The sequence below is a fragment of the Erwinia sp. Leaf53 genome, assembly GCF_001422605.1.
GTDB lineage: Bacteria > Pseudomonadota > Gammaproteobacteria > Enterobacterales > Enterobacteriaceae > Erwinia.
Genome location: NZ_LMLK01000026.1, coordinates 171,903 through 222,475 on the forward strand (window position 1 = coordinate 171,903; position 50,573 = coordinate 222,475).

General features: G+C 58.4%; 50 protein-coding genes, 3 tRNA genes, 1 other RNA gene and 1 pseudogene (1 of these 55 only partly in view). 26 read left to right on the forward strand and 29 right to left on the reverse strand.

The genetic code is table 11. From position 1 onward, the window contains the following. Positions 1–267, forward strand: the end of a protein-coding gene (nth, locus tag ASF13_RS21585; protein ID WP_056241611.1) for an endonuclease III. Its footprint begins 375 nt before the window's first position; 267 of the gene's 642 nt are visible here — the last part of the coding sequence; its start codon lies off the left edge, out of view; the stop codon is at positions 265–267. 202 nt (positions 268–469) lie between these two features. Here nth and ASF13_RS21590 read toward each other — a convergent pair whose 3' ends face one another. Together ASF13_RS21590 and ASF13_RS21595 are read right to left on the reverse strand one after the other, a co-directional pair. After that, positions 470–1,651 (reverse strand): PLP-dependent aminotransferase family protein, encoded by a 1,182-nt coding sequence (locus tag ASF13_RS21590; RefSeq protein WP_056241613.1) that lies wholly within the window; start codon positions 1,649–1,651, stop codon positions 470–472. Between the two features lie 123 nt (positions 1,652–1,774). Then, positions 1,775–2,662, reverse strand: a complete 888-nt coding sequence (locus tag ASF13_RS21595) for a LysR family transcriptional regulator (protein WP_056241615.1) — start codon at positions 2,660–2,662, stop codon at positions 1,775–1,777. 93 nt (positions 2,663–2,755) lie between these two features. Between ASF13_RS21595 and ASF13_RS21600 the strand changes: the two genes are divergently transcribed. After that, entirely contained in the window at positions 2,756–2,947 is a 192-nt protein-coding gene (locus ASF13_RS21600; protein ID WP_056241618.1) for a hypothetical protein, read from the forward strand. 285 nt (positions 2,948–3,232) lie between these two features. Here ASF13_RS21600 and betA read toward each other — a convergent pair whose 3' ends face one another. From betA to betI, 3 genes are read right to left on the reverse strand one after another with little or no spacing between them, the layout of a single operon-like run. Continuing rightward, entirely contained in the window at positions 3,233–4,879 is a 1,647-nt protein-coding gene (gene betA / locus ASF13_RS21605) for a choline dehydrogenase (RefSeq protein WP_056241620.1), read from the reverse strand. A 45-nt stretch (positions 4,880–4,924) separates the two neighbouring features. Continuing rightward, on the reverse strand, positions 4,925–6,391 hold the full coding sequence (gene betB / locus ASF13_RS21610; RefSeq protein WP_056241623.1) for a betaine-aldehyde dehydrogenase: 1,467 nt from the start codon (positions 6,389–6,391) through the stop codon (positions 4,925–4,927). A 10-nt stretch (positions 6,392–6,401) separates the two neighbouring features. Then, positions 6,402–7,001, reverse strand: coding sequence for a transcriptional regulator BetI (betI, locus tag ASF13_RS21615; RefSeq protein ID WP_056241625.1), 600 nt, complete (start codon positions 6,999–7,001; stop codon positions 6,402–6,404). Positions 7,002–7,760: 759 nt separating this feature from the next. Between betI and dtpA the strand changes: the two genes are divergently transcribed. Continuing rightward, positions 7,761–9,227: a dipeptide/tripeptide permease DtpA gene (gene dtpA, locus ASF13_RS21620; protein ID WP_056241628.1), complete on the forward strand. Its 1,467-nt coding sequence runs from the start codon at positions 7,761–7,763 to the stop codon at positions 9,225–9,227. 141 nt (positions 9,228–9,368) lie between these two features. Beyond that, positions 9,369–9,974, forward strand: a complete 606-nt coding sequence (gene gstA, locus ASF13_RS21625; protein ID WP_056241631.1) for a glutathione transferase GstA — start codon at positions 9,369–9,371, stop codon at positions 9,972–9,974. Between the two features lie 254 nt (positions 9,975–10,228). On the opposite strand, the gene pdxY is transcribed toward gstA, so the two are convergent. The 5 genes from pdxY to anmK all read right to left on the reverse strand — a co-directional run bounded on the left by pdxY (position 10,229) and on the right by anmK (position 14,782). Next, on the reverse strand, positions 10,229–11,089 hold the full coding sequence (gene pdxY, locus ASF13_RS21630) for a pyridoxal kinase PdxY (protein ID WP_056241782.1): 861 nt from the start codon (positions 11,087–11,089) through the stop codon (positions 10,229–10,231). Positions 11,090–11,167: 78 nt separating this feature from the next. Next, positions 11,168–12,442, reverse strand: coding sequence for a tyrosine--tRNA ligase (gene tyrS, locus ASF13_RS21635; RefSeq protein WP_056241634.1), 1,275 nt, complete (start codon positions 12,440–12,442; stop codon positions 11,168–11,170). 136 nt (positions 12,443–12,578) lie between these two features. Beyond that, positions 12,579–13,235: a pyridoxamine 5'-phosphate oxidase gene (pdxH, locus tag ASF13_RS21640; RefSeq protein WP_056241637.1), complete on the reverse strand. Its 657-nt coding sequence runs from the start codon at positions 13,233–13,235 to the stop codon at positions 12,579–12,581. A gap of 47 nt (positions 13,236–13,282) precedes the next feature. Next, positions 13,283–13,600: an MliC family protein gene (locus ASF13_RS21645; RefSeq protein WP_056241643.1), complete on the reverse strand. Its 318-nt coding sequence runs from the start codon at positions 13,598–13,600 to the stop codon at positions 13,283–13,285. A 63-nt stretch (positions 13,601–13,663) separates the two neighbouring features. After that, positions 13,664–14,782 (reverse strand): anhydro-N-acetylmuramic acid kinase, encoded by a 1,119-nt coding sequence (gene anmK / locus ASF13_RS21650; RefSeq protein WP_056241646.1) that lies wholly within the window; start codon positions 14,780–14,782, stop codon positions 13,664–13,666. Positions 14,783–15,072: 290 nt separating this feature from the next. On the opposite strand from anmK, the gene slyB reads away from it, so the two are divergent. Beyond that, entirely contained in the window at positions 15,073–15,540 is a 468-nt protein-coding gene (gene slyB / locus ASF13_RS21655; protein WP_056241650.1) for an outer membrane lipoprotein SlyB, read from the forward strand. Positions 15,541–15,591: 51 nt separating this feature from the next. On the opposite strand, the gene slyA is transcribed toward slyB, so the two are convergent. After that, positions 15,592–16,029, reverse strand: coding sequence for a transcriptional regulator SlyA (gene slyA, locus ASF13_RS21660; protein WP_056241653.1), 438 nt, complete (start codon positions 16,027–16,029; stop codon positions 15,592–15,594). A gap of 147 nt (positions 16,030–16,176) precedes the next feature. On the opposite strand from slyA, the gene ASF13_RS21665 reads away from it, so the two are divergent. Genes ASF13_RS21665 through ASF13_RS21675 form a run of 3 tightly spaced genes read left to right on the forward strand, consistent with a single transcriptional unit; the run spans position 16,177 to position 19,313 of the window. Next, positions 16,177–16,416 carry a DUF1656 domain-containing protein gene (locus tag ASF13_RS21665; protein WP_056241656.1) on the forward strand — a complete coding sequence of 80 codons (240 nt, stop codon included), beginning with the start codon at positions 16,177–16,179 and terminating at the stop codon, positions 16,414–16,416. Positions 16,417–16,420: 4 nt separating this feature from the next. Beyond that, a complete protein-coding gene (locus tag ASF13_RS21670; RefSeq protein ID WP_056241660.1) occupies positions 16,421–17,278 on the forward strand; it encodes an HlyD family secretion protein in 858 nt (285 codons plus the stop codon). Between the two features lie 7 nt (positions 17,279–17,285). Beyond that, positions 17,286–19,313 carry an FUSC family protein gene (locus tag ASF13_RS21675; protein WP_056241663.1) on the forward strand — a complete coding sequence of 676 codons (2,028 nt, stop codon included), beginning with the start codon at positions 17,286–17,288 and terminating at the stop codon, positions 19,311–19,313. A gap of 184 nt (positions 19,314–19,497) precedes the next feature. On the opposite strand, the gene sodC is transcribed toward ASF13_RS21675, so the two are convergent. Then, positions 19,498–20,016, reverse strand: coding sequence for a superoxide dismutase family protein (gene sodC / locus ASF13_RS21680; protein WP_056241667.1), 519 nt, complete (start codon positions 20,014–20,016; stop codon positions 19,498–19,500). Between the two features lie 123 nt (positions 20,017–20,139). Next, positions 20,140–20,379, reverse strand: a complete 240-nt coding sequence (locus ASF13_RS21685; RefSeq protein ID WP_056241671.1) for a DUF1289 domain-containing protein — start codon at positions 20,377–20,379, stop codon at positions 20,140–20,142. A gap of 253 nt (positions 20,380–20,632) precedes the next feature. Between ASF13_RS21685 and ASF13_RS21690 the strand changes: the two genes are divergently transcribed. From ASF13_RS21690 to rnt, 4 genes are all read left to right on the forward strand, one after another. Continuing rightward, complete coding sequence (locus ASF13_RS21690; RefSeq protein WP_056241674.1) at positions 20,633–21,226, forward strand: TetR/AcrR family transcriptional regulator; 594 nt, start codon at positions 20,633–20,635, stop codon at positions 21,224–21,226. A gap of 44 nt (positions 21,227–21,270) precedes the next feature. Then, positions 21,271–22,374, forward strand: coding sequence for an alkene reductase (locus ASF13_RS21695; protein WP_056241677.1), 1,104 nt, complete (start codon positions 21,271–21,273; stop codon positions 22,372–22,374). Between the two features lie 116 nt (positions 22,375–22,490). Then, a complete protein-coding gene (gloA, locus tag ASF13_RS21700; RefSeq protein WP_056241786.1) occupies positions 22,491–22,898 on the forward strand; it encodes a lactoylglutathione lyase in 408 nt (135 codons plus the stop codon). Between the two features lie 104 nt (positions 22,899–23,002). Continuing rightward, the gene (gene rnt / locus ASF13_RS21705; RefSeq protein ID WP_056241679.1) at positions 23,003–23,671 is read left to right on the forward strand and encodes a ribonuclease T; all 669 of its coding nucleotides are present in this window, start codon (positions 23,003–23,005) and stop codon (positions 23,669–23,671) included. Between the two features lie 110 nt (positions 23,672–23,781). On the opposite strand, the gene ASF13_RS21710 is transcribed toward rnt, so the two are convergent. Continuing rightward, positions 23,782–24,123, reverse strand: a complete 342-nt coding sequence (locus tag ASF13_RS21710) for a Grx4 family monothiol glutaredoxin (protein ID WP_199177690.1) — start codon at positions 24,121–24,123, stop codon at positions 23,782–23,784. Between the two features lie 380 nt (positions 24,124–24,503). On the opposite strand from ASF13_RS21710, the gene ASF13_RS21715 reads away from it, so the two are divergent. Beyond that, entirely contained in the window at positions 24,504–25,352 is an 849-nt protein-coding gene (locus ASF13_RS21715; RefSeq protein ID WP_056241685.1) for a C40 family peptidase, read from the forward strand. 59 nt (positions 25,353–25,411) lie between these two features. Here ASF13_RS21715 and ASF13_RS24555 read toward each other — a convergent pair whose 3' ends face one another. Further along, the gene (locus ASF13_RS24555) at positions 25,412–25,501 is read right to left on the reverse strand and encodes a YnhF family membrane protein (protein ID WP_101506459.1); all 90 of its coding nucleotides are present in this window, start codon (positions 25,499–25,501) and stop codon (positions 25,412–25,414) included. Between the two features lie 295 nt (positions 25,502–25,796). On the opposite strand from ASF13_RS24555, the gene purR reads away from it, so the two are divergent. After that, positions 25,797–26,822, forward strand: coding sequence for an HTH-type transcriptional repressor PurR (gene purR / locus ASF13_RS21720; protein WP_056241688.1), 1,026 nt, complete (start codon positions 25,797–25,799; stop codon positions 26,820–26,822). Between the two features lie 19 nt (positions 26,823–26,841). Here purR and punR read toward each other — a convergent pair whose 3' ends face one another. Continuing rightward, positions 26,842–27,759 carry a DNA-binding transcriptional activator PunR gene (punR, locus tag ASF13_RS21725; protein ID WP_056241691.1) on the reverse strand — a complete coding sequence of 306 codons (918 nt, stop codon included), beginning with the start codon at positions 27,757–27,759 and terminating at the stop codon, positions 26,842–26,844. Between the two features lie 113 nt (positions 27,760–27,872). Here punR and punC point away from each other — a divergent pair, with 113 nt between their 5' ends. Next, the gene (gene punC, locus ASF13_RS21730; RefSeq protein ID WP_056241696.1) at positions 27,873–29,072 is read left to right on the forward strand and encodes a purine nucleoside transporter PunC; all 1,200 of its coding nucleotides are present in this window, start codon (positions 27,873–27,875) and stop codon (positions 29,070–29,072) included. A gap of 326 nt (positions 29,073–29,398) precedes the next feature. Then, a complete protein-coding gene (cfa, locus tag ASF13_RS21735) occupies positions 29,399–30,547 on the forward strand; it encodes a cyclopropane fatty acyl phospholipid synthase (RefSeq protein ID WP_056241699.1) in 1,149 nt (382 codons plus the stop codon). Positions 30,548–30,583: 36 nt separating this feature from the next. On the opposite strand, the gene ASF13_RS21740 is transcribed toward cfa, so the two are convergent. Next, the gene (locus ASF13_RS21740; RefSeq protein ID WP_056241701.1) at positions 30,584–31,249 is read right to left on the reverse strand and encodes a riboflavin synthase; all 666 of its coding nucleotides are present in this window, start codon (positions 31,247–31,249) and stop codon (positions 30,584–30,586) included. Positions 31,250–31,502: 253 nt separating this feature from the next. Here ASF13_RS21740 and ASF13_RS21745 point away from each other — a divergent pair, with 253 nt between their 5' ends. From ASF13_RS21745 to ASF13_RS21770, 6 genes are all read left to right on the forward strand, one after another. After that, positions 31,503–32,876, forward strand: coding sequence for an MATE family efflux transporter (locus tag ASF13_RS21745; protein WP_056241789.1), 1,374 nt, complete (start codon positions 31,503–31,505; stop codon positions 32,874–32,876). Between the two features lie 147 nt (positions 32,877–33,023). Beyond that, positions 33,024–33,100: transfer RNA gene (locus ASF13_RS21750), tRNA-Val, on the forward strand. A 39-nt stretch (positions 33,101–33,139) separates the two neighbouring features. Continuing rightward, positions 33,140–33,216 (forward strand) — tRNA-Val (locus ASF13_RS21755). A gap of 25 nt (positions 33,217–33,241) precedes the next feature. Beyond that, a tRNA-Val gene (locus ASF13_RS21760) sits at positions 33,242–33,318 on the forward strand. A 356-nt stretch (positions 33,319–33,674) separates the two neighbouring features. Then, complete coding sequence (gene pykF / locus ASF13_RS21765) at positions 33,675–35,087, forward strand: pyruvate kinase PykF (protein ID WP_056241706.1); 1,413 nt, start codon at positions 33,675–33,677, stop codon at positions 35,085–35,087. Between the two features lie 304 nt (positions 35,088–35,391). Further along, on the forward strand, positions 35,392–35,628 hold the full coding sequence (locus tag ASF13_RS21770) for a major outer membrane lipoprotein (RefSeq protein ID WP_056241710.1): 237 nt from the start codon (positions 35,392–35,394) through the stop codon (positions 35,626–35,628). 102 nt (positions 35,629–35,730) lie between these two features. Here ASF13_RS21770 and ASF13_RS21775 read toward each other — a convergent pair whose 3' ends face one another. From ASF13_RS21775 to sufA, 7 genes are all read right to left on the reverse strand, one after another. Further along, positions 35,731–36,759, reverse strand: coding sequence for a L,D-transpeptidase family protein (locus ASF13_RS21775; RefSeq protein WP_056241713.1), 1,029 nt, complete (start codon positions 36,757–36,759; stop codon positions 35,731–35,733). 70 nt (positions 36,760–36,829) lie between these two features. After that, complete coding sequence (sufE, locus tag ASF13_RS21780; protein ID WP_056241718.1) at positions 36,830–37,252, reverse strand: cysteine desulfuration protein SufE; 423 nt, start codon at positions 37,250–37,252, stop codon at positions 36,830–36,832. Between the two features lie 112 nt (positions 37,253–37,364). Further along, on the reverse strand, positions 37,365–38,585 hold the full coding sequence (gene sufS / locus ASF13_RS21785; protein ID WP_056241721.1) for a cysteine desulfurase SufS: 1,221 nt from the start codon (positions 38,583–38,585) through the stop codon (positions 37,365–37,367). Continuing rightward, positions 38,585–39,862, reverse strand: coding sequence for a Fe-S cluster assembly protein SufD (sufD, locus tag ASF13_RS21790; protein WP_056241726.1), 1,278 nt, complete (start codon positions 39,860–39,862; stop codon positions 38,585–38,587). The genes sufS and sufD overlap by 1 nt, the downstream gene beginning before the upstream one ends. Next, positions 39,837–40,583, reverse strand: a complete 747-nt coding sequence (gene sufC, locus ASF13_RS21795) for a Fe-S cluster assembly ATPase SufC (RefSeq protein ID WP_056241730.1) — start codon at positions 40,581–40,583, stop codon at positions 39,837–39,839. Before sufC ends, sufD begins: the two co-directional genes overlap by 26 nt. Positions 40,584–40,652: 69 nt before the next feature. Beyond that, entirely contained in the window at positions 40,653–42,146 is a 1,494-nt protein-coding gene (sufB, locus tag ASF13_RS21800; protein ID WP_056241734.1) for a Fe-S cluster assembly protein SufB, read from the reverse strand. Between the two features lie 5 nt (positions 42,147–42,151). Beyond that, positions 42,152–42,526, reverse strand: a complete 375-nt coding sequence (gene sufA / locus ASF13_RS21805) for a Fe-S cluster assembly scaffold SufA (protein ID WP_056241737.1) — start codon at positions 42,524–42,526, stop codon at positions 42,152–42,154. Positions 42,527–42,916: 390 nt separating this feature from the next. On the opposite strand from sufA, the gene ASF13_RS21810 reads away from it, so the two are divergent. Beyond that, the gene (locus tag ASF13_RS21810; RefSeq protein ID WP_056241739.1) at positions 42,917–43,321 is read left to right on the forward strand and encodes a hypothetical protein; all 405 of its coding nucleotides are present in this window, start codon (positions 42,917–42,919) and stop codon (positions 43,319–43,321) included. 54 nt (positions 43,322–43,375) lie between these two features. Here the strand turns inward: ASF13_RS21810 and ASF13_RS21815 are convergent, their stop codons facing one another. Both ASF13_RS21815 and ASF13_RS21820 read right to left on the reverse strand, forming a co-directional pair. Next, entirely contained in the window at positions 43,376–43,795 is a 420-nt protein-coding gene (locus tag ASF13_RS21815; RefSeq protein WP_056241743.1) for a hotdog fold thioesterase, read from the reverse strand. Continuing rightward, positions 43,795–46,848, reverse strand: coding sequence for an FAD-binding and (Fe-S)-binding domain-containing protein (locus ASF13_RS21820; protein ID WP_056241746.1), 3,054 nt, complete (start codon positions 46,846–46,848; stop codon positions 43,795–43,797). The genes ASF13_RS21815 and ASF13_RS21820 overlap by 1 nt, the downstream gene beginning before the upstream one ends. Positions 46,849–46,854: 6 nt before the next feature. Between ASF13_RS21820 and ASF13_RS21825 the strand changes: the two genes are divergently transcribed. The 3 genes from ASF13_RS21825 to rprA all read left to right on the forward strand — a co-directional run bounded on the left by ASF13_RS21825 (position 46,855) and on the right by rprA (position 48,646). Continuing rightward, complete coding sequence (locus ASF13_RS21825; protein WP_156365638.1) at positions 46,855–47,157, forward strand: hypothetical protein; 303 nt, start codon at positions 46,855–46,857, stop codon at positions 47,155–47,157. Continuing rightward, on the forward strand, positions 47,154–48,281 hold the full coding sequence (gene ydiK / locus ASF13_RS21830) for an AI-2E family transporter YdiK (protein ID WP_056241753.1): 1,128 nt from the start codon (positions 47,154–47,156) through the stop codon (positions 48,279–48,281). The genes ASF13_RS21825 and ydiK overlap by 4 nt, the downstream gene beginning before the upstream one ends. Positions 48,282–48,541: 260 nt before the next feature. Next, positions 48,542–48,646, forward strand: an RNA gene (gene rprA / locus ASF13_RS23875) — antisense sRNA RprA. Positions 48,647–48,858: 212 nt separating this feature from the next. Here rprA and ASF13_RS21835 read toward each other — a convergent pair. The 3 genes and pseudogenes from ASF13_RS21835 to ASF13_RS24710 all read right to left on the reverse strand — a co-directional run. Beyond that, positions 48,859–49,734 carry a T6SS immunity protein Tli4 family protein gene (locus ASF13_RS21835; RefSeq protein ID WP_056241756.1) on the reverse strand — a complete coding sequence of 292 codons (876 nt, stop codon included), beginning with the start codon at positions 49,732–49,734 and terminating at the stop codon, positions 48,859–48,861. Positions 49,735–49,757: 23 nt separating this feature from the next. After that, entirely contained in the window at positions 49,758–49,922 is a 165-nt protein-coding gene (locus ASF13_RS24560) for a hypothetical protein (RefSeq protein WP_156365639.1), read from the reverse strand. Next, positions 49,919–50,573, reverse strand: a pseudogene (locus tag ASF13_RS24710) (hypothetical protein); the annotation flags it as partial. The gene ASF13_RS24560 and the pseudogene ASF13_RS24710, both read right to left, overlap by 4 nt.

Genomic DNA, 50,573 nt, shown 5'->3' on the forward strand with positions numbered 1-50,573 from the left:
CTGAACACCGCCTTTGGCTGGCCGACGATTGCGGTGGATACGCATATTTTCCGCGTCTGTAACCGCACCCGCTTTGCGCCGGGGAAAAATGTCGACGAGGTGGAGCAGAAGCTGCTGAAGGTGGTACCGGCAGCCTTTAAGGTCGACTGCCATCACTGGCTGATCCTGCACGGCCGCTACACCTGCGTGGCGCGCAAGCCGCGCTGCGGCTCCTGCCTGATTGAGGACCTGTGCGAGTTTCCTGAGAAGGTGGAGATCGGCGCGTAACCTGGCGGACGTCTGCTCTGCTGGCTTACGTAACAGGCTTACTGTCTTACTGTCTTACTGTCTTACTGTCTTACTGTCTTACTGTCTTACTGTCTTACAGCGCATATCCTCGTTAACAGAGCTTGCCGCTTTTAACGAAAAAAAACGGGCAGGGTTAATCCCCCTGCCCGTTTTTTATTGTGCCGCCGCAGCGCTCAACGACTTACAGCGATTTAGCCAGGCGTTCTACCGCGGTGACCAGATCGGCGTCGGATACCGTTGAGTAGGAGAGACGCAGGGTGCGTTTATCCGGGGCGTCGTTGTAGAAGGCTTCGCCCGGTACGTAGACCACGCCGTTGGCCAGCGTTTTGCTCAGCCAGGCGGTGGTGTCGAATTCGTAACGGAAGCGCGCCCACAGGAACATGCCGCCTTTTGGCTGGCTGAACTCAATGTGGTCGCCCAGTTTCTCGCGCAGCGCGTTAGCCAGAATCTCCCCTTTCTTGTGGTAGAAGTCGCGCATCAGCGCGATCTGCTGCGGCAGGCGGTTCAGCGCCAGGTACTGCGCGGTGACGATCTGCGTCATCGAGTTGCTGTGAAGATCGGTAGCCTGCTTGACGATAATCGCCTTGCCCGCCAGCCACTCCGGCATCACCAGCCAGCCGATACGCAGGCCCGGGGCGAGGATCTTGGAGAGCGTAGAGGTGTAGATCACCTGGTCCGCGCAGCCCAGCTCCTTCGCGTGCTGGTAGAGGGTTTTCCAGCGGGTTTCGGTGAAGTTAATTTCGCCGTACGGGTCATCTTCAATAATGATAAAGCCGTGCTCTTTGGCCAGCGCCACTACGCGGGCGCGGCGCTCTTCGCTCAGGGTTTTGCCGCCCGGGTTGCCGAAGGTCGGCACCAGATAGACCATCTTCACCTTAGTGGTGGTCAGCAGGTCGGCCAGCTGTTCAACCAGCATGCCGTCATCGTCGGTATCAACGCTCTGAATATTGGCCTGCGCCAGCTGAAACACCTGCAGCGCGGCGAGATAGGTTGGACGCTCGACCACTACCACATCACCCGGATCCAGCAGGGTACGCGCCACGATATCCAGCGACTGCTGCGAGCCGGAGGTAATGTAGATCTCTTCGGCCGGGCAGTTTACGCCGCGCAGGCGGCACAGTTCGCTGACCGACTGGCGCAGCGGCGAATAGCCCTCGCTGAGGCCGTACTGGAAGGCATCGTTAAAATTGCCGCTCATCACCTGGCTGACCGCCAGCTCCAGCCCTTCACGGTCAAACAGTTCCGGTGCCGGAATGCCGCCGCCCAGCGAGATCACGCCCGGCAGTTTGCTGTGTTTGAGGAGTTCACGTACGGCGGAAGGTTTCAGTTCGCTGGCGCGGGTTGCAAGTTGCTGATCGTGCATTTTATTATTGTGCCTGTATCCGGTAAAAATGGGTTTATTCACTCTATTCACAACCCCAGCCCGTGGCAAGCGATGTTAATCGCACGGTGACAAAAAAAGGCATTACTTTGCATAATGTGCGGGTTACACGGCAGGCTGGCTGAGCAGTGCGATAAAGCGATCGCGCAGCGCATCCGGCCGCAGCGGGTTCCACACCAGGCCGGTGTCCCAGCGGGTGAAGGGGCCATGCAGCGGCAACATTACCACTTCCGCTGAGGCAACGGTGAGCGCACTTAGCGGCAGGATAGCCACGCCGTTGTCGCCGGCCACCAGCGCCAGCAGCGTCTGTATATCCCGCGCGTACTGCTGCACCTGCGGCTGCCGCTGATGCAGCGCCAGAAAACGGGCGATCTGCTGATTCAGGCCCGGAGCCCGTTCCTGATGCAGCGCCAGCAGCGGCAGGCGCTCAAGTACCTGATAGTCCGGCCCGTCAGCCAACGCCGTCGCCACCGATTCACGCTGCGGCCGCGCAACGGCCAGCGCCAGCGTCTCGCAGCGTAGCGACATTCCGCTCAGCGGCGGCTCCACCGGCAGGCGCATAAACCCCAGCTGCAGCGATCCGTTCAGCAGCGCAATGGCCTGCTCGGCTGAGGACATATCCTCAAGGCTGACGCTAACCTGCGGATAGTGCTGGCGAAACGCCGCTACCCGGCGCGGCGCATCGGCAATGCCGGATATTCCAAAACCGATCGCCAGCTGACCGGCCTTGCCGCTGGCGACCTCTGCCGCCAGCTGCTGCAGTTCCGCCCCCTCTTTTACCAGCTTCTGCGCTTTTTCCAGCAGCTGCTGCCCCGCAGCGGTCAGCGTTGCGCCGTGGCGACCACGGGTAAACAGGGTCACACCCCACAACAGCTCCAGCGCCTGGATGCGTTTGGTTAGCGCGGGCTGGGTCAGGCACAGCTGCTCAGCGGCGCTGCGGTAGCTGCCGGTACCGGCAAGGGTGATAAAGGCCTGTAACTGTCGGATATCCATTCTTTTCCGTTATCAAAGGCAGACGATTATTCATTATATTAACCGGTGCGCGTTAATTACAATCCCCCTCATCGCGTTAATAAGGGGATAGTTATGAGTCAGCATTTTGTATTTCTCAGTAAAGATACCACGCTGGTTCCGCAGTCGTTAAATGATGCCGATGCCGGTGAAATTATCCGTTCACTGTTGCTACAACAGTTCAGCCTGTCGCCGTTAAGGTTGCAGGCAGACAACAGCAGAGAGGCGCTGGAAAAGTACAGGGCGATGAAGTTAAAGCATAAATAACAGTAAATTATACTCATAAAAAATTAAACCTGTTCATCCCGCCTGATGCACGCAAGAGCGAATTAATGATCCCTCTACAGCAGGCATGACCTCTTTTTCTGTGGTAAATAATTAACAGCTTAGAAACTTACCCTATAAGCGGCAAAGTAAATAGCCCGGATATTTAATAACAGCTGTTCTTGTCGTTTAAGGGGGATATTTCGCCACAGGGCCAGGGTATGTGGAAGGAGGATATAAATAGGATCGCTAACGGCGGGGCTCCTTCCCCGCCGTTAGCAGTAGCCGTTAACGCGTCAGCTGATAGTAGTCCGCCGTGGAGAGCGGCAGCGGCGCTTTGCCGCGAATGGCGTCGGAGATCTTCTCGGCAATCATCACCGTTGGCGCGTTGAGGTTGCCGGTGACGATCTGCGGCATAATCGACGCATCGACCACGCGCAGGTTCTGCATGCCGTGCACCCGCCCTTCGCTGTCCACCACCGACATCTCGTCGTTGCCCATCGCGCAGCTGCCGCACGGATGGTAGGCGGTTTCCGCATGTTCGCGGATAAAGGCGTCGATCTGCTCGTCGCTCTGCACCTGGCTGCCCGGCTGCAGTTCTTCACCACAGTAGGCGGCCAGCGCGGGCTGCCGCATAATTTCCCGCGTCAGGCGCACCGCGTTACGGAACTCCACCCAGTCGCGCTCTTCAGACATATAGTTGAAGAAGATTGACGGCGCGGCGTAGGGATGTTTCGAGGTCAGCTTGATACGTCCGCGACTCATCGAGCGCATCGGGCCGACGTGAGCCTGGAAACCGTGCTGTTTTACCGGGCTGCTGCCGTTGTAGTTGATCGCTACCGGCAGGAAGTGGTACTGCAGATCCGGCCAGTCCGGCTTCTCGTCACTGCGGATAAAACCACCGGCTTCAAACTGGTTGCTGGCCCCGACGCCGGTGCCGTTGAACAGCCACTCGGCGCCGATTGCCGGCTGGTTCCACCACTGCAGCGCCGGGTAGAGGCTGACCGGCTGTTTACAGCCGTACTGCATATAGACTTCCAGGTGATCCTGCAGGTTGCGCCCGACGCCCGGCAGCGCGTGGACCACGTCAATATCCAGCTCGCGCAGCCACTCTTCCGGGCCAACGCCGGAGCGCTGCAGGATCTGCGGTGAGTTAATCGCCCCGGCGCACAGCAGCACTTCACGTTTTGCCTGAGCCTGTTCCTGTTTGCCGTGACGCCACCAGCAGACGCCGGTTGCGGTTTTACCTTCGAACAGGATGCGGTCGGTCTGCGCCTGGGTAACGATGGTCAGGTTGCTGCGCTGTTTCGCCACGTCGAGGTAGCCGCGCGCGGTGCTGGAGCGACGGCCTTTTGGCGTTACGGTGCGGTCCATCGGGCCGAAGCCGTCCTGACGGTAGCCATTAAGGTCGTCTGTTTCCGCATGCCCGGCCTGCTTCGCTGCATCGATAAAGGCGCGATACAGCGGATTGTTGCCGCTTTTCGGCGTGGTTACGCTGAGGTAACCCTCGCCGCCGTGCCAGTCGTTAGCGCCGATATCGCGCTTCTCCGCGCGGCGGAAGTACGGCAGGCAGTTAAGGTAGGACCAGTTTTCAAGACCGGGCTTTTTCGCCCAGTTATCGTAGTCCATCGCGTTACCGCGGATGTAGCACATGCCGTTAATCAGCGACGAACCGCCCAGCCCTTTACCGCGGCCGCACTCCATACGGCGGTTATCCATATGTGGTTCCGGATCGGTTTCAAAGGCCCAGTTGTAGCGTTTACCCTGCAACGGGTAAGCCAAAGCGGCTGGCATCTGGGTACGGAAGTCCCAGCGGTGATCTTTACCGCCGGCTTCCAGTAACAGTACCGATACGTCAGCATCCTCGGTCAGCCGCGTTGCCAGCACGTTCCCTGCGGAGCCGGCACCAATAATGATATAGTCGAATGTCTGCATGATTCCTCCTGGAATGTTCCGCGGCGCAAGCGCCGCGGCAGAAAATCAGAATGCGGATGGATAGTCGCCCATCTCGATCAGAACCGATTTGGTTCGCGTATAGTGGTGCAGCGTCTCGAGGCCATTTTCACGGCCAATACCGGACTGCTTATAGCCACCGACCGGCATCGGAGCCGGCGATTCACCCCAGCTGTTCACCCAGCAGATACCGGCTTCAAGCTGATGAATAACCCGGTGCGCACGGTTCAGAGACTGGGTAAACACGCCGGCCGCCAGGCCATATTCGGTGTTGTTCGCGCGTTGAATGACTTCTTCTTCGTCATCGAACGCCAGGATGCTCATTACCGGCCCGAAGATCTCCTCCTGCACGATGCGCATATCATCACGGCAGTCGGTAAACACGGTCGGTTCTACGTAGCAGCCTTTCGCCAGCGGGCCTTCGGTGATGCGGGAGCCGCCGGACAGCACGCGTGCGCCCTCCTGTTTGCCGATCTCAAGGTAGGAAACCACCTTGCGGCAGTGGGTTTCGCTGACCAGCGGACCAAAGTTCACCGCCGGATCGCGCGGGTCGCCGCAGTGGATGCCGGCCATTTTCTCCGCCAGGCGTTTTTCAAAGGCCGGCAGCAGCGAGCGCTGCACGAAGACGCGGGTGCCGTTGGTACAGACCTGGCCGCTGCTGTAGAAGTTCGCCATCATTGCGCCGTCGACCGCCCGTTCCAGTTCGGCATCGTCAAACACGATCAGCGGTGATTTGCCACCGAGCTCCATGGTCACCGACTTCAGGTTAGCCAGCGCGGCGTCAGCCATCACCCGCTTGCCGGTGTTCACTTCACCGGTAAAGGAGACCTTGGCGATCCGCGGGTGCTGGCTCAGCCCCTGACCCACGCTACCGGCACCCTGCACCACGTTAAACACGCCATCAGGCAGGCCGGCTTCGGTGAAGATGCGCGCCAGCTCGAGCACGCTCAGCGGCGTCACTTCGCTTGGCTTGAACACCATCGCGTTACCGGTGGCCAGCGCCGGGGCGCTTTTCCACAGGGCGATCTGGATCGGGTAGTTCCACGCGCCGATACCGGCACAGACGCCCAGCGGTTCGCGGCGGGTATAGACCAGCGCGCTGTCGCGCAGGGGAATGGATTGCCCCTCAACCGCCGTCGCCAGCCCGGCGTAATACTCCAGGACGTCGGCACCGGTAACGATGTCCACCGCCGCCGTTTCGCTAATCGGTTTGCCGGTATCGGCGGTTTCCAGCTCGGCCAGCTGCTGATTGCGCTCACGCAGAATAGCCACCGCTTTTAACAGTACCCGGCTGCGCTCAACCGGCGTGTAGCCGCGCCAGATGCGCTGGCCGGCCTGCGCAGAGGCAACAGCCGCATCGATATCCTGCTGGCTGGCGCCGGTGATTTCCGCCAGAACCTCGCCGTTGGCGGGATTGACGGTGGTGAAGATGTCACCCGTCCCTGCAACTTCCTGTCCGTTGATGTATAAACCACGGCGTTGTAAATCGGCCATGTTGCCTCCTTCAGTGGGTGGGCGCGCTGTTCAGCCACAGCGCAAGATTTTGGTAGCAAAGCAGGCGGGCCTGCTGCAGCCCCTGCTCCATCGGCTGAGATGCCAGCGTCATGCGCAGCCAGACGCCGTCGATCACCGCGGCCAGGCTGGCCCCGGCGGCGCGGGCCTGCTCTCTGGGCAGCACCCGACGAAACTGCGCGGTCAGGTTGGAATGCAGACGCCGATCGTTTACCCGCTGTAAACGGCGCAGTTCGGGCTGGTGCAGGCTGTCGGCCCAGAATACCAGCCAGGTTTTCAGCACCGGTACGGTAATCTGGGTGATATCGAAGTTGCCGTCGATAATCGCCCTGATGCGCGCCTCGGCGTCCGGTTCTGCCTGCTGCCGGTGGCGCTCCAACGCCTGGTAGAGGTCGGCCAGAATCTGGCGCATACAGGCGTCCAGCAGGCCGCTCTTGTCGCCAAAATAGTGGCTGACAATCCCGGTGGAGACGCCCGCCTCGCGGGCAATCAGCGCCAGGCTGGCATCCGCCAGCCCAACCCGGTCAATCACGGTCAGGGTGGCGGTAATCAACTGCGCCTGACGAATCGCTTTCATTCCAACTTTTGGCATCGCTTTATCAATTGTAGCCAGTGAATGAGAACAAGGATAACTTTTTTATATTGAACGTTCAATCAATAAAAATCCAGATGCAGATCTGATGCGCTAAGAAAAGACAAGGATTGTTCAGAGTGCAAGGGAGTCAGGGAGTCTTTTCGCGATCTCCTCCGTTAACCTGAATCGTAGGTAAGACCGGTTAAAGACGGGTGATAAGCCCTGCTCTCATAACATCGCCTTAAAAACAGTGAAAAACAGCCCTGAATATAAGTTAATAATCGGTAAAAACGCGCTTAACTCAGCATAAACTTCTTTCTTCGGGAGTATTATCACAGGTTGATGTGATAAAAATGACACGCTACCCGTCACTAAGATAACCCACCGTTAAGCAAGATTCTGACAACACCGTACAGCGGCATAACGCCATTTTTTCCAGATATAAACCTGATAAACATCTCATTTATAATATTTAAATCTGGCAAGCAGCCTGCAGCAGACCCGACTGCCCGCGGGCGAAAATCTACGCTAACCTGCGTCGTTAAAACTCCTTAACCACACCCAAAAAGCATTAAAATCTATTGCGTTGCTAAAATGACCAGATAAACCCCTTGTGTAACGACTTATTACGCACAGAAAAAAAGCTTGCCTGATGCCACTCGATAAGCGAAATTGTTCAGCGTTTTTCACATCCAATAACAAAAAGGTGAACGTGCCCGGCGCGTTATGCTGACTTAATTCCTGCCACAAAACAGGGTATGACTTTCAGAGGTACGAGTGTCAACTGCAAACAAACAACCCGAGGCGCCAAGCCTCAATGCTTTTAAGCAACCGAAAGCGTTTTATCTGATCTTCACCATCGAGCTTTGGGAACGTTTTGGCTACTACGGTCTGCAAGGGATCATGGCGGTCTACCTGGTTAAAATGCTGGGGATGTCCGAAGCCGATTCCGTGGTGCTGTTCTCCTCCTTCAGCGCGCTGGTGTACGGTATGGTCGCCATCGGCGGCTGGCTGGGTGATAAGGTTCTGGGTACCAAGCGTGTGATCGTGCTGGGTACGCTGGTGCTGGCGCTGGGCTACGGCTTAATCGCCTGGTCGGGCCATAATCTGGCGCTGGTCTATTTCGGTATGGCAACCATCGCCGTCGGTAACGGACTGTTTAAAGCCAACCCCTCTGCCCTGCTCTCCACCTGCTATGAGAAAGACGACCCGCGGCTGGATGGTGCGTTCACCATGTACTACATGTCGATCAACATCGGTTCATTTTTCTCGATGCTGGCGACACCGTGGCTGGCGGCGAAATATGGCTGGAGCGTGGCGTTCTCGCTCTCCTTCGTCGGCATGCTGATCACCCTGCTGAACTTTATGCTGTTCCGTAAAGCGGTCAGCGCCTACGGCTCTAAACCCGATTTTGCGCCGCTTAACGTTGGCAAACTGATCGCTACCCTGGCCGGCGTGGTGGTGCTGATCGTGCTGGCCTCCTGGCTGCTGCACAATCAGGGCATCGCCCGCATGGTGCTGGCACTGATCGCCGCCGGTATCGTGCTGGTGTTCTTCAAAGAGGGCCTGGCGCTGAAGGGCGCGGCGCGGCGTAAGATGATTGTCGCCTTCCTGCTGATGCTGGAAGCGATCGTGTTCTTTGTGCTGTATATGCAGATGCCGACCTCGCTGAACTTCTTCGCCATCCGCAACGTCGAGCACAGCATTCTCGGCATCACCTTCCAGCCGGAGCAGTTCCAGGCGCTTAACCCGTTCTGGATTATGATCTTCAGCCCGCTCCTCGCCGCACTGTACAACAAAATGGGCGACCGCCTGCCGATGCCACATAAGTTTGCCGTCGGGATGGTGCTGTGTTCGGCCGCCTTCCTGGTGCTGCCGCTGGGGGCCAGCTTCGCCAGCCAGCAGGGCATCGTGTCGGTAAACTGGCTGATCCTCAGCTACGGCCTGCAGAGCATCGGCGAACTGATGATCTCCGGCCTCGGCCTGGCGATGGTAGCGCAGCTGGTGCCACAGCGTCTGATGGGCTTTATCATGGGTTCATGGTTCCTGACCACCGCCGGCGCGGCGATGGTGGCCGGTAAGGTCGCCAGCCTGATGGCGGTGCCGGAAGATATCACCGATCCCCTGCTGTCTCTGCACACCTACGGCGACGTGTTCCTGAAGATCGGTATCGTGACCGGCGCGATTGCGGTCCTGATGCTGTTAACCGCTCCTAAGCTGAACCGTATGACCCAGGGTCAGTAAGCGCTGTAAACCACAGGGTGGGCCGCTGAGGCTCACCCTTTTTACGATAAACCGCGATCTGACCCTCGCCCCACGCTGACATTTTCCCCCCGCCGCAGTAAGATAAAAACAGTTTACGTCCCCTCATCTCAGGAGAACGCAATGAAGCTGTTCTGTAAGCCCGGCGCCTGTTCGCTGTCCCCTCATATTATCCTGCGCGAAACCGGCCTCGATTTCTCGCTGGTCAACGTTGATTTACAGACTAAAAAGACCGAACAGGGTGAAGATTACCTGCGCATCAACCCTAAAGGCCAGGTGCCCGCTCTGCTGCTGAATGATGGTTCTCTGCTGACAGAAGGCGTGGCCATCGTGCAGTATCTGGCCGATCTGAAAAGCGACCGCCAGCTGCTGGCCCCGGCCGGTAGCCTGACGCGTTACCATACGCTGGAGTGGCTGAACTATATCGCCACCGAACTGCATAAAGGGTTCAGCCCGCTGTTCCGCCCAACCACGCCGGAAGAGTATAAAACCCTTAGCCGCCAGCAGTTGCTGCAAAAGTTCAGCTATGTCAATAACGAACTGAATGAGAAACAGTGGCTGATGGGGCTGCGCTTTACCGTCGCCGACGCCTATCTGTTTACCGTCACCCGCTGGGCGCAGGCGGTAAAACTGGATTTGAGCGGTCTGGATGCGTTAAACGCCTGGTTTGAACGGGTGGCGGCGCGCCCGGCGGTCATGGCGGCACTGAAGGCGGAAGGCCTGAACTGAGTGACGAAAGCCGGGCCCGGATGAATAACGTGCGGATCGGCTGCAGATAGCCAGGCGGAACGGCAGCCGTTGATTAGCGGTTGCTGGTGTGAAGTGACACCGTTGAATCAGATGGCTGTAATCTTCGCGGCTGGCTGTCGTTGAAAAAGGTGGCTGTTATCTTCACGGCTGGCTATCGTTGAGTCAGGCTGCCGTTAACTGCGCGTAGTTAAGCACTGCATCGGGCAGAGCCACGCTGCTCTGCCCTGCTTTAATTACAGCTTCACCGCGGCGAAATGCTGCTGCGGCTCGGCAATCGCCTGCTGAGCTGCCACCAGCTGCAGCTCATACTCACCCATCTGATGGGTTTTCAGCATCACTTCATACACCGCAGCGGTCACGTGCTCCAGCGCCTGCTGTAGCGACAGGCCGTGCAGCAGATCCACCAGCAGCAGGCCGCTGGTCAGATCGCCAACGCCGACCGGCTGACGCACGCCAAAGTCGATCAGCGGCCGGCTGATATGCCAGGCTTCATCTTTGGTCACCAGCAGCATCTCAAAGCGATCGCTTCGGTAGCCCGCGCGCGCCAGGTGTTTCACCAGCACCACTTTCGGCCCTTTGGCGATCAGCTCGCGGCAGACGGCCACCGCCTGTTCCGGGTCAGCCACCTCGTGGCCGCTGAGCATCTCCAGCTCCAGCAGGTTTGGCGCAATAATGTCGCTGGCCGGCAGCGAGGCGTTGGCGTGAAACTCCGCCACCCCCGGCGCCACGATGCAGCCCTTCTCCGGGTGGCCCATAACCGGATCGCAGAAGTACCATGCATCCGGGTTGGCCGCCTTGACCATCCTGACGATCTCCAGGATCGCTTCACCCTGTTCGGCCGAGCCGAGGTAACCGCTGAGTACCGCGTTGCAGGTTTTCAGGCGGTCAATGTCGCCGATACCGCGGGCGATATCGGTCAGATGGCTGGCCGGCATTACCGATCCGGTCCAGTGCCCGTACTGGGTGTGGTTGGAAAACTGCACGGTGTTCAGCGGCCAAACGTTTGCGCCCATGCGGCGCATCGGAAATTCAGAGGCGCTGTTGCCCGCGTGACCAAACACGGTGTGCGACTGGATGGAGAGAATATTTTTCATCATCACGACCTTTCTTGCCAATAAAAAAAGCCGGGCGAACCGGCTTCAGAGGGCGAGGCGGGCTCGCCCACACTGTTTTTATTTCCAGCAGACTAAGCTGTAGTTCTTTTTACCGCGGCGCAGCACCGTGTACTGGCCAAACAGGCGGTCGGCGTCGCTGAAACCGTATTCGCTGTTGGTCTGCAGTTCACCGTTGATGCTGACCGATTTGGCGTCGATCAACTTACGCGCCTGGCCACGTGATGGCGCCAGATCGGCGTCAACCAGCGCCTGCTGCAGATCCTGACCGGCTTCCAGCGTCACGCTCGGCATGCCGTCCTGCGCCAGCTGCGCAAGATCCTGTTCGTTCAGTTCCGCCACGCTGCCGGCAAACAGGCTCTGGGTGATACGCTGTGCGGCGGTCAGGCCGGCGTCGCCGTGCACCAGACGGGTAACCAGCTCGGCCAGCACGTACTGCGCACGCGGGGCCTTGCCGCTGTTTTTGTCTTCCTCTTCCAGCGCATTGATCTCTTCAATGCTCATAAAGGTGAAGAATTTCAGGAAGCGGTAGACGTCAGCGTCGGCGGTGTTGATCCAGAACTGGTAGAACTTGTACGGGCTGGTTTTCTTCGCATCCAGCCATACCGCGCCGCCTTCGGTTTTACCAAATTTGGTGCCGTCTGACTTGGTGATCAACGGAACGGTCAGGCCAAACACCTGGTTCTGATGCAGGCGACGGGTCAGGTCGATACCGGAGGTGATGTTGCCCCACTGGTCGGAACCGCCGATCTGCAGCACCACGTTGTGGCGCTCGTTCAGGCAGGCAAAGTCATAGCCCTGCAGCAGGTTGTAGGAGAATTCAGTAAACGAGATCCCCTGGTCATCACGGTTCAGGCGCTGCTTGACCGCTTCTTTGTTAATCATCTGGTTAACAGAGAAGTGCTTACCGATATCGCGCAGGAAGGTCAGCACGCTCATGCCGCCAAACCAGTCATAGTTGTTGGCCGCGATAGCGCTGTTTTTCTGGTCGTTGAAGTTCAGGAAGGGTGCAACCTGCTGGCGAATCTTCTCCACCCACTCGTTAACCGTATCGGCGGTGTTCAGCTTACGCTCAGCGGCTTTGAAGCTCGGGTCACCGATCAGGCCGGTGGCTCCGCCAACCAGTGCCACCGGCGTGTGGCCGGCGTCCTGGAAGCGCTTCAGGCAAAGCAAAGGCACCAGATGCCCCAAATGCAAGCTGTCGGCGGTCGGGTCGAAGCCGCAATAGAGAGCAATTGGCCCCTGCGCCAGTCGCTCTGCTAACGCTTCCTCGTCCGTTACCTGGGCGACAAGGCCCCGCTCTTGCAATTGTTTGATCAGGTTACTGCTGGCCATCTAAGACTCCATATAAAAAAAGTCTGCACCTAAGCTGGTACACAGCTTTCCGCTCTGCGCGGAGAGAAAAAATAGGGTTATAGAATAAGGCGCTGGGAGATTGCGATCCAGCGCTTAACGGCATTATTTCGCGTTTTCAGGGTGCAAGGCGGTCAATTTGCCACGACTCGCCACTGCGCTGGTAGAAAAAGCGGTCATGTAAACGGTGAGAACCGCCCTGCCAGAACTCCATCGAGTCAATTTTGATGCGGTAGCCACCCCAGAAGCTCGGCAATGGCACCTCGCCCTGCTGGAATTTTTGCTTAATTTCAAGGAATTTAGCCTCCAGCACGCCGCGGGCGGAGATGCGGCTCGACTGCTTCGATACCCAGGCCCCCAACTGGCTGTCACGCGGGCGGCTGTGGAAGTACTTCACCACTTCCAGCATCGACAGGCGCTCAACGCTGCCCAGCACCATCACCTGACGCTCCAGCATATGCCAGGGGAACAGCAGGCTGATGCGGGGATTTTTCTCCAGATGCTGCGCCTTGCGGCTGCCGAGGTTGGTGTAGAAGACCATGCCCTGCTGGTCAAAGTGCTTGAGCAGCACGATGCGCTGATACGGCTGCCCCTGCTCATCCACCGTCGCCACGCTCATGGCCGACGGGTCCGGCAGCTGCGCGTCTACCGCCTGCTGAAACCACTGTTCGAACAGGGCCAGCGGGTCGGCCGGGAGATCGTTACGGCGCAGTCCGCCACGGGTGTATTCGCGACGTAAATGGGCAATCTGTTGCAGATGATCACTGTCACTCATGGTTCAGGCTTCTGTACTGGCGGGGCACGCGGCCCCGGGGTTAGCAATTAACTGCCGGGCTGCAGCCGACAGTCGTCGATGATAATTTTATCGTTGCGCTCAACGAAGGCGGTGTCGCCTTTCGACCAGAAAACATAGTGGCCGTCGCTGTAGCGGGTGCCGGACGCGGCCACCTGCTGTTTCAGAGTCAGCGGGTTGCCGTCGAGGATCAGGTTAACCTCTTCGCGCGCGCGGTCGAGCTTCACGGTGAGCGGCAGCGTACCGCAGGTGTAATGCAGGGTTTTCACCGGCTGGGATTCGCCGTGTTGAAAATAGCTGCAGCCGGACAGGGTCAACAGCGCCGCCACCATCATTCCGTTCTTCATCGTCTTCTCCTGGTTACGTTAGGTTCACCCGGCAGGGTAAAACGTCCCGTCGGCCGATTGCAATCAGCGGATTGGAGAATTCGCCGGGAAAATGGCTCCGATGATGCTGGCTTCGCGCGCCCCGGTCACCGACGGCAGATTACCCGGTAAGCCGCTCAGCGTGCGCCACGCCAGCCATGCAAAGGCCAGCGCTTCCATGTCATCACCGCTGATGCCGGCCTGGTCGGTGGTATTGACCTCGGTGCCGGTCAGCCGCGCCGCCAGCCGCGACATCAGCAGCGGATTGCGTGCTCCACCGCCGCACACCAGCAGCCGATCGCAGCCGCCGCTGAGCAGCACCTGGTCGGCGATGGAGGCCGCGGTCAGTTCCACCAGCGTGGCCTGCACATCCTGCGCCGCCACGCCGGGAAACGCCGCCAGCTGCTGCTCCAGCCAGCCGGCATTAAAGTATTCACGGCCGGTGCTTTTCGGCGCGCGCAGGGCAAAATAGGGGTCGCGAAGCATCTGCTGCAACAGCGGCTGCACCACCTGCCCGCCGCGGCCCCACTGCCCGTCCCGATCGTAGGGCTGCTGCTGCTGCTGCCAGATCCAGGCGTCCATCAACATGTTGCCCGGCCCGGTGTCAAACCCGCGCAGCGGCTGGTCAGGAAGCAGCAGGGACAGGTTAGCGATGCCGCCAATGTTCAGCACCATCCGCCGTTCGTCCGGGTGCATCAGGATCGCATGGTGGAAGGCCGGCACCAGCGGCGCGCCCTGGCCGCCCAGCGCCATATCGCGACGGCGGAAGTCACCGACTACGGTAATGCCGGTCGCCGCCGCAATCTGGTTATTGTCACCGATCTGCAGCGTATTCGGGGCGTCGCCCTGCGGCTCGTGCCAGACGGTTTGCCCGTGGCAGCCGATGGCGGTGATATCCTCCGCCGTCAGCCGCTGCTGCTTCATCAGCGCCAGCACCGCCTCGGCAAACAGCTGCCCCAGCCGGGTGTCCAGCTGGCCAAGCTGCGAGAGCGTCAGCATCTGTCCCTGGGAGATCGCCAGGATTTGCTGGCGCAGCGCCAGCGGAATCGGATGGCAGTAGCTGGCCTGCTGCGCCACCATCTGCGGGTCAATCGCCGCCAGCACCACGTCCACCCCGTCCAGGCTGGTGCCTGACATCACCCCGATATAACGTCCTGATTTCATACCGTCACCTTACCCGATCATGAGGCCAATAAGTCTTACCGCCAGCGTGACAAAAAACTGCATCCAATTCCATGACTTACTAATGTATTTTTGGAGTTATACCGAATAAATACGCGCCGGTCACAATAATGGCAACGATTGATTTGGCGTTTAACCGCCGCAGGCTAGAGTTTCTTCGCTGTTTTTCAATTCTGATAGTGAGAAACATCCGGCTTGTAACATATAATAAAGCTATCTTCCGCTGCCTGACCTGACCGTTTGCAGCATCTGCAACACATAGGAGTTTTACAATGATGAAGCGTTTTTTGATCGTGGCAGTTGCCGGGATGACGCTGGCTGGCTGTGCGAATAACGACACGCTGTCGGGTGATGTGTACAGCGCCTCTGAAGCCAAACAGGTCCAGAGCGTCAGCTACGGTACCCTGGTTTCCGTCCGTCCGGTGCAGATTCAGGGCGGTGAAGAGAACAATGTGATTGGCGCTATCGGCGGTGCGGTGCTGGGTGGTTTCCTCGGTAACACCATTGGCGGCGGCACCGGCCGCAGCCTGGCTACCGCTGCGGGCGCGGTAGCCGGTGGCGTTGCGGGCCAGGGCGTGCAGGGTTCGATGAACAAGAGCCAGGGCGTAGAGCTGGAAATTCGTAAAGACGACGGCAACACCATTATGGTGGTGCAGAAGCAGGCCGCCAGCCGCTATGCGGTCGGTCAGCGTGTGGCGATGGCCTCTAACGGCAGCCAGATCACCGTCTCGCCGCGTTAAGCTCCCGCTTCGCGTTAAGGATAAGAAAAAACCGGCGGAAGCCGGTTTTTTTTAGTCGTCCCGGCGCTGCAGGTCGACGATGTTTTTTTCCAGCCGGGCAATCAGCGTCACCATTTTTTCAATCTCCTGCTGCGATATGCCGGACAGGATGTCGTCGCGGGTGGCCTCAATCACGCTCTCAACCTGATTGATAATCGGCTCTGCCGTCTGGGTCAAACGAATACGTTTGGCGCGGCGGTCGTTGGCGCAGGTGGTGCGGGTAATCAGCCCCTTCTCTTCTAACTGGTCGAGGGTACGCACCAGCGAAGGCTGCTCAATGCCGATAGCTTTGGCCAGCTGAATTTGCGACTGCTCGGGCGGCAGTTGATGAATGTTGTGCAGGGTCACCCAGTGGGTTTGCGTCAGCTCAAGCGGCTTTAATCTCTGGTCGATCAGCGCGCGCCAGATGCGCACCAGTCGTGACAAATCAGTTCCTAATGGCGTATCCAATTTCAACTCCTTATAATTAGCTTGCTAGCTTTCAAGCCTCATTTTAGTCTATTCTGCGAGTTTACCGCACAAATTACAAATCTATCCCTGGTCGGGTTAGTTCAGAGTAGCGCGGGATTACGGTGACAGTTGAAAAGGATTTATGCGGTGTTCACAGCGTTTACGACAACAGTTTTCCCCCTTAGCGATCTGGTTTTTGGCGCTTCACTCTACTTCCCCCCGCTGTTCAGGGCGGTGCTACTGGGCTTTTTCTTCTGGCTATTGGTACACCCGTTGCTGCGTGACTGGATCTACTCCGGGGAGATCTGGCACCCCACTCTGCTTGACCTCTCGCTGTTTATTCTCTGCGTCAGCGCCGCCCAGTGGCTGCTGCTGAATATCGGATGACAAGATGAAACTCGGCTCACTGAAATACTTTTCGACGCTACTGTTCTTCGCCGCCGCGCTGTGCGCGAGCTGGTGGTTGTGGAACTACTACATGCATTCACCCTGGACGCGGGACGGCAAAATCCGCGTGGAGATCGTCGGTATTGCGCCGCAGGTGGGCGGACGCATCACCGCTCTCCATGTCAGCGATAACCAGTTTGTGCGTAAAGGTGCGCCGCTGCTGACGCTCGATGATACGCCGTATCAGATTGCCCGGGACAACGCGCAGTCACTGCTGGCGAAAGCGCAGGCCGATAATATCAAGGCGCAACACGAAGCTGCCCGCCGCCAGCGCCTGCCGGGCAGCGCCATCTCAGCGGAGGATCTGGACATAGCGAATCTGACCATGCGCAGCAGCGCCGCCGCAGTGAAATCCGCCGCGGCCCAGCTGGCGCAGGCGCAGTGGCAACTGTCGCAGACGCAGCTGGCAGCACCGGCAGACGGCTGGATAACCCGCCTGACCAGCCGGGTCGGCGACTATGCCGCCAGCGGCACGCCGCTGTTCGCGCTGGTGGACAGCCACTCTTTCTACGTGGTGGGCTACTTTGAAGAGACCAAACTGCGCCATATCCATGCCGGTGATAAGGCCACCCTCCGTCTCTACAGCGACGATCGTCTGCTGACGGGCCAGGTTGAGAGTATCGGCCGCGCGATTTATGATCAGAGTGAAGAGAGCAGCAGCAGCCTGGTGCCGGACGTGGAGCCGACGGTGCCGTGGGTGCGGCTGGCGCAGCGGGTGCCGGTGCGCATCCGTCTCACGGCCGTGCCGGCAGACGTCACGCTGGTGGCCGGCACCACCTGCAGTATTGCAATCGGCGACTGACGCGCTGATGCGGCTGAACGGACTCACATGGCGGCAGCTTCCCTGGGTACAGGCGAACCTGGCCCAGTGGCGTTATGCGCTGCGCAACGCCACCGCCATGTGCCTGGCGCTGAGCGTGGCCTATGCGCTAAACCTCGACCAGCCCTACTGGGCGATGACCTCAGCGGCAGTGGTCAGTTTTCCCACCGTTGGCGGCGTCATCAGCAAAAGTCTTGGCCGCATCGGCGGCAGCCTGCTGGGAGCTGCAGCGGCACTGCTGATCGCCGGGCACACGCTGAACGATCCCTGGCTGTTCAGCCTCAGCATCGCCAGCTGGCTGGCGCTCTGCACCTGGGTTGCCAGCCACTACCAGAATAACGTCGCTTATGCTTTCTCGCTGGCCGGTTATTCTGCGGCGATTATCGCCTTTACCACGGTCAATGCCAGCGACACCGCGCAGATCTGGGTCACCACCCAGGCGCGCGTCTGCGAGGTGATTTCCGGCATTTTGTGCGGCGGGCTGATGATGATGATCCTGCCCAGCACCTCTGATGGTGATGCGCTGACCCGCTCGCTGCATCAGATGCATGCGAAGCTACTGGAGCATGCCAGCCTGCTGCTGCAGCGGGAAACCACCGAAACGCTGCACCGGGCGCACGAGAATGTCATCGGTCAGATCCTGACCCTCAATCTGCTGCGCATTCAGGCGTTCTGGAGCCACTACCGGTTCCGACGGCAGAATAACGTCCTCAACTACGTATTGCATCAGCAGCTGCGGCTGACCAGCGTGATCTCCAGCCTGCGCCGGATGCTGGTCAACTGGCCCGATCCGCCCGCCGCGCTGTTCAGCGCGCAGCATCAGTTGCTGGCGGAGCTTGCCCGTCCCGATGCCAGTAAATATCGCCTTGCGCAGATCCTGCAGAGTATCTCGCCCACGCAAGCTGACTACCGCTTACAGGCCTTTCACAGCCGCCTGCGCTATTTCTGCTGGCTCTGGCTGGATACCTCACGCTGGCTGCGGCAATTTGAACGGGCTGACGGCCACAGCCGGCTTTCGCCTCCCACACTGCCGGGGCTGGCAAGACGGGCAGACAGCGCGGAGGCCAGCTGGGCAGCGCTAAGAACCTTCTGCACTATCCTCTCCGGCTGCGGTTTCTGGATCGCCACCCAGTGGGATGCCGGTGCCGCCGCGCTGACCCTGGCCGCCATCAGCTGCGTGCTCTATGCCTCGGTGCCCTCGCCGGTTAACAGCGTAACGCTGCTGCTGAAGACGCTTGGCTGGCTGTCGCTGTTCAGCTACGTGATGAAGTTCGGGCTGATGATTCAGATCAGCGTGCTGTGGCAGTTTCTGCTGGTGATGTTCCCGCTGCTGATCCTGCTGCAGCTGCTGAAGCAGCAGCAGAAAAAATATGCCGCTAACTGGGGCCAGTTTATCGTCTTTATGGGGTCATTCCTGGCGGTGGATAATCCGCCAACCTGGGACTACGGCAGCTTCATTAACGATAATCTGGCGAAGATCCTTGGCGTCACCCTGGCGTGGGTGGCGTTTCAGATCCTGCGCCCAAGCTCGGATAAGCGCCGCAGCCGTCGTCATATTCGCCTGCTGCGCCGCGAGTTTATCGATCAGCTCAGCCGCCGGCCGCGCAGCAGTGAAAGCCGCTTTGAGTCGCAGGTCTATTACCGTATCAATCTGCTTAACAGCAGCCGGGATGAACAGGCGCGCCTGTGGCTGCTGCGCTGGGGCGTGGTGCTGCTGAACTGTTCGCAGGTCGCCTGGCAGCTGCGCGAATGGCACGCCGGTTCGCCCGAACTTGCCGCCGTGCGTGACGCTGTGCTGCACGACCTGCGCGAGGTGGTGAGCGAACGCGGGATCCAGCATACGTCACTGAATCAGTCACTGGTGCTGCTGCAACAGCGCATCGATCGGCTCAGCGCAGCGTCAGATGTGCAGCAGAGAGAGCTGGCCGCCCTGCTGTGGCGGCTGCTCTGCTGCCTGACGCGTCTGCAGACGGTCACCACGCAACCTGTAGCGGACGAAGGGGCCGGAGCCAGCTGACCGATGAAGAGAAGTGAAACGGACAGCGGGCTGGAGCCGTAAGCACGGGGCCAGAAGTGCACCTGGCGTTGCAGCAAAGACGGCTCAAGGCCGGGCAGAAGCGAACCGGGCAGTGAGCCGAAGCCGGCTGACCGGTGGACATTAGTGAGCCTGCCGGAGGGATTCCGACAGGCAGCGCCTGGCGTCAGATCACCCCGCAGGCAAAACGGGCACCGCCGCCGCCCAGCGGTTTAGGGTGGTCGGAATGGTTATCACCGCCAACGTGGACCATCAGCGCCTTGCCTTTGATCTCCGCCAGCGATTTTAAACGCGGTGCCAGCACCGGGTAAGTGGCCTTACCGTCGGCGGTGACGGCGATGGCCGGCAGATCGCCGAGGTGCCCCTTGCCCCACGGCCCTTCATGCTTGCCGGTGTTCTGCGGGTCCAGATGGCTGCCGGCCGCCCCGGCAGGAACCACCTTGCCGTCGGTGGTTTTGGCGTCACAGCTGCCGTTGGCATGCACGTGGAAGCCGTGAATACCCGGCGGCAGGCCGTGCAGCTGCGGTGTAAAGGTCAGACCATACTCGGTTTCAGCAATCGTCACATGACCCACGGGGCTACCCGGACCTTGCGGCGTGGCGAGTTTCAGTTCGACGGTCTGGCTGGCCGCCAGCGCGCTGCCGGACAACATCAGGCCGGCGATAATGGCGGGAAGAGTTTTCATAGTGACTCCTTACGGGTTGCGGGCTTGAGGTTAAGCCTGGAAGGTTTTACGCAGGATGCGGTGAATATTGCCAAACTTTACGTGTTTCGGCGCTAAGGCGCAGCCGCAGGGAGTGCGACCAGGCTAAAACAGGTCGGGTTGCCCGGAGGGTTGCGCATCCGGCGTGGTCGGCTTATTGCGCTGGCGCAGCCGCCGCTGATGGCACAGGCGCAGCACGTTACGTTTTTGCGCATCGCTGTACGAGGTCCAGCCGAAGCGCTCTTCACGGCTGCGCAGGCAGCCGCGACAGTAGCCGCGTTCGTCGGCCTGGCAGATGCCGCGACAGGGGCTGGGCACCGGAAACATTTCAATTTGTTCTGCCACCTTCCCTCCCGATTGCATGACTCCTGACTCCTGACTCCTGACTCCTGACTCCTGACTCCTGACTCCTGACTCCTGACTCCTTCAATTGAAGATGCTACGGCATCAGCGTGCAAGCGGCGCAGGTCGGTTTCGCTAAAATCCTCACAATAATGGCGATGATCTGCCGGGTGCGGCTGTATGCGGACATGAACCGATCGTGCCGTCAGCCGGTTAAAGGTTGAAAGCGACCGTTTGGTCGGGTACGGTAAGCGCCATGAATAAAGCCACGCGTTATGACACCCGAGATCATATCCTCACCACCGGCGAGCGGCTCTGCGTGCAGCGCGGCTTTAACGGTATGGGTCTGATCGAACTGCTGAAGCAGGCCGGGGTGCCTAAAGGGTCGTTTTATCACTATTTCAGTTCGAAAGAGGCGTTTGGCGTGGCAATGCTGGAGCGCTACTTTGCCCGCTATCATCAGCAGCTGCGGATGTTTCTCGACGATCATCAGGGCGACGCGCGTCAGCGCCTGCTGGACTATTATCAGCAGTCGCTGACCAACGCCTGTGAAGAGAGCGCCTTCGCCGGCTGCCTGTCGGTGAAGCTGTCGGCGGAAGTCTGCGATCTCTCTGAAGATATGCGCCTCGCGCTGCTGGCGGGGTCCGGTGCGCTGATTGCCACGCTGGCAGAGGTGCTGTCGCTGGCCCAGCGCCAGCAGCAGCTGAGCGCTGAACTCGATTGCGCTGCGATCGCGCAGACGCTGTATATGCTGTGGCTTGGTGCCAGCCTGCAGAGCAAGATTGGCCGTGACCGCGCGCCGCTGCAGATTGCGCTGCAACAAATTGAACGCCTGTTAATCCCTTTTTAAAAAAAAACACTTTTACTAGTCGACCGGTCTACCAGGAGTAAGTTATGACAACCAACGTACTGTTTACACCATTGCAAACCGGCGCGGTGACCTTAAAAAACCGCGTTCTGATGGCTCCCCTGACCCGCCTGCGCAGCATTGAGCCGGGCGACGTGCCAACCCCGCTGATGGCAGAGTACTATGCGCAGCGCGCCAGTGCCGGGCTGATTATTACCGAAGCCACGCAAATTTCCGCTCAGGCCAAAGGCTATGCCGGCGCACCGGGCCTGCACAGCGCCGAGCAGATTGCCGCCTGGACCGCGGTTAACGACGCCATTCACCAGCGCGGCGGCCACAGCGCCGTTCAGCTGTGGCATACCGGGCGTATTTCTCACGCCAGCCTGCAGCCGGAAGGTGCCGCACCGGTCTCCGCCTCGGCGATCAATGCGGAAACCCGCACCTCGCTGCGCGACGCTGACGGCAATCCGATCCGTGAAGCCACCTCCACCCCGCGTTCGCTGGCCACGGAAGAGATTAGCGGTATCGTGGCCGATTTTGCTCAGGCGGTGGCCAACGCTCGTGAAGCCAACTTCGACCTGGTCGAACTGCACGGCGCGCACGGCTACCTGATTCATCAGTTCCTCTCGCCGGCCTCTAACCAGCGTGAAGATCGTTACGGCGGCAGCATTGAGAACCGCACCCGCTTTGCGCTGGAGGTGGTCGATGCCGCCATTGCAGCGTGGAGCGCCGATCGTATCGGCATTCGTATCTCTCCGCTCGGCCCGTTCAACGGCCTGGATAACGGTGAAGATCAGGAAGAAGCCGCCCTCTACTTCCTCGCGGAGCTGGCAAAGCGTCAGCTGGCGTACCTGCATATCTCCGAGCCTGACTGGGCCGGTGGTAAGCCGTACAGCGAGGCGTTCCGTCGCGCGATCCGCAGCGTCTATCCTGGCGTAATTGTCGGTGCCGGCGGCTATACGGCGGAGAAAGCCGCGGCGCTGATTGACGAAGGGCTGATTGACGCGGTGGCCTTTGGCCGCAGCTATATCGCTAACCCGGATCTGGTAGAACGCCTGCAGGCTGACGCGCCGCTGAATGAACCACAGCCGGCAACGTTTTACGGCGGTGCTGCCGCCGGTTACACCGATTACCCGACGCTGGCGGGATAAAGCGCGGGTTTGTGATATAATAAATTGTTTTCATAGCGATAATTTCCCGCCCTGCGGGAAATTATCGTTTCAAACTCTGACGCCATCCCCCGATGGCGCTTATCAAAGAGGGTGCTATGCGTTTACTTCACACCATGCTGCGCGTCGGCGATCTGCAGCGTTCCGTTGATTTCTACACCAAAGTGCTGGGCATGCGTCTGCTGCGCACCAGCGAAAACGCCGAGTACAAATATACTCTGGCCTTCGTCGGTTACACCGAAGAGAGCGAAGGTGCGGTGATCGAGCTGACCTACAACTGGGGTGTGGACAGCTATGACCTCGGTAACGCCTACGGCCATATCGCGCTGGGCGTTGACGATGTTGCCGCCACCTGCGAGCGTATCCGCGGCGACGGCGGTAACGTTACCCGTGAAGCGGGCCCGGTCAAAGGCGGCAGCACCATTATCGCCTTCGTGGAAGATCCAGACGGTTACAAAATTGAACTGATCGAGAACAAACACGCCGGCCACGGCCTGGGCAACTGATTTTGCCCTGCGGATGCCTGCGGGCATCCGCGTCCCCCTGCTCTTCTGCTGCATCCCGCCGTTAAATTTGCCATAATGTGCGCTGTCTTTTTTGTGCCAATGAGATGCTGATGTCTGAACCAAATGAACTGAACACCCTGAGCAGCCGTTTTCGCGGTTTTTATCCGGTCGTTATTGATGTGGAAACGGCGGGTTTCGACGCCAAAACTAACGCCCTGCTTGAAATTGCCGCGATCACGCTGAAAATGAACGACGACGGCTGGCTGGAAAAAGACCAAACCCTGCATTTCCACGTTGAACCTTTCGTTGGCTCGGTGCTGGCCCCGGAGGCGCTGGCGTTCAACGGCATCGACCCGAAAAACCCGCTGCGCGGTGCCGTCAGCGAACACGACGCGCTGCACGCGATCTTCAAGCTGGTGCGTAAGGGGATCAAGGAGAGCGGCTGCAGCCGGGCAATCATGGTCGCGCACAATGCCACCTTCGATCTCAATTTTATGAACGCCGCCGCTGAACGCAGTGCGCTGAAGCGCAACCCCTTCCACCCGTTTGTCACCTTTGACACCGCAGCGCTGAGCGGGCTGGTGGTCGGGCAGACGGTGCTGGCAAAAGCCTGTAGCGCCGCCGGTATTGCGTTTGACAGTAGCCAGGCGCACTCGGCGCTGTATGACACCACCCAGACTGCCGATCTGTTCTGTGAGCTGGTCAATCGCTGGAAGCGTCTGGGGGGCTGGCCACTGGCCGCCGGGCCGGCTGCTGGCGACGACGCACAATAGCGCCTGGCGGGCGTAATCCGCGCCCCGCATCCGGCTGGCGTTTCCGGCGCAGAGCCATAAAAAAACCGGAGCAGGCTCCGGTTTTTTAGTCTGTAGCGTCAGGCCGACGTTTATTCAGCGGCCGGGGCCGGGTACTTCTGTGCAGTCTCTTTGATCAGCTGCTGCAGTTCGCCGCGCTGGAACATCTCGATGATGATGTCGCAACCGCCGACCAGCTCACCGTCCACCCACAGCTGCGGGAAGGTAGGCCAGTTGGCGTACTTCGGCAGCTCAGCACGGATGTCCGGGTTCAACAGAATGTCTACGTAGGCAAAACGCTCACCGCACGCCGACAGCGCCTGTACAGCCTGAGCAGAGAAGCCACAGCTTGGCAGTTTTGGCGACCCTTTCATGTAGAGCAAAATAGGGTTTTCTTCGATCTGGCGTTGGATTTTTTCAACAGTACTCATTATGACTTCCTCAGTACGCGACGACAAAAAAGGGATATTCGTGTTTCTGTATTGTAACGATTCTGCCCTGGCGATGAAAACGACATTTTCCGCATGGACAATGTGATCCAGAGCGCTATTTGCAAAATGATACATACAAAATAACATTTTCCTCTGGCTGATGCAGCGCCGATATTGACCTGAGTCAATTAAATCGCTGCGATAAGCATCTGAAAGTGTTTAATTTAACGCCGTTTAAATCTATTGCAGGATTGAAACAAAAAACACCTAACCCTCCGTTTAAAAGTTAGATTAGAATCATCGAGGCCTTCTGCTTTAATGCAGAAAATTCTTATCCAATTGCGCTGCGGGATGGTGCAGAGCACAAACTGTTAATGGGACCGATGCGTTTACTTATCACCCTCATCACGCTGGCCTTGGCACAGCTGTTCTTAAATGTGGCACACGCATCGCCACATGCCCCTGTTAACGCCAGCCAGCACAAGGCTGACCGCTCGGCTGCGCGCGATGATGAGCGGCGTAAACGCCGGCCGGTGAAGGCGGCAACCACCAAAAAGGTGAAAGAGCCGCTGGTTAAGAAAGTGAAAGAGAAAACCCCGCTGAAGAAAGCCACCACCGCCACGCTGCAGAAGCTTAAGCTGAAGAAGAAAACCGCCGCGCAGCCCGCCAGCCCGATCAAAACCGCGCGTACCAAAGCCACGGCAAAAAATGCCACGGCGAAGCTCGATAAAAAACGCTACGGGCGTCAGAAAGGTGAACGCAAAGCGCTGCTGGTGGAAGATGGCGATGCGCCGCTTAAGCTGAGCAAGGCGCACCGCGCCCGCTACCAGAAGGCCCGCGAAACGGCGATGAACAAGCTGATGGGTCAGCTGGGCAAACCCTACCAGTGGGGCGGCACCTCACCGAAAACAGGCTTCGACTGCAGTGGCCTGGTCTGGTACGCCTATAAAGACCTGGTGAAGTTCAAGATCCCGCGCACCGCCAATGAGATGTATCACCTGCGCGATGCGGCACAGATAAAACGCGACCAGCTGGAGAAAGGCGACCTGGTGTTCTTCCGCATTAACGGCCGCGGTACCGCCGACCACGTGGGCGTTTACCTCGGCGGCGGGAAATTTATTCAGTCACCGCGCACCGGCAAAGATATTCAGGTTAGCGCGCTGAGCGAAGACTACTGGCAGGAGCACTACATCGGTGCGCGCCGGATGATGACGCCTAAAACCATCCGCTAAGCGGGTCTGGCGGATTAAGGCAGAGAGGGAGAAGCCAGGCTTCTCCCTTTTTTTATGGCTCAGTGCATGACGGCGGTAAAGCTGAAAGCAATGATCATCGCCAGTGCGCCAACCGTGGTCAGCAGTGAAAATTTCAGATCGGTACTCATGGCTGCCCCTTAATAACCTTATTAAAATTAAGCCTGATAATTTTCCCACAGTTAACCGTAAAAATCTCGTCTTCTCGGCGCAGCCTTGCTAGAATCCGCCATTCCGTTGCGCAACATCAGCAAAACGGCATTTAGCCAGCAATGCATGTCACTTTTTCGGACGAAATCATCCCTTCCCGACCCTGTGAGACAGCGCCTGACACCTGACACCAGGTGCAGAAAATCGCGCGGCTAGCGCAAACGTTTAACCATTTTGTTATCAACAGGTTGCGATAACATCAGGAGTACTATTTGAATGGCAACAATTAAGGATGTGGCGAAGCTTGCCGGTGTCTCCACCACCACCGTCTCTCATGTGATCAACAAAACGCGTTTTGTTGCGGAAGAGACGCGTGAAGCGGTTTGGGCGGCAATCAAAGAGCTGCACTACTCCCCGAGTGCGGTTGCACGCAGCCTGAAGGTTAACCATACCAAAACCATCGGCCTGCTGGCGACCTCCAGCGAAGCGCCCTATTTTGCCGAAATAATTGAGGCGGTGGAAAACCGCTGTTTTGCCAAAGGCTACACGCTGATCCTCGGTAACGCCCATAACGACCTGCAGAAGCAGCAGGCGTATCTGTCGATGATGGCGCAGAAACGCGTCGACGGCCTGCTGGTGATGTGTTCCGAATACCCGGAAACGCTGATCGGCATGCTGGAAGATAATCGTAATATCCCGATGGTGGTGATGGACTGGAGCGAGTCGCACGGCGACTTCACCGACACCATTCTCGATAACGCCTTTGAAGGCGGCTATCTGGCCGGGCGCTACCTGATCGAACGCGGCCACCGCGATATCGGTGCCATTCCGGGGCAGCTGGAGCGCAATACCGGCGGCGGCCGTCACGCCGGCTTTCTTAAAGCGCTGGCGGAAGCCAACATTACCCTGCGCCCGGAGTGGCTGGTACAGGGTGACTTTGAGCCGGAGTCAGGTTATCGCGCCATGCAGCAAATTCTGATGCAGAAACAGCGCCCAACCGCGATCTTCTGCGGCGGCGACATCATGGCGATGGGGGCGATCTGCGCCGCCGACGAGATGGGGCTGCGCGTGCCGCAGGATATTTCGGTGATCGGTTACGATAACGTGCGCAACGCGCGCTACTTCTCACCGGCGCTGACCACCGTGCATCAGCCCAAAGAGCGCCTCGGCGAAACCGCCTTCGATATGCTGCTGGATCGTATTACCAGCAAGCGCGAAGAGCCGCAGACCATCGAGGTACACCCGACGCTGATCGAACGCCGCTCGGTGGCCGATGGTCCGTTCCGCGACTACCGCCGCTAGCCGTTCCGTGCGGCCTGCCTCAGCGGCCAGGCTGCTCGCTCAGCCACTCCGCGTTTAGCGTCTCCGTATCCCCCAGGTAGTCCAGCAACCACGCCAGCGCCGGTGAGGCGTTCTGCTCCGTCCAGCTCAGATAGCAGGGGCTGGCGTGATAGGGGGCCAGCAGCGTCAGCTCCTGCAGCAGCCCCTGTTGCAGCAGCGGCTGCGCCAGGTGCCCGGGCACCATCCCAACGCACAGCCCGGCGCGCAGACAGTCAAAGGCACTTTCCCAGTCCGGCACCACCATGCGGCGCTGATTGTCCAGCGCCCAGGTGGTACGCTTCGGCAGCGCGCGTGAGGTATCCTCCAGCACCAGCGACGGCCACTCGCGCACCGCCGCTTCGTCCGGCGGCGTGGCGGTCTGCAACAGTGGGTGGCCCGGCTGCACCACGCAGCGCCAGTTCAGACTGCCCATATCGCGGAAGGAGAAGCGCCCGACCACCGGGATCGCCTGGGTAGCGCCGATCGCCAGATCGACGCGGCCGTCGGCCAGCGCATCCCACACGCCGTTGAACACCTCCTGCGACAGGTGCAGCTCGATATCCGGAAAGTAGCGATAGAAATCCACCACCAGCTGGCGGGTGCGTGCCGGCCGCACGATGCGATCCACCGCGATACTGATCTGACCGCGCCAGCCGTTGGCCACCTGCTGACAGCGGCGGCGAGTGGCAAGCATTTTTTTGATAACAGCTCGCCCCTCTTCGCTGAACACCCGCCCGGCCTCGGTCAGCACCACGTCGCGGTGACGCCGCTCAAACAGGCTGACCGCCAGCCACTGCTCCAGCTGACGCACCGTATAGCTGATGGCGGAAGGCACGCGATGCAGTTCGGCCGCCGCTGCGGAAAAACTGCCGGTTCTTGCTACCGCATCAATCACTTCCAGAGAGTGTTCCGACCACATAGCCTTCCCTTCAATTTTTTTCATATCAGGTGGCGAATAATACCATTTCACAAGCCGTTAGCCGTCCCTTTACACTGCCAGCCGAAAAAAAACTCATCAAAGAGCACCTTCACATGCAATCTTTCGGATTTATGATCTACCTGGCGCTGCTGAGCATGCTGGGTTTCCTCGCCACCGATATGTACCTGCCGGCCTTCGGCGTGATGCAGCAGGATCTGCAGAGCAGCGCCAGCGGCATCAGCGCCAGCCTGAGCATCTTCCTCGCCGGCTTTGCCTGCGCGCAGCTGATCTGGGGGCCACTCTCGGACCGCATCGGGCGTAAGCCGGTGCTGCTGATGGGGCTGAGCCTGTTCGCCGTCGGCTGTCTGGCGATGCTGTGGGTGCACTCCGCCACCGCCCTGCTGGTCTGGCGCTTTGTGCAGGCGGTCGGCGTCTGCGCCGCCGCGGTCAGCTGGCAGGCGCTGGTGGTGGACCGCTATCAGGGCGCAAAAGCCAACCGGGTGTTCGCCACCATTATGCCGCTGGTGGCGCTGTCGCCGGCGCTGGCTCCGCTGCTTGGCGCCTGGCTGCTGTCGGCGCTCTCCTGGCGGGCGATTTTTATCGCCCTGCTGGTGATTACCCTGCTGCTGATCCTGATGACGCTGCTGCTGAAGTCACCGCGCGCGCGCCCCGCCGCCACCACTGAGGCGGCCGGCCCGGCCACCGGTTTTCTGACCTTAATGAAGTCGCCGGTCTACAGCGGTAACGTGGCGATCTACGCCGCCTGTTCGGCCAGCTTTTTCGCCTGGCTGACCGGCTCGCCGTTTATTCTCGGTGCCCTCGGCCTGTCGCCGGCGGATATTGGCCTCAGCTACGTGCCGCAGACCATCGCCTTCCTGGTGGGCGGTTTTGGCTGCCGCGCACTGCTTAATCACCTGAGTGGCCGCCAGCTGCTGCCGTGGCTGCTGCTGTTTTACAGCATCAGCATATTTGCGCTGTGGCTGGTGGCCCGCGAAGCGCAGCCCTCGCTGGTGGCGCTGATGGTGCCGTTCTGCGGCATGGCGATGGCCAACGGCGCGATCTATCCGATCGTGGTTTCTAACGCGCTGCTGCCGTTCCCGCAGGCCACCGGTAAGGCCGCCGCGCTGCAGAACATGCTGCAGCTGGGCCTGTGCTTTGCCGCCAGCCTCGCCGTCTCTGCCGGCATTGACGCCGCGTTACATACCACGGCGCAGGTGATGTTGCTGACCATTTTACTGGCGGTTCTCGGCTATCTGCTACAGTTCAAAGCCGCGAAACAGGCCCGGCTGCTGGCGCAGCAGGAGCAGCAGTAAACGCGGAATGCGATTGATTCGCAGGCTAAAGATAAGCCATTGAATATTTTCTCGGGTGAGCATATACTCGCCAAAAAACGATAAAACAGCCTTTTATTAACCGCTTAGCAAGCCGGTCTTTTAGCCGTTAAAAGACCGGCATTACAACCTGACAAGGTCGTCATGGTGTTTCCGACGCAGCACGCGTTACGGCCTCGCAGCATTGCATCAATCCTCTTTAAACGTCGGATTTCAAGCCACGGCAATCTGCCGTGACTTCTCTCACAAACTTGCAGAAATTGACTATCCTTTTTCTGAGGTTTCAGTCACAGGGTGATGGAGAAGCTATGAGTTCATCGTGTATTGAAGAAACGATTCTTGAAGATAATCCGTGGTACCGCATCGTTCATGAGATGTTAAGCCAGGCGGACGTGGCCATTAACGGTTCGCGGCCTTGGGATATTCAGGTCAGCCACCCCGGGTTTTTTAAGCGCGTGCTGCAGGAAGGCTCACTGGGGCTGGGCGAGAGCTATATGGACGGCTGGTGGCAGTGTGAACGTATCGACCAGTTTATCCAGCGTATTCTGCAGGCGCATATTGACCAGCAGATCCCTCACCGTTTTAAAGACACCCTGCGGGTGCTGGTGGCCCGCCTCACCAACCTGCAGTCGCGCAAACGCGCGTGGATCGTCGGCAAGGAGCATTACGATCTCGGCAACGATCTGTTCTCACTGATGCTTGACCCTTATATGCAGTACTCATGCGGCTACTGGAAAGAGGCCACCACGCTGGAACAGGCGCAGGAAGCCAAGCTCAGAATGATCTGTGAGAAGCTGCAGCTGGCTCCCGGCATGTCGCTGCTGGATATTGGCTGCGGCTGGGGCGGGCTGGCCGAGTTTGCGGCGCGCCACTACGGGGTCAGCGTTTACGGCGTGACCATCTCCGCCGAGCAGCAAAAGATGGCGCAGCAGCGCTGTGACGGGCTGGATGTGACCATTCTGCTGCAGGACTATCGCGACCTTGACCGGCAGTTTGACCGCATCGTTTCGGTGGGCATGTTCGAACACGTTGGGCCAAAAAATTACGCCACCTACTTTAAGGTGGTGGATCGTAATTTAAAGCCCGACGGCATTTTCCTGCTGCACACCATCGGCGCGAATAAAACCAACAGCGACGTCGATCCCTGGATCAACAAGTATATCTTCCCCAACGGCTGCCTGCCCTCGGTGCGCCATATTGCCGACGTCAGCGAGCCGCATTTCATTGTTGAAGACTGGCACAATATCGGGGCGGACTACGATCTGACGCTGATGGCATGGTATCAGCGCTTCCTCACCGCCTGGCCACAGCTGGCCGGCAACTATGATGAACGCTTTAAACGCATGTTCACCTACTACCTCAACGTCTGCGCCGGGGCGTTTCGCGCACGGGATATTCAGCTGTGGCAGGTCGTGTTTACCCGCGGTGCCGAAGGCGGCCTGCGGGTTGCGCGCTAGCGGAAATCAGGCGACCTGCGGGTCGCCTGTTTGATATTAGTCCTGCTCTGGCTGACGCAGCAGAGCTTCAGCTGCCGCTGCCGCCAGCACGGCTTCACGCTGGGCCAGCACCCGCTCAACCGTTTCAACGATCGCCTGGGTATGCGGGTCAATTTCAATATTTACGCGGTGCCCAAGACGTTTGGCACCCAACGTAGTGCGCGCCAGCGTTTCCGGGATCAGGTGCACGCAGAACTTAGTGCGGGTCACTTCACCCACCGTCAGGCTGATGCCGTCGATACCAATAAAGCCTTTGTGCAGAATATACTTCATCTGGCTGGCGTCCTGCGGTTTGAACCAGATCTCGCGATTGTTCTCCGAGGTGATGATTTTGCTGATCTCCGCGGTGGTCATAATATGACCGGACATCAGATGCCCACCGATCTCATCGCTGAACTTCGCCGCCCGCTCCACGTTAACCGTGTCGCCCACCTCCAGATCGCCGAGGTTGGTGATGCGCAGGGTCTCTTTAATCAGATCGAAGCTGACCCGGTCGCCGTCCACTTCCGTCACCGTCAGGCAGCAGCCGTTGTGCGAAACCGATGCGCCCAGTTCGATGCCGGGTAACAACGCCTCAGGCATTTTGATTACGTGAGTACGGAAATTTGGCTTCTCTTCAATTGCCAGCACCTCTGCGGTGCCCTGCACAATACCGGTAAACATAGCGCTTGCCTCTGTCAGTGTGTTTTCGCTGGCCCTAGTTTGCCCTGTCTGACCGGTAAAGCCAAATCCTCCTGCGGAATAAGCGTGACTTAACGGGCTAATTTTATTACAGAAGACTGGCTATTTTGCCATCGAACATTAAACTAGACCACCTGCTCTACTATTACTGTGGAAATGGAGTCGTCTGTTTCCTCCAGCCGTTTTTCCCTACGTGCAGTCATTCAAGACTTACTCTAACGATAAAGGTGTTTTCGTGCAGAAGTACTTTACAGAGGCGCGTCAGTTACTGACTCTGGCGATCCCGGTGATCCTTGCGCAGGTTGCGCAAACGTCAATGGGCTTTGTTGATACCGTGATGGCCGGCGCCGTAAGCGCCACGGATATGGCCGCCGTCGCCGTGGGAACCTCGATCTGGTTACCCGCCATTCTGTTTGGTCACGGCCTGGTGCTGGCGCTGACACCGGTGGTGGCGCAGATGAACGGTGCAGGCCGCCGCGACCGTATTGCACACCAGGTGCGTCAGGCCTACTGGCTGGCCGGGCTGGTTGCGCTACTGATTATGGTGGTTCTTTATCACTCAGGCTACGCGATCGGCGCGATGCACAACGTCGATCCGCTGCTGGCCGAGAAGGCGATTGGCTACCTGCACGCGCTGCTGTGGGGCGCGCCGGGTTATCTGTTTTTCCAGGTTGCGCGTAATCAGTGCGAGGGACTGGCGAAAACCAAGCCGGGCATGGTAATGGGCTTCCTCGGGCTGCTGGTCAATATTCCGGTGAACTACGTGTTTATTTACGGCCACTTTGGTATGCCGGCGCTGGGCGGCGTGGGCTGCGGCGTGGCAACCGCGTCGGTCTACTGGGTGATGTTTATCGTGATGAAGCTGTGGGTCAGCCGGGCCGGTTCAATGCGTGACATCCGCTTGCCGACCCGCTTCAGCCCGCCGGACTGGAAGGTGCTTAAGCGGCTGGTAGGCCTTGGCCTGCCGGTGGCGCTGGCGCTGTTCTTTGAAGTAACGCTGTTTGCCGTGGTGGCGCTGCTGGTCTCGCCGATGGGTATCGTGCAGGTCGCCGGTCACCAGATAGCCCTCAACTTCAGCTCGCTGATGTTCGTGCTGCCGCTCTCGCTGGGGGTGGCCACCACCATTCGGGTCGGTTTCCGCCTTGGCCAGGGGCAGACCGAAGAGGCGCGCGTGGCGGCCTGGACCGCGCAGGGCGTCGGCATCTGCATGGCCTGCCTTACCGCGCTGTTCACGGTGGTGTTCCGCGAACAGATCGCGCAGCTCTATACCGACAACCCGCAGGTGGTAACGCTGGCCGCCTCCCTGATGCTGCTGGCCGCGCTGTACCAGTTCTCCGATTCGGTGCAGGTGATTGGCAGCGGCATTCTGCGCGGTTACAAGGATACCCGGGCGATCTTCTTTATTACTTTTGTCGCCTACTGGGTGGTGGGCCTGCCGAGCGGCTATATCCTGGCGATGACCGGCTGGCTGGTACCGCCGATGGGGCCGGCAGGCTTCTGGACCGGCTTTATTCTCGGCCTGACCTCGGCGGCGGTGATGATGATCTGGCGCATGCGTCGTCTGCAGAAACAGCCGCCCGCGCAAATCCTCGCGCGTGCAGCACGTTAATTTTGCGGCTTTTTTGGTGACAAATGCTTAAAATTGCTGCGCTTCGCACAGATGCGCAGCAATCAGAGGCAAAATTGATTTTTTCTCCTTGCCAGCCGTGCGGGGTGTCGTTAATATTCGTCCCCGCTGTCACCCAGACAGCACAGTGCGTCCGTAGCTCAGTTGGTTAGAGCACCACCTTGACATGGTGGGGGTCGGTGGTTCGAGTCCACTCGGACGCACCAGCTTTCTGCAAACAGAAAGTGAAGCAAAAGATAAACGATGCGTCCGTAGCTCAGTTGGTTAGAGCACCACCTTGACATGGTGGGGGTCGGTGGTTCGAGTCCACTCGGACGCACCAGATTATCTGCAGCAACATCAGTACTGCGTTCTTAGCTCAGTTGGTTAGAGCACCACCTTGACATGGTGGGGGTCGGAGGTTCGAGTCCTCTAGAACGCACCACATTGCTCCCCTTCTCCCTGATTATTAATACCACCTCGTTTGCGCAACAAAACCAACTTGTTTTAAAAACGTTACAAAGCTGACGCTTTTTAATTGGTTTTCGCACACTTAGCGACTATAATACGCAGCGTTGTTTCACTTGAATGGTTTCAGCGTATGGCAGATCATCAATATAACACTAACACCTGTTGCGCAACTCTCTGCTGCGCCTGCGCCAAAACCACGCCTCAACTTTTTCCTTACGCCCTGAACCCGTTACTAACGCAAATCACGCGCCCGACGCCCAATTCCTCTTTCGCTGGTGTTACCGGCGGAAGTCATTTTTATCATCCATCACAACTTAATAGATAACCGTCATGAAAAAGACCAAAATCGTTTGTACTATCGGCCCGAAAACCGAATCTGAAGAGATGCTGACCAACCTGCTGGATGCCGGCATGAACGTTATGCGTCTGAACTTCTCCCACGGCGACTATGCCGAACACGGCCAGCGCATCACCAACCTGCGCAACGTAATGGCGAAAACCAGCCATCAGGCGGCGATCCTGCTGGATACCAAAGGCCCTGAAATTCGTACCATGAAGCTGGAAGGCGGCGTTGATGCCTCGCTGAAAGCCGGCCAGACCTTCACCTTTACCACCGACCAGTCGGTCGTGGGTAATAACGAGCGTGTTGCGGTAACCTACACCGGTTTCACCGCTGACCTGAAAGTCGGAAACACCGTGCTGGTGGATGACGGCCTGATCGGCATGGAAGTGACTGCTATCACCGATACCACCGTGGTCTGTAAGGTGCTGAACAACGGTGACCTGGGCGAGAACAAAGGCGTTAACCTGCCGGGCGTCTCAATCCAGCTGCCTGCGCTGGCGGAAAAAGACAAACGCGACCTGATCTTCGGCTGCGAGCAGGGCGTCGACTTTGTTGCCGCCTCCTTTATCCGTAAGCGTTCAGACGTGGAAGAGATCCGCGCACACCTGAAAGCACACGGCGGCGAGCACATCCAGATCATCTCCAAGATCGAAAACCAGGAAGGCCTGAACAACTTCGACGAGATCCTCGAAGCTTCTGACGGCATCATGGTCGCCCGTGGCGATCTCGGCGTGGAAATCCCGGTAGAAGAAGTGATCTTCGCGCAGAAGATGATGATCAAGAAGTGTAACCACGCGCGTAAAGTGGTGATCACCGCCACCCAGATGCTGGACTCGATGATCAAGAACCCGCGCCCTACCCGCGCAGAAGCCGGTGACGTAGCGAACGCCATCCTGGACGGTACCGATGCGGTGATGCTGTCGGGTGAAAGCGCCAAGGGTAAATATCCGCTGGAGTCCGTGACCATCATGGCAACCATCTGCGAGCGTACCGACCGCGTGATGAAGAGCCGCATTGATACGCAGGCTGACCTGCGCAAAATGCGCATCACCGAAGCCGTCTGCCGCAGCGCCGTTGAGACCGCTGAGAAGCTGGAATCGCCGCTGATCGTGGTAGCCACCGAAGGCGGTAAATCTGCTAAGTCGGTGCGTAAGTACTTCCCGAACGCCACCATCCTGGCGCTGACCACCAACGAGCAGACCGCCCGTCAGCTGCTGCTGACCAAAGGCGTTATCGCCACCGTGGTCAGTGAGATCGCCTCTACCGACGATTTCTATCGCCTGGGCAAAGAAGCGGCGCTGACCAGCGGCTATGCGCAGAAAGGTGAAGTGGTAGTGATGGTGTCCGGTGCGCTGGTGCCAAGCGGTACCACCAACACCTCATCGGTACACGTTTTGTAATACAAAATCACTATCTGTTTAATAAAGCGCCCTGAGTGGCGCTTTTTTTGTGTCCTGATTAACCTGCTTTCACAAAATTTCCAATCGAAATTAACGATTCAATCACCTGAAAAACTCAGAGCTGTCCGATTAAAATTGCCTGTTTTCGCTTCATTTTTTTTATAAAACACCAAAGCAGATGCTTCTTTGAGCGAACGAGCAACTTTCAGCACGTTCTCATCAAAAAATTATTCTCATTAGAAAATAGTTTGTGTAATACTTGTAACGCTACATGGAGATTAACTTAATCTAGAGGGTATTAATAATGAATCGTACTAAACTGGTACTGGGCGCGGTAGTTCTGGCTTCAACTCTGCTGGCTGGTTGCTCAAGCAACGCCAAAATCGATCAGCTGTCTACCGACGTGCAGACTCTGAACGCTAAAGTTGACCAGCTGAGCAACGACGTGAACGCAATCCGTTCTGACGTTCAGGCTGCTAAAGACGACGCAGCACGCGCTAACCAGCGTCTGGACAACCAGGCTCACTCTTACCGTAAGTAAGAGTACTGGTTTTGAAAATGGCGCACACTGTGCGCCATTTTTTTTGTTCTTTTTTCAGCAGGTTTGCGCAGCATTGCCCGCCCCCGCTGAAAAGCTCTGTAATCAGTTTTGCGCCGCTGTTCCCTGCACCTGAGTAATCCCGGCAGGTTGCGCCGATAACCCCGCAGAGTTCGTCTGAAGAGCCACAGCAGGTTGTGTTGCGGTACCGGCAGCGATACCCTCACTCACCAGCACCGGCATCCCCGAACGTCGCGTCATTGCCGCTTCAATCATTGCACCGTCACTCGCCTCGTTGTTTACAAATTTCTTCGCCGCTGGGCTCAGAGCGATCGGCATGGTTTGCGGGTCATCCTTTTCGCTGTGCGACAGCGGCTGATGCACCTCCAGCCAGCGCTTACCGTCCGGCTCGACGGCATACTTCACCGGCTGATTGATCACCTGCACGCGGGTCCCCGCGGGCACGCTGTTGAACAGCGCTTCGATGTCGTCCGGACGCAGGCGGATGCAGCCGGAGCTGACGCGCATGCCGATGCCAAAATCGGCGTTGGTGCCGTGGATCAGGTAGTGACCTTTGCCGTAAGCCAGGCGCAGTGCAAACAGCCCCATCGGGTTTTCCGGCCCGGCGGGTACGGTAACCGGCAGGATCTCGCCTTTGGCCGCATAGCGTTTGCGGATATTCGGCGTGGGGGTCCAGGTTGGGTTAGGGATTTTCTGGCTGATCGCGGTGACCATCGCCGGCGTATTGGCGCCCTGCTGGCCGATGCCGATCGGGTAGACGATCACTTTGTCTTCGCCCTTCGGATAGTAGTAGAGGCGCAGCTCGGCCACGTTGACCACGATGCCTTCGCGTTTGGTATCCGGCAGCAGCATCTGGGTGGGAATGGTCAGCTCGCTGCCGGCCTTCGGCAGCCACGGGTCGGTGCCCGGGTTGGCTTCCAGCATGCCCAGCAGGCCAATCTGGTATTTTTTCGCCACCGCTTCCAGCGGCTGGCCGTCGTTCGGCACCAGATAAGTGCTGTTTTCGCCAATCAGGCGGCTGTTCTCAGGCGGTAACGGATATTCGGTGGCGCTGGCAGCCTGCGCGCCGGCGAGCAGCGAGGCGATAAAAGCGAATCGAAACAGAGGTTTCATGCGGTTTTCCCGGTTAGATTTTAACACCCCACTGTAACCCAGCGGGGCCTCTACCGGGAAGTGTAGCAAATCAGCGCGGGGCGAGATTCAGCGCTTTCTGACGGATGGCACGGATCATCGCTTCCAGCCCCTGGGAACGGGAAGGCGTCAGCTGCTGGGTCAGCGACAGGTCGGCGAACCACGGGCGCACGTCGAAGTCGAGGATCTGCTGAGGCGTCATCTGCTGGTAGATAGCAAACACGATGGCCAGCAGTCCTTTAACCAGCGCCGCGTCGCTGTCGCCCTGCAGGCTGACCACGCCGCTCTCATCGGTATCCATCACGATCCACACCTGGCTCTGGCAACCCGGGATCAGGTTTGCCTGCTGATGCAGCGTCTCAGAGGCAGCGGGCAGGCGGCCACCCAGTTCGATAATGTACAGGTACTTCTCTTCCTGATTTGCGCAACGATTGAAGTTGCGCACCAGTTTCTCTTTCTCTGGCAACGTGGCCATTACTTCCTCACTTTACTTAACGACAGTGCAAACGATCCGGGGCCGTATAGATCAGGGGCGGGGTTTCCCCCGCCCCTGTCGGTGTTATCATTGACGATCGCGCGGCGATCGTTCAGCCCAGCAGACGATGGATGCGGATCAGCCCGGCAACCAGGCGATCCACCTCTTCTTCGGTATTGTAGAGCACCAGCGACGCGCGGCACATGGCCGGTACCGCGTAGTGCTTCATCAGCGGCATCGCGCAGTGGTGACCGGTACGGATGGCGATACCGTACTGATCGAGGAAACTGCCGACGTCGAAGGCGTGGTGTTTGCCCAGATTAAAAGCAATCACCCCGGCGCGCTGCTGCGGGCCATAAATGACCAGGTCCGGCACCGTCGCCAGCTTATCCAGCGCATAGCGCATCAGCGCCTGCTCGTGGTGAGCGATAGCCTCCAGCCCCAGCTCGCTGACGTAGTTCAGCGCCGCACCCAGGCCGATAATCGCGCCGGTGTTTGGCGTGCCTGCCTCGAAGCGCCACGGCGCGGCGGCCCAGGTGGAGCCCTCGGTCAGGCTGACGGTGGCGATCATCGCTCCGCCCCCTTCCCACGGTGGCATCTGGTCGAGCAGCGCTTTGCGGCCATAGAGAATGCCGATGCCGGTCGGACCGTAGATTTTATGGCCGGAGAAGACATAGAAATCACAGTCCAGATCCTGCACGTCGACCTGGTGGTGCATCACCGCCTGCGCGCCGTCGACCAGCGTCACGATACCGGCCGCCCGCGCCTGCGCCACCAGCGCTTTGACCGGGTTCTCGGTGCCCAGCACGTTCGACACCTGGGTCACCGCCAGCAGACGGGTGCGGCTGTCGATCAGGCCAGGCAGTTGCGCCACGTCGAGCTCACCGTTGGCGGTCAGCGGGATAAAGCGCACTTCCGCACCCGTGCGGCTGGCAACCATCTGCCAGGGTACGATATTGGCGTGGTGCTCCATCTCGGTGATGATGATGTTATCACCCGGCTGCAGCTGGCTGCCGCCCCAGCTGTTGGCGACCAGGTTGATCGCCTCAGTGGTGCCTTTAACAAACACGATCTCTTCCGCCGAGGCCGCGTTGAGAAACTGCGCGGCGCGGATACGGACGTTTTCCATCAGCGTGGTGGCTTCCGCACTCAGCGTATGGATACCGCGGTGGACGGCAGCGTAACCCTGCTCATAGAACTGGCTCTCAGCGTCAATCACCACCTGCGGCTTTTGGGCACTGGCAGCGCTGTCCAGGTAGGCCAGCGGTTGCCCGTTGACCTCCCGTGCCAGCAGCGGGAAATCGGCACGCACGCGAGCCAGATCGAAACTCATTACAGGGCCTCCGGGAAACGCTGCGCGATACGTTGCATCACCGCCTCTTTCAGCGTTTCATCGCTGATGGCTTCGGTCAGTTCGGCGGCAAAGGCGTAGATGATCATCTTCTGCGCCGAGGCGCGATCGATGCCGCGCGCGCGCAGGTAGAACATCTGCTCTTCGTCGATACGGCCGATGGTGGCACCGTGGCCACACTTGACGTCATCGGCGTAGATCTCCAGCTGTGGTTTGGTATCCACTTCAGCCAGGCGGCCAAGCAACAGGTTGTTGTTGCTCATCTGACCGTCGGTTTTCAGCGCATACTTCGCCACTTTAATCATGCCGTTAAATACCGCACGAGCGCGATCGCGCACGATGGTTTTATGCAACTGACGGCTCTGGCAGTGGCCTTTGTTGTGTTCAAGGTAGGTGCGGCTGTCGCAGACTTCTTTGTCGACCGGCAGCATCAGGGTGTTGATCGCCAGATCGCTTCCCTCGCCGTTCAGCTGGCTGCTGGTGTTGTGGCGGGTCAGGCCGGCACCCAGCAGGAAGCTGTGGCTCTGCACGCGCACGTCACGGCCCAGCGTCAGGTCGTTATGCGCAAAGTGGTAGCTGCTGCGGTCTTCAAACGCCAGCTTGTAGTGGCTCAGCCCGGCGTTATCGCCGACGTCCGCGGTAAAGCGCGCGCCGGTAAAGTGCGTAGACGCGGTCAGGCTGACGTAATGTTCGATCACCGTCGCTTCTGCCGCTTCACCCAGCTGCAGGTGGTGGCGATAGTGGCAGGTGTTCATTTCGCCTTCCGCGCTGCCGCTGCTGATGTGCAGCAGGTACAGCGGACGTGGTGCCGCTTTGCCACGCGCCAGTCCGATGGTCGTCACCTGTTCGGCCAGGCTTTCGGTCAGGTGCAGGAACACCTCCGGCTGGATCGGCGCGTTCAGCTCACGGCGGTCGCCCATCTGGCCTACCTCAATACTGAACAGATCGTGATCGCTGTCGCTCAGTTCAGCCACAAAACGGCCGTCAACAAACACCAGGCGCACCGCGTCAATCGCCAGCGCGTGCTGCTGCACCGTCTCAGCGTTGAGCACTGCGCTCTGCGGCAGCACGAACTGGTGGTTTAACAGCGCGTCCAGCGGAGTGTATTTCCAGTCTTCATGCTTGCGCGTCGGCAGGCCAACGCGCAGCAGCTGCTGCCAGTGCTGCTGTGCCTGCAGCGAGCGGCCTTCACCCTGAGTTTCAAACAGGTGATGCCACTGCTGCAGCGCGTTATCACTCCTGGTCGGTAAGCCAGCCATAGCCTTGCTCCTCCAGCTGTTTCACCAGTGAGAAATCACCGGACTTAACGATTTTGCCCTGATACAGCACGTGCACGAAGTCCGGCTTGATATAGTCCAGAATACGCTGATAGTGGGTAACGATAATGAACGAGCGCTTGCCGTCACGCAGGCTGTTGACGCCGTTGGCGACGATTTTCAGCGCATCGATATCCAGACCGGAGTCGGTCTCATCGAGGATGCACAGATCCGGCTCCAGCGCCGCCATCTGCAGAATGTCATTACGCTTTTTCTCACCACCTGAGAAGCCGACGTTAACTGAACGGGTCAGCAGGTCTTCCGGCATTTTGAGCAGGTCGATCTTCTCTTCAATAAAGTCCTGAAAATCGAAGCGGTCCAGCGCTTCCTGTTCACGGTACTTACGCACGGCATTAACAGAGGTTTGCAGGAAGAACTGATTGCTGACGCCAGGGATTTCAACCGGGTACTGGAAGGCCATAAAGATGCCTTCACCGGCGCGCTCTTCCGGGTCCAGTTCCAGCAGGTCTTTGCCTTTAAACTCGACGGAACCGCCGGTCACTTCGTAGTCTTCACGGCCGGCCAGCGTGGCAGACAGGGTGCTTTTCCCGGAACCGTTCGGGCCCATGATGGCGTGCACTTCCCCGGGTTTAATCTCCAGATTCAACCCACGCAGGATAGCTTTATCTTCAACGCTAACCTGTAAGTCTTTAATGCTTAACATAAGTTTTCCTTCGCAATGCTTTCCAGCACTGTTGATAGTCGCCGTATCGGGCAATGTTCTTATCGCGGGTTAGCCCACGCTGTGTTCAAGGCTGATCGCCAGCAGTTTCTGCGCTTCCACCGCGAATTCCAGCGGCAGTTCGGAGAACACATCTTTGCAGAAGCCGTTTACGATCATCGAGATCGCATCGTCTTCGCTGATGCCGCGCTGCAGGCAGTAGAACAGCTGATCTTCACCGATGCGTGAGGTGGTCGCTTCATGCTCCAGCTGCGCGCTGTTGTTACGCACTTCCACGTACGGGAAGGTGTGCGCACCGCACTCGGCGCCAATCAGCATCGAGTCGCACTGGGTGAAGTTACGGGCGTTTTCCGCGGTGGGCATGATTTTCACCAGGCCACGATAGGTGTTCTGGCTGGTGCCGGCCGAGATCCCTTTGGAGATAATGGTCGACTTGGTGTTTTTACCGATGTGGATCATCTTGGTGCCGGTATCGGCCTGCTGACGGCCGCTGGTCAGCGCCACCGAGAAGAACTCACCGATCGAGTTGTCACCACGCAGGATAACGCTCGGGTACTTCCAGGTGATCGCCGAGCCGGTCTCTGACTGGGTCCAGGACATCTTGCTGTTTTCACCTTCACACAGCGCGCGCTTGGTCACAAAGTTAAGAATACCGCCTTCGGAATCGCCGCCGGAGAACCAGTTCTGCACGGTGGAGTATTTCACTTCAGCGTCTTTATGAATGATCACTTCTACCACCGCCGCGTGCAGCTGGTAGGTGTCACGCACCGGCGCGGAGCAGCCTTCGATATAGCTGACGTAGCTGCCTTCATCGGCGATCAGTATGGTGCGTTCGAACTGGCCGGTCTTCGCCGCGTTGATACGGAAATAGGTCGACAGCTCCATCGGGCAGCGTACGCCTTTCGGAATGTAGACGAAGGTGCCGTCCGAGGCCACGGCGGAGTTCAGCGCGGCAAAGAAGTTGTCGTTGGCCGGCACCACGGTGCCCAGATACTGTTTTACCAGCTCAGGGTGATCGTGAATCGCCTCGCCGAACGAACAGAAGATGATGCCCTCTTTCGCCAGCTTGTCGCGGTAGGTGGTCGACACCGACACCGAGTCAAAAATTGCATCAACGGCAATTTCCTGACCTTCACGCACCGGCACGCCGAGCTGCTTAAACGCCTCTTCCACTTCCTGAGTCAGGTAGTTTGGCGCTTCAGCGCCTGACGCCTGAGTCGCTCCCGGCTCTGACGCGCAGCTGTCATCACAGCTACCGCAGGAAGGCGCTGAATAGTAGCTGTAGTCCTGATAATCGAGTTTTTTGTAGTTGGCTTTCAGCCAGTGCGGCTCTTCCATCTCCAGCCAGGCGGCAAACGCCTTCAGGCGGAAATCCAGCATCCACTCAGGTTCGTTACGTTTGGCCGAAATCGCACGTACCACGTCTTCATTAATGCCGTGGGCGAACTCTTCGGTTTGCAGCTGGGTAAAGAAGCCTTCTTTGTAGTTCTGCTGGCTTCCTTCCCACACCTGTACATCGTCAGATGCGTCAGTATTACGAGACATAGAATTTACTCAACGCCAAAGCTCTCACCACAGCCACAGGCGTGTTGAGCTTTAGGATTATTAAATTTGAAAATCTGGTTCAGGCCTTCACGTACAAAATCCACTTCCGTACCGTCGATATACGGCATTGCCTCAAGCGGCACCAGCAGCGTCGCACCGTTGTGCGTGAACGGAATATCGTCCTTCGCTGAGGCTTTCACCATGTCCATGGTGTAGCCGAACCCGGCGCAGCCCGAGGTTTTGACGCCCAGCTTCAGCCCAAGGATCTCGGGATCGCCTGCCGCCAGGCTCAGAATTTGTTTGGCCGCGCTGTCGGTAAGCGTCAGGCCTTTCCAGATAAAGTCATCCGGTGAAAACGATGCAGGATTTGCTGATTGCATATATTACCTCACGATACGATAGCCCTTCGGGCTAGTGCCCCTATGTTAGTGATAACCTGTATCACTTCAACCTCTTGTTTTGCAGGGATAAAGGTTAAAGGGGGTTTTCAGATACCCTTTGGTTAAGTTTAGACCGGGTTCTGCTGCCGGGTAACACCCCGACCGACAACGCGCGATAAAAGATAACCAGTTGAAAACAAGATGTTTATATTTTGTAACTTCGGTACTCTGCTCACCCATCGTCCGCCTGCCGCCGCCTTTCATCCGTTATATCGGTTTCGTCTATTTTTCTGAAAGGCTGCATTTATCGATAAAATTTATTTCAGGTCATTGAATATTGCCGCAGTTATAATATGATAATGATTATCATTAGCGCGACCGGACCCAGCAATGACCGTTTCGATAAGTGCCTGGCTGCAACATAAGATTGATGAGTACAAATTCTCCGTACGTGATATTACCGTCGATTTTTATATGGCGCAGGCCCGGCTAAACCGCCCCGATTGCACCATCGAACAACTGCGCCAGTTTAACGCCACCTGTCTGGACATGGCCGAACTGTGCCAGCTCAACGGTGACGATCACAGCTACCTGCACGCGCTGGGCAAACTGCATCACCGCCTGGTCGCTGAGCTGAGCAACACCCAGCGCGAACGCCTGTTTCGCATGCAAGCCTGGCAGCTGGCGCGCCACTCGTTGTCCCGTTTGTGCCATCAACTGGCGCTCAGCGGCGACTGGGATAAAGCCAGCGAACTGCAAAGCGATTTTGTGAAACGCGCCGCATGGATTATGTAACTGAGACCAGTATACTCCCGGCAGTAGATACGAAAAACCCCGAAATATTCGGGGTTATTTAGCGATCACGGCGGTAGTGAGGCGGGAAGTGCAGCAGAGTCGGTCACGTTCATCAACGATTTCGATCTGCCACACCTGATGGGTGCGGCCGAGGTGCACCGGCCGGCAGCGGCCGCGCACCTCCCCCTCCCGCGCCGACCGCACGTGGTTAGCGTTAATCTCAATCCCCACCACGTGCCGATCGCCGTCGGTGCAGAGATAGCCCGCCATCGATCCCAGCGTTTCGGCCAGCACCACCGACGCGCCGCCGTGCAGCAGCCCGAACGGCTGCTTTGTGCGGCCGTCCACCGGCATCACCGCTTCAATGCTGTCTTCGTGCAGGGCGGTAAAGCGGATACCGATATGTTCCACCATGGTGCCCTTGCTGCGCTGATTCAGCTCTTCCAGCGTGGTTTCACGCCGCCATATGGTCATCAGATTATCTCCAGTAGCGCCTGTAACGGATGGCGCATGCCGTTCCCTTCCGTACGCTTCACCTGGCTGCGGCAGGAGTAGCCGGTGGCCAGGCAGCGCTCGCGCGGGAGCTTGTGCAGCGCCTTCTGCCAGGAAAGCTCGTAGATACCGAGTGAGTTTTCCAGGTTTTTGGTTTCATGGCCGTAGGTGCCGGCCATGCCGCAGCAGCCGACGCTGACGTTCTCCAGCGTAGCGCCAAAGCGGGCAAAGATACTTTCCCATTGTTTGACGGAACCGGGCAGCGCGGTCGACTCGGTACAGTGACCAAACAGATACCACGCCGCGCCCGCCGCCGACGGGGCATTTCGGGCGATATCGGCGTTCTGCAACCATTCGTGGACCAGCTGCACGTGAAACTCGCCGCGCCGGTCGCCCAGCACCTGGCGATACTCATCGCGGTAACAGAGCACCAGCGCCGGATCGACGCCGACCAGAGGCAGGCCGAGCTGCGCCACCCGGTTCAGCATATCGGCGGTCTTCTGCGCGGTACGGGCGAACTGCTGCAGGAAGCCCTTAACGTGCTGCGCCTTACCGTTAGGGGAGAACGGCAGCACCACCGGATGGAAGCCGAGCTTCTCAATCAGCCGCACAAAGTCGGCGATCAGTTGCGCTTCGTAATAGCTGGTAAAGGGATCCTGCACCACCAGCACGTGACGGGCGCGCTGGCCGGCATCCATCGCCTCCAGCTGCTCCAGCGTAGTGCTCAGCGCCGGGGTGCCGGAAAGCTGCTGTTTCAGCGTCGGCGAAGAGAGCAGCGGCAGATCCACCATCCCCAGATGACGCTTGCTCAGCGCCCCGACCCAGCGCTGGCGCAGGAAGAAGTTGAACGTTTTCGGTGCCCGCGCCATCAGCGGCGCATAGCTCTCTACCGTCGCCACCAGATAGTCGCTGGCCGGGCGCAGATAGCGGGTGTGGTAAAGCTGCAGGAAGCGCGAGCGAAAACCGGGCACGTCGATCTTGATCGGGCACTGGGTCGAGCAGGCCTTACAGGCGAGGCAGCCGGACATCGCCTCCTTCACCTCATGCGAAAAGTCATACTCGCCGCGCTTCGCCTGCCAGCTGTTACGGGTGCGCTGGATCATGCCGCGCAGGCTGACGCCCTTTTTCGGCAACTGCTGCTCCAGCAGCAGCGGATCGACGCCCTGCTCGGCCAGCAGGCGCAGCCACTCCCGCGTCAGCGTGGCGCGCCCCTTCGGCGAGTGCATGCGGTTGCTGGTTATCTTCATTGACGGGCACATCGGGCTGTTCACGTCGAAGTTGAAGCACAGGCCGTTACCGTTACACTCCATCGCGCCGCGCCAGTCGCTGCGCACGGCGATCGGGATCTGACGGTCATACTGGCCGCGGGTCACCGAATCGACCTTGATCATCGGGTCGTCAACCCCCAACGGGGTGCAGATTTTGCCGGGGTTCAGGCGGTTGGCCGGGTCAAACGCCGCCTTAATGCGCCGCAGTTCGCTGTACAGCACCTCGCCAAAGAAGGCAGGACTGTATTCGCCACGCACCCCTTTACCGTGTTCACCCCACAGCAGCCCGCCGTAGCGCGCGGTCAGCGCCACCACCTCGTCGGAGATGCGTTTCATCAGGATCTCCTGCTGCGGGTCACACATATCCAGCGCCGGGCGCACGTGCAGCACGCCGGCGTCGACGTGGCCAAACATGCCGTAGCTGAGGTTGTGGCCGTCCAGCAGCGCACGAAACTCGACGATATAATCCGCCAGGTTCTGCGGCGGCACGCAGGTATCTTCCACAAACGGTATCGGCTTGGCACGCCCTTTGGCATTACCGAGCAGCCCTACCGCCTTCTTACGCATGCCGTAGATGCGCTCGATGCCGCCGACGTCGTTACACAGCTGATAACCAATCACTCCACCTTCGCGCAGGGCCATCAGCTCATCCAGACGCGCGCAGAGCGCCTCCACCCGGCCGTTGATCAGCTCAGCGTCATCGCCGGCAAACTCGACCATATTCAGGCCGAGCATCTCCTTATCGGGCACGTCGGTTATCAGCTCGCTGACCGAATGCCAGACGATATCTTCACGCGCCAGGTTCAGCACCTTCGAATCGACGGTTTCCACCGACAGCGCTTTCGCCTCCACCATAAAGGGGGCGTTGCGCAGCGCGGAGTCAAAGGAGTCATACTTCACGTTGACCAGCCGCCGGACCTTCGGGATCGGCGTGATATCCAGCCGCGCTTCGGCGATAAACGCCAGCGTGCCTTCGGCCCCGCAGAGAATGCGGGTCAGGTCGATCTGCTGCAGATCGTCGCTGAGCACGTGGCGCAGATCGTAACCGGTGAGAAAACGGTTAAGTTTAGGGAATTTTTCCAGAATCAGCGGGCGCTGCTCACGGCAGCGATCGAGCACCACGCGATAGATGTTGCCTTCCGCACCCGGCTGCTGCGCCAGCTGCCCGGCCTCGGCCACCGGCATCGCGCGGGTGTCGAGAATATCGCCGCCCAGCAGCACGGCGCGCAGGCCCAGCACGTGGTCCGAGGTTTTGCCGTAGACCAGCGATCCCTGGCCGGAGGCATCGGTGTTGATCATGCCGCCGAGGGTGGCGCGGTTGCTGGTGGAGAGCTCCGGCGCAAAGAAGAAGCCGTAAGGTTTCAGAAAGGCGTTAAGCTGGTCTTTAACCACCCCGGCCTCGACCCGCACCCAGCGCTCCTGCGGGTTGATCTCCAGGATGCCCTTCATGTGCCGCGACATATCCACCACGATGCCCTGGTTCAGCGACTGGCCGTTGGTGCCGGTACCGCCGCCGCGCGGGGCAAAGGTCAGGCTGGTAAAGCGCGCATCACCGGCCAGGCGGGCAATCAGCGCCACGTCAGCCGTAGTGCGGGGAAACACCACCGCGTCCGGCAGCATCTGATAGATGCTGTTATCGGTGGACATAATCAGACGATCGGCATAGCTGGTGGCCGTGTCGCCGGTGAAACCGTCCTGCTTCAACGCATCCAAAAAATCAAGCACCAGCTGCACAAGGCCGGGTGCCCGGGAAATCTGTGGGATCATTATCGGGTGACCAAAATGTTATGTGAATCGTTTGCGTCGCTCTGTTACGCAGCAGTTCGTTTTATCATATTTTTTTATGACCTGCCTTTATTTCAAAAAGCGAAACAAAAGAATAACCTGTTGTTTCTGGCTAAAAATCAGGAAATCCGTGATGATTACGCGGCAGCCTTCAGCGTAACCGTGCAGGCTGCGGGGGATTTTGCCGAATTTTTACAGTCGCTAAAGTACGAAAATAATTGCCGTTGCCCCGGGTCTGTTATCGCCCGGCGGCGGCAGGAAGCCTTTACTGAGGATCGGTCCGCAAGATGAAGAACGTCTACAACGGGTGGGATTTGCCGCAAATCGTGTTTTCGCTGCTGTTTGTCAGCATGCTGATCACCGCGAGCTTCTGGGTGGTACAGCCGTTTATTCTCGGCTTTGCCTGGGCCAGCATGGTGGTGATCGCCACCTGGCCGCTGATGATTAAAATTCAGGGCTGGCTGTGGGGGAGACGCGGGCTGGCGGTGGCGGCGATGACGTTGCTGCTGGTGCTGGTATTCGTTATTCCGATCGCGCTGCTGGTCAACAGCCTGATTGAGAACAGCTCGCCGGTGATTGCCTGGATCAGCGCCGGGCGCATCCAGATGCCCGAACTGCAGTGGCTGAAAGAGATCCCGATGGTCGGCCATAAGCTGTTTTCCGCCTGGCATAACCTGGTCGCGGGCGGCGGCAGCGCCATCATGGCTAAGATCCAGCCCTATATCGGCCGCACCACCGGCTTCTTCTTCGCCCAGGCCGGTCATTTTGGCCGCTTTATGCTGCACCTCGGGCTGATGCTGCTGTTCAGCATTCTGCTCTACTGGCGCGGTGAGCAGGTCGCCCGCGGCATCCGCCACTTCGCCTTCCGCCTCGCCTCACGCCGCGGTGACGCGGCGGTGCTGCTGGCCGGTCAGGCGATCCGCGCAGTAGCGCTGGGCGTGGTGGTAACCGCGCTGGTGCAGGGGGTGCTGGGCGGCATCGGCCTGGCGCTCTCCGGCATTCCTTATGCCACCATTCTGACCGTGCTGATGATCCTCTCCTGCCTGGTGCAGCTGGGGCCGCTGGTGGTGCTGATACCGGCCATTATCTGGCTCTACTGGAGCGGGGATACCACCTGGGGCACGATACTGCTGGTATGGAGCTGCGTGGTCGGCACGCTGGATAACGTGCTGCGGCCGATGCTGATCCGCATGGGTGCCGACTTGCCGATGATCCTGATCCTCTCCGGGGTAATCGGTGGGCTGGTCGCCTTTGGCATGATTGGGCTGTTTATCGGTCCGGTGGTGCTGGCCGTCTCCTACCGCCTGGTGATGGTGTGGGTTAATGAATCCCCCGCGCCGGATGAAGACCCGCAGGCGGTGGTGGAAGAGCTGGCGGAGATCGAGCACGAGCGCCATCAGAACGGTACGCTCTGATTCGACGTTTCGGCCAGCCCCGCTGGCCGAAACATTAATTTACCAAATCTATCCCGCCCCGCGCCACGCCTCAATTTTCTGCCAGATACCTGTAACCCCCCCTTTTCCTGGCCGGTTTTCCGCAGTTGTGGTGATATTTTATTTTTATGACTTACACGCGGGCAAAAAGTGGCCGTCTGCAGGGCGCAAAATATCACTAACGGTAAACTAATAAGATGATTCTTAAAGACGCCAGTTCATCCGTTCCCTAGTATGATTACCAGGTTTGAAATCAAGTTACTGATTTTTAAACAACCTTCCCTGAGTGATGTAACGAATTGCTGTGTGTAGTCTTTGCCCATCCCCTGTGATGGGCTTTTTTTTGTCCGCGATACTGCAAGAAGGGCAATGCGCGCTCCTCCGCAATAAAAAAAGGCCAGCTTGCGCTTAATGCTAAACTGCTAAGGATATAGAATTACCCGCTCAACGAACCCGAACCACCCCACCCTACGCTGCGTTGGTTCATTTCTGGAAAGATGATTACATGCAGCAACAGATGATCTCTGGCAGACCCTTTATATCTGCCCGAACGTTTGGATCAGAATGCATTATGTCTGAGACGGAAAGAACGGGTAATACGGTCCCATATCTCCACCAGTTCGGCATCGCTGTAAGCGGGCGGGGGCAGCGCATGGTTACTTAATGTCAGGTCAAGATTGGGATGTCTGAAGTCCGCTGTTTTTTCATTGGCGACAGCGGTAAACAATAGCTGTGCGGACGCGTTATCGGGTGATGTTTCTGACGGCGCAGTGGCAAGCCATTCACTGGTATCAAAACCGGCTATCTGTGTTTTACCTTTACGCAGAGTCCGGGCATTGGCCTGAGTCAGGTAAGACTGTATTTCACCGCTTCGCTCCAGCATGTTTGTGCTTTCTTTTAAGGCGTTATTGCTCCAGACAACAAAAGAAAAGACCGGGCTGTGCGGATAGACAAAGGTAATATCCTCCTTCGGCTTGCCGTTCCCGTCGCGGATAAACCCTTCTGAGATACAGGTTCCCGGCTGCGTCGGGATTTCATCGTCTTTTCGCCCGCTCAGACGGGACATAACATCCTTCAGCTCTGCCAGTTTTGCAGGTTTGGTGTTGGCCATCCATTCGGGTCTTCCAGACTCTTTACGTAGCCAAAACGCACGTTCTTTGGCAAAGTTTGGGTCCGAATAATCGGTAATATCCTGAGTGAGAATAAACGCCACACCGTTTATGTACAGATGCCCTTCCAGAATGCGCCCAAATCCTGGCACGCTCTCATTTTTATTGCGGTCAAATATCACCGCATTCTCACTCAGCCGGTACACCTGTTTGAGAAAAGGCCGATCAACCGTTCTCACCGTGTGTCCATACTGTAATGACTGCTCTCGCAGTTCGATACGCTGCTCAAACGCCGGACGGTAGAGCCGCTGGCTGCTGATGTTCACCTCATTAATCTGAGCACGGTCTTTCAGGGTATTTTCGAATGAGGCCGGAACCTTAAGACCATACGTTTTTCCTTGTCCGTTAACGCCGGTGGCGGATGCACAAACGTCACAAAATTATGAATATAGAATCCTGCCGCCAGCAGCACTATCGCCAGCGGGATAAGCAGTTGAAGCGGGATTTTTTTCATGGCGGTGGCACCTGCTGCACGATTTTCACCACCGAGCGGACCGTGAACACCAGGGCATATGACAGGTCACTGTAAACCGAACGCGAACGATCCACGGGGTCAGCGGCATAGGCCCCTTCATGATCGACATCGGTCGCCAGCACGCCCCGAACATGGGGAGATGAGGTGCGTATCGCCTTGACCGGCACGGTGCCGTCACCGGGTGTCCCCGCCGAAATCAGCTCATGGGTTCTTAACGGGGAGAGCTCAAGCGGCTCAGCGGAATCCTTCCGGATCCTCTGCGCCTCCTTCACGTACAGCGGGATCCGCTCTTTCCACGTCAGGAATGCATCAGACGGATTGTTTGCACTGGCACCGTAAAACAGCCAGGTCTGCGGATGATATCTGTCATTTAATTTTTCAATAAACTCTTGAACTTCCTCATTTATCCTCTTCTCATATTTATTCCACTCATCTTCTGTATTATCTAGCAGTAAATCCTGTTCACACAGCCGCCACCAGGCCGTTTTGTTCAGGTAAATTTCCTCATAGGGGTTTTCCACCGGCAGGGACAGCCGGGCACCGCTGCTCTCGATTTTCAGCCAGCCGGGACCATAAGCACCGCCCGGCAGCAGCTGTAAAGGACCGGGGGACTGGGCCAGCACCGGCATC

Excerpts from the sequence above, each read along its gene's own strand:
- ASF13_RS21590 (WP_056241613.1), bottom strand. The coding sequence starts at position 1,651 with ATGCACGATCAGCAACTTGCAACCCGCGCCAGCGAACTGAAACCTTCC.
- ASF13_RS21595 (WP_056241615.1), bottom strand. The coding sequence starts at position 2,662 with ATGGATATCCGACAGTTACAGGCCTTTATCACCCTTGCCGGTACCGGC.
- ASF13_RS21600 (WP_056241618.1), top strand. The coding sequence starts at position 2,756 with ATGAGTCAGCATTTTGTATTTCTCAGTAAAGATACCACGCTGGTTCCG.
- betA (WP_056241620.1), bottom strand. The coding sequence starts at position 4,879 with ATGCAGACATTCGACTATATCATTATTGGTGCCGGCTCCGCAGGGAAC.
- betB (WP_056241623.1), bottom strand. The coding sequence starts at position 6,391 with ATGGCCGATTTACAACGCCGTGGTTTATACATCAACGGACAGGAAGTT.
- betI (WP_056241625.1), bottom strand. The coding sequence starts at position 7,001 with ATGCCAAAAGTTGGAATGAAAGCGATTCGTCAGGCGCAGTTGATTACC.
- gstA (WP_056241631.1), top strand. The coding sequence starts at position 9,369 with ATGAAGCTGTTCTGTAAGCCCGGCGCCTGTTCGCTGTCCCCTCATATT.
- pdxY (WP_056241782.1), bottom strand. The coding sequence starts at position 11,089 with ATGAAAAATATTCTCTCCATCCAGTCGCACACCGTGTTTGGTCACGCG.
- tyrS (WP_056241634.1), bottom strand. The coding sequence starts at position 12,442 with ATGGCCAGCAGTAACCTGATCAAACAATTGCAAGAGCGGGGCCTTGTC.
- pdxH (WP_056241637.1), bottom strand. The coding sequence starts at position 13,235 with ATGAGTGACAGTGATCATCTGCAACAGATTGCCCATTTACGTCGCGAA.
- ASF13_RS21645 (WP_056241643.1), bottom strand. The coding sequence starts at position 13,600 with ATGAAGAACGGAATGATGGTGGCGGCGCTGTTGACCCTGTCCGGCTGC.
- anmK (WP_056241646.1), bottom strand. The coding sequence starts at position 14,782 with ATGAAATCAGGACGTTATATCGGGGTGATGTCAGGCACCAGCCTGGAC.
- slyB (WP_056241650.1), top strand. The coding sequence starts at position 15,073 with ATGATGAAGCGTTTTTTGATCGTGGCAGTTGCCGGGATGACGCTGGCT.
- ASF13_RS21670 (WP_056241660.1), top strand. The coding sequence starts at position 16,421 with ATGAAACTCGGCTCACTGAAATACTTTTCGACGCTACTGTTCTTCGCC.
- ASF13_RS21675 (WP_056241663.1), top strand. The coding sequence starts at position 17,286 with ATGCGGCTGAACGGACTCACATGGCGGCAGCTTCCCTGGGTACAGGCG.
- sodC (WP_056241667.1), bottom strand. The coding sequence starts at position 20,016 with ATGAAAACTCTTCCCGCCATTATCGCCGGCCTGATGTTGTCCGGCAGC.
- ASF13_RS21690 (WP_056241674.1), top strand. The coding sequence starts at position 20,633 with ATGAATAAAGCCACGCGTTATGACACCCGAGATCATATCCTCACCACC.
- ASF13_RS21695 (WP_056241677.1), top strand. The coding sequence starts at position 21,271 with ATGACAACCAACGTACTGTTTACACCATTGCAAACCGGCGCGGTGACC.
- gloA (WP_056241786.1), top strand. The coding sequence starts at position 22,491 with ATGCGTTTACTTCACACCATGCTGCGCGTCGGCGATCTGCAGCGTTCC.
- rnt (WP_056241679.1), top strand. The coding sequence starts at position 23,003 with ATGCTGATGTCTGAACCAAATGAACTGAACACCCTGAGCAGCCGTTTT.
- ASF13_RS21715 (WP_056241685.1), top strand. The coding sequence starts at position 24,504 with ATGCGTTTACTTATCACCCTCATCACGCTGGCCTTGGCACAGCTGTTC.
- ASF13_RS24555 (WP_101506459.1), bottom strand. The coding sequence starts at position 25,501 with ATGAGTACCGATCTGAAATTTTCACTGCTGACCACGGTTGGCGCACTG.
- purR (WP_056241688.1), top strand. The coding sequence starts at position 25,797 with ATGGCAACAATTAAGGATGTGGCGAAGCTTGCCGGTGTCTCCACCACC.
- punR (WP_056241691.1), bottom strand. The coding sequence starts at position 27,759 with ATGTGGTCGGAACACTCTCTGGAAGTGATTGATGCGGTAGCAAGAACC.
- punC (WP_056241696.1), top strand. The coding sequence starts at position 27,873 with ATGCAATCTTTCGGATTTATGATCTACCTGGCGCTGCTGAGCATGCTG.
- cfa (WP_056241699.1), top strand. The coding sequence starts at position 29,399 with ATGAGTTCATCGTGTATTGAAGAAACGATTCTTGAAGATAATCCGTGG.
- ASF13_RS21740 (WP_056241701.1), bottom strand. The coding sequence starts at position 31,249 with ATGTTTACCGGTATTGTGCAGGGCACCGCAGAGGTGCTGGCAATTGAA.
- pykF (WP_056241706.1), top strand. The coding sequence starts at position 33,675 with ATGAAAAAGACCAAAATCGTTTGTACTATCGGCCCGAAAACCGAATCT.
- ASF13_RS21770 (WP_056241710.1), top strand. The coding sequence starts at position 35,392 with ATGAATCGTACTAAACTGGTACTGGGCGCGGTAGTTCTGGCTTCAACT.
- ASF13_RS21775 (WP_056241713.1), bottom strand. The coding sequence starts at position 36,759 with ATGAAACCTCTGTTTCGATTCGCTTTTATCGCCTCGCTGCTCGCCGGC.
- sufE (WP_056241718.1), bottom strand. The coding sequence starts at position 37,252 with ATGGCCACGTTGCCAGAGAAAGAGAAACTGGTGCGCAACTTCAATCGT.
- sufS (WP_056241721.1), bottom strand. The coding sequence starts at position 38,585 with ATGAGTTTCGATCTGGCTCGCGTGCGTGCCGATTTCCCGCTGCTGGCA.
- sufD (WP_056241726.1), bottom strand. The coding sequence starts at position 39,862 with ATGGCTGGCTTACCGACCAGGAGTGATAACGCGCTGCAGCAGTGGCAT.
- sufC (WP_056241730.1), bottom strand. The coding sequence starts at position 40,583 with ATGTTAAGCATTAAAGACTTACAGGTTAGCGTTGAAGATAAAGCTATC.
- sufB (WP_056241734.1), bottom strand. The coding sequence starts at position 42,146 with ATGTCTCGTAATACTGACGCATCTGACGATGTACAGGTGTGGGAAGGA.
- sufA (WP_056241737.1), bottom strand. The coding sequence starts at position 42,526 with ATGCAATCAGCAAATCCTGCATCGTTTTCACCGGATGACTTTATCTGG.
- ASF13_RS21810 (WP_056241739.1), top strand. The coding sequence starts at position 42,917 with ATGACCGTTTCGATAAGTGCCTGGCTGCAACATAAGATTGATGAGTAC.
- ASF13_RS21815 (WP_056241743.1), bottom strand. The coding sequence starts at position 43,795 with ATGACCATATGGCGGCGTGAAACCACGCTGGAAGAGCTGAATCAGCGC.
- ASF13_RS21820 (WP_056241746.1), bottom strand. The coding sequence starts at position 46,848 with ATGATCCCACAGATTTCCCGGGCACCCGGCCTTGTGCAGCTGGTGCTT.
- ydiK (WP_056241753.1), top strand. The coding sequence starts at position 47,154 with ATGAAGAACGTCTACAACGGGTGGGATTTGCCGCAAATCGTGTTTTCG.
- ASF13_RS24560 (WP_156365639.1), bottom strand. The coding sequence starts at position 49,922 with ATGAAAAAAATCCCGCTTCAACTGCTTATCCCGCTGGCGATAGTGCTG.